Origin of the sequence: Aeromicrobium sp. IC_218, assembly GCF_004336805.1 — a bacterium.
Lineage (GTDB): Bacteria > Actinomycetota > Actinomycetes > Propionibacteriales > Nocardioidaceae > Aeromicrobium.
Window position 1 is genome coordinate 277,861 of record NZ_SJXM01000003.1, and the last position, 56,036, is coordinate 333,896.

Genomic DNA, 56,036 nt, shown 5'->3' on the forward strand with positions numbered 1-56,036 from the left:
CGGCGTCATCATGGACGTCGTCGACGCCGAGCAGGCGAAGATCGCCGAGGACGCCGGCGCGGTCGCCGTCATGGCGCTCGAGCGCGTCCCGGCCGACATCCGCGCCCAGGGCGGCGTCGCGCGCATGAGCGACCCCGACCTCATCGACGGCATCATCGAGGCCGTCTCGATCCCCGTCATGGCGAAGGCGCGCATCGGCCACTTCGTCGAGGCGCAGGTGCTGCAGAGCCTGGGTGTCGACTACATCGACGAGTCCGAGGTCCTCACCCCGGCCGACTACAGCAACCACATCGACAAGTGGGCGTTCACCGTCCCGTTCGTGTGCGGTGCGACCAACCTGGGCGAGGCCCTGCGCCGCATCACCGAGGGCGCGGCCATGATCCGCTCCAAGGGCGAGGCCGGCACCGGCGACGTCTCGAACGCCACCACGCACATGCGCCAGATCCGCCAGCAGATCCGTCGCCTGCAGAGCCTGCCCGAGGACGAGCTGTTCGTCGCGGCCAAGGAGCTCCAGGCGCCGTACGAGCTGGTCAAGGAGGTCGCTGAGAACGGCAAGCTCCCCGTGGTGCTGTTCACTGCCGGCGGCATCGCCACCCCGGCCGACGCCGCGATGATGATGCAGCTGGGCGCCGAGGGCGTCTTCGTCGGCTCCGGCATCTTCAAGTCCGGCAACCCGGCGCAGCGCGCCGAGGCGATCGTCAAGGCCACGACCTTCCACGACGACCCCGACGTCCTCGCGAAGGTCTCGCGCGGCCTCGGCGAGGCCATGGTCGGCATCAACGTCGAGGACGTCCCCGAGCCGCACCGGCTCGCCGAGCGCGGCTGGTGACGAGCACGACCACCATCGGCGTCCTGGCGCTCCAGGGTGACGTCCGCGAGCACGTGGACGCCCTGGAGCGCCTCGGCGTCCGCTCGATGCGGGTGCGGCGTCCGGCCGAGCTGGCCGAGTGCGACGCGCTCGTGCTGCCCGGCGGCGAGTCCACCACGATGTTCAAGCTGGCCCGCACGTTCGAGCTGTTCGACCCGATCGTCGAGCGGCTGCGCGACGGCATGCCGGCGTTCGGCACGTGCGCGGGCATGATCATGCTCGCCGACCGCGTCGTCGACGGCATCGAGGGCCAGGAGACGTTCGGCGGCCTCGACGTCACGGTCCGGCGCAACGCGTTCGGCCGTCAGGTCGACTCGTTCGAGGGTCCGGTCGACGTCAAGGGCTTCGACACCGCGCTGCGCGGCGTCTTCATCCGGGCCCCCTGGGTGGAGTCGGCCGGCGCCGACGTCGACGTCCTGGCCACGGTCGCCGTGGGTGATCCTGCGCCGGGGGAGTCGGACACTAGAATCGTGGCGGTTCGGCAGGGCTCGCTCGTGGCCACGTCGTTCCACCCCGAGGTCGGGCACGACGACCGGATGCACCGGTACTTCGTCGACCTCGTCACCACGTCGTAGGGAAGGACAGCGCATGTCAGGCCACTCCAAGTGGGCGACGACCAAGCACAAGAAGGCCGCGATCGACGCCAAGCGCGGCAAGATGTTCGCGAAGCTGATCAAGAACATCGAGGTCGCGGCGCGGACGGGTGGACCCGATCCCACGGGCAACCCGACCCTGTACGACGCCATCCAGAAGGCGAAGAAGTCGTCGGTCCCCAACGACAACATCGACCGTGCGGTCAAGCGCGGCGGCGGCCTCGACGGCGCCGGCGTCGACTACACGACGATCATGTACGAGGGCTACGGCCCCGCGGGCGTCGCGCTGCTCGTCGAGTGCCTCACCGACAACAAGAACCGCGCCGCCATGGAGGTCCGCACCGCCATGACCCGCAACGGCGGCACCATGGCCGACCCCGGCTCGGTCTCGTACCTGTTCACCCGTAAGGGCGTCATCATCGTCGACGCCGAGCAGGAGTCGGGCCGCACGAACGAGGACGACATCCTCATGGCCGTGCTCGACGCCGGTGCCGAGGAGGTCAACGACCTGGGCGACTCCTTCGAGGTGATCTGCGAGGCGACCGACCTGGTCGCGGTGCGCACCGCGCTGCAGGACGCCGGCCTCGACTACGAGTCGGCCGACGCCTCGTTCGTCCCCTCGGTGCAGGTCGAGGTCGACGTCGAGGGCGCCACGAAGGTGCTCAAGCTGGTCGACGCCCTCGAGGACTGCGACGACGTCCAGAACGTCTACGCCAACTTCGACGCCTCCGACGAGGTCATGGCCCAGGTCTGACCCACCCGGTGGAGCTGACCTCACCCGACGGCAGCCAGTGGCGCGTGACGCGCCGCTGGCTGCCGTGGCGTCTGCGCCGGCGCGATCCGGAGGTCGCGGGCGACGTGGCCCTGGACGCGACGAGCGCCGCCGACGGCATCCTCCTGGCCGCCGGACTCTTCCTGCTCGTCCTCGTCGTGACCGTGGCGCTGCCGTGGGTCCTGGTCGGCGCCGTCGTGGCGATCGAGCTCATGCTGCTGCTCGTGCTGCTGCCGCTGGCGATGCTGCTGCGCGTGCTCAAGGTGTCCGGGTGGCCGATCGAGGTCCGGCACGAGGGCCGCGTCGTCCACGCCGAGAGCGTCCACGGCTGGGACGCCTCGGCGTCGCGCATGCGCGCGTTCGGCGACGCGATCGAGCGTGGCGAGTCTCCCGGACGCGCCTGAGTGTCTTCCGCTCGCGCTGAGCGTGACGTTCTGCACGCATCCACCAGCGTGTCGCGGACAGAACGTCACGCCCAGCGAGGACTGGACGGGCTGACGCCCCGGCGAGTCTGCGCGAGCGCGTCCGACGGCTCGGTTAAGGTGTCGAACATGCGTTCGCAGAGGTGGTCGTCGTGAGGGTGCTCGGTGTCGACCCCGGTCTCACCCGGTGCGGCGTCGGCGTCGTCGACGGCTCGGTCGGCCGTCCGCTGACGATGGTCCACGTCGGCGTCGTGCGCACCCCCGCCGAGCTCGACGTCGCCCGGCGTCTGGTCCAGCTCGAGCAGGGCCTGGACGCCGCGATCGCCGAGCACCGCCCCGACGTCGTCGCGGTCGAGCGGGTCTTCAGCCAGAACAACGTCAGCACCGTCATGGGCACCGCCCAGGCCAGCGCCATCGCGATGGTCTGCGCCGCCCGCCGCGGCATCCCGGTGCACCTGCACACGCCCAGCGAGGTCAAGGCCGCGGTCACCGGCAGCGGCCGGGCCGACAAGGCGCAGGTCACCGCCATGGTCACCCGCCTCCTGCGCCTCGACGCCGCGCCGAAGCCGGCCGACGCCGCGGACGCCCTCGCGCTGGCCATCTGCCACGTGTGGCGCGGTGGCGCGGGCGACCGCCTGGCCGCCGCGGTGGCCAAGTCGCGCGCGACCGGCGGCACCGTCCGGGTGGCGCGATGATCGCGCACCTGCGGGGCACGGTCGCCGCCCTCACGCTCGACTCGGCCGTGCTCGACGTCGCCGGCGTCGGCTACCTCGTGCGCTGCACGCCGGCCACCGTCTCGTCCCTGCGGCTGAACCAGGAGGCGCAGCTGGCCACGTCGATGGTCGTCCGCGAGGACTCCATGACGCTGTACGGCTTCGGCGAGCGCGACGAGCGCGACATGTTCGAGCTGCTGCAGACCGCCAGCGGCGTCGGCCCGAAGGTCGCCCAGGCCATGCTCGCCGTGCTGGAGCCCGAGCGGCTGCGCGCGGCCATCTCCGGCGGCGACCTCGCCGCGCTGACGTCCGTGCCCGGCATCGGCCGCAAGGGCGCCGAGCGCATCGTCCTCGAGCTCCGCGACAAGGTCGGCAAGCCCGGCACCGCGCCCGTCGGCGCGGGCAGCGGTGGCGGCGAGTCCTGGCGCGACCAGGTCCAGGAGGCCCTGCTCGGTCTCGGCTGGTCGGCCAAGGACGCCGACAAGGCGGTCGAGAAGGTCGCCGCCGACCTCGAGCCCGGCGCCGACGAGTCCGTCTCCACCCTGCTGCGCCTGGCGCTGCGCAGCCTGTCGAAGGCCTGACCGTGCACGACGACCACGACGCCATGACCGCCGACGCGACCTCCGAGGAGCGCGCCTTCGAGGCGGCCCTGCGGCCGCGCAGCCTCGAGGAGCTGGTCGGCCAGGACCGCGTGCGCGAGCAGCTCTCTCTCGTCCTGGACGCCGCCGTCGCCCGCGGGCGCACCCCCGACCACGTCCTGCTCTCGGGTCCGCCCGGCCTGGGCAAGACGACGCTGTCGATGATCATCGCCCAGCGGCTCAACGCGCCGCTGCGCATCACCAGCGGTCCGGCCATCCAGCACGCCGGCGACCTCGCGGCCATCCTGTCGGGCGTCAACGAGGGCGACGTCGTGTTCATCGACGAGATCCACCGCATGTCGCGGCCCGCCGAGGAGCTGCTCTACATGGCGATGGAGGACTTCCGGGTCGACGTCATCGTCGGCAAGGGCCCGGGTGCCACCGCCATCCCGCTGGAGATCCCGCCGTTCACCGTCGTCGGCGCCACGACGCGGGCGGGTCTGCTGCCCGGTCCGCTGCGCGACCGCTTCGGCTTCACCGCGAACCTCGACTACTACGGCGTCGACGAGCTGCACCAGATCGTCGACCGGTCCGCCCGCCTGCTCGACCTGCAGGTGACGCCCGAGGGCGGCCGTGAGATCGCGTCCCGCTCGCGTGGCACGCCGCGCATCGCGAACCGGCTGCTGCGCCGCGTGCGCGACTACGCCGAGGTCCGGGGCAAGGGCGTCGTCGACGTCAAGGCGGCCCGCGACGCGCTCGAGCTGTACGAGGTGGACGCGCTCGGCCTCGACCGGCTCGACCGCGGCGTGCTCACTGCGTTGTGCGGCAGCTTCGGCGGCGGACCGGTCGGTGTCTCGACGCTCGCGGTCGCCGTGGGGGAGGAGCGCGAGACGGTCGAGGAGATCGCCGAGCCGTTCCTGGTCCGGCTGGGCTTCCTCGCGCGGACGCCCCGAGGACGTGTCGCCACGCCCGCGGCCTGGCAGCACCTCGGGCTGCAGCCGCCGCGCGGCAGCGAGCAGCTGACCCTGGGCGACGCCGCCGACGACTGACGGGGCCCAGGGGGACGGCCGGTATCGTGGACCCCAGCCGGCCCGCACGGTCCGGCGTCCCCGCGTCCTGGAGTTGCTGTGGAGTTCCTGCCCCTCGTCCTGCTCGTCCTCGTCTTCTGGCTGCTCGTGCTGCGTCCGTCGCGCAAGCGCCAGCAGGAGGCGCAGCGCACCCAGGCGGCGCTGGAGCCGGGCGCGAAGATCATGCTGACCAGCGGCCTGTTCGGGACGGTCGTCCGCCTGGACGACTCCACCCTGCAGCTCGAGCTCGCACCCGGTACGGTCGTCGAGGTCCACCGCCAGGCGATCGCCCGCGTCGTCACCGACGAGCCGGCGCCGACGGAGACCAGCACGGAACTCCCCGCCACCGACGACGAGCGCTGAGCGAGTCGGCCGACCGAAGGAACCCCCCGGATGAAGACTCTCAAGACCGCTGCCGCCGTCCTGCTCGCCTCGGTCGTCCTGACCGCCTGCGGTGGCAGCGACACCGGCGCGTACTGCGACCGGCTCGAGAAGGCTGAGGACGACTTCAGCTCGCTGGGCCAGGACGGCAACATGTCCGACGCGTTCGACACCTTCCGCGAGCTGCGCGACGAGGCGCCCGACGCGGTCAAGGACGACTGGAAGACCCTCGCCGGCGCGATCGACGACATGGAGAAGGCCTACGAGGACGCCGGCATCGACCTGGACGAGGTCGACCAGCTCGACGCCTCCAAGCTCTCGCAGGACCAGATCAAGAAGCTCACCGAGGCCACGAGCAAGCTGAGCAGCGAGGACTACACGGAGGCGAGCAACAACATCTCCGAGCACGCCAAGTCCGAGTGCGACATCGACCTGGGTGCGTCGAGCTGACGTGACCGACCTGCAGGAGCTGCTGGACCGTCACGTCCGGCTCGTGGCCGACTGGCCCGAGCCGGGCGTGACGTTCCGCGACATCACCCCGCTGCTCGCCCACGCCGAGGCGTTCGCCGCGACGATCTCCGCCCTCGGCGCCCGCGCGCTCGACCTGGCCGGCGGCCAGGTCGACGTGATCGTGGGCATGGAGGCGCGCGGATTCATCCTCGGCGGCGCCCTCGCCCGTGAGCTCGACGCCGGGTTCGTCCCGGTGCGCAAGGCCGGCAAGCTGCCCGGCCCGACGTATGCCGTCGACTACGCGCTGGAGTACGGCACCGCCACGCTCGAGATGCACCAGGACGCCGTGGCGCCCGGTCAGCGCGCCGTCCTCGTCGACGACGTCCTCGCCACGGGCGGCACGATGGCCGCCGCCGACGACCTCGTCCGCCGCGGCGGCGGTGTCGTCGCCGGGCACCTGGTGCTCATCGAGCTCGCCGCCCTGGGCGGACGTTCCGCGCTCGGCGACTCCGTGCCGTACGCGGCCCTGGCCACCTACTGAGGAGCACCCGTGCTGAGTCCCCGACACATCCGCATCGTCGCGCTCGTGCTCGTCGCGGCGCTCGTGCTGTCCGGTGCCGCGACGCTGATCGGGACGTGGTGACCACGCCGCCGGGCGTCCGCCCCTAGACTGGCTCCAGGAGGCACACCCGTGGCTGAACGCGTGGAACCGAACGTCAAGGCGTCCGAGCAGTCGGCGCCCACGTCGGCGCGCGTCCGCTCGCGCCTGGCCCGCATCGGCTCGCGCTCGAGCTCGGCCAACCCGGTGCTCGACCCGCTGCTGCGCATCTACCGCGGCACCCATCCCAAGGGCGACGTCGCCGCCATCCAGAAGGCGTACGACGTCGCGGAGCGGATGCACGAGGGTCAGACCCGCAAGAGCGGCGACCCCTACATCACGCACCCGCTCGCCGTGACCACGATCCTGGCCGAGCTGGGCATGACCGCGCCGACGCTGTGCGCGGCGCTGCTGCACGACACGGTCGAGGACACCCCGTACTCGCTGGACGACGTCCGCAAGGACTTCGGCGACGAGGTGGCGCACCTGGTCGACGGCGTCACCAAGCTAGACAAGGTGAAGTTCGGCGACACCGCGCAGGCCGAGACCATCCGCAAGATGGTCGTCGCGATGAGCAAGGACATCCGCGTCCTGGTCATCAAGCTCGCCGACCGCCTGCACAACATGCGCACCCTGCGCTACCTGCGCCAGGACAAGCAGGAGCGCATCGCCCGCGAGACGATCGACATCTTTGCGCCGCTGGCCCACCGGCTCGGCATGAACACGATCAAGTGGGAGCTCGAGGACCTCTCCTTCTCCACGCTGCACCCCAAGGTGTACGACGAGATCGTGCGGCTGGTCGCCGACCGCGCACCGTCGCGCGAGAAGTTCCTCGAGAAGGTCATCGCCGACGTCGAGAACGACCTGCGCCACGCCAAGATCAAGGCGAAGGTCACCGGCCGGCCCAAGCACTACTACTCGATCTACCAGAAGATGCTGGTGCGCGGCCGCGAGTTCTCCGACATCTTCGACCTGGTCGGCGTGCGCATCCTGGTCGACGACGTGGCCGACTGCTACGGCGTCCTGGGCGTCCTGCACGCGCGCTGGAACCCGATCCCGGGACGCTTCAAGGACTACATCAGCGTCCCGAAGTTCAACATGTACCAGTCGCTGCACACCACGGTTATCGGCCCGCAGGGCAAGTCCGTCGAGCTGCAGATCCGCACCTACTCCATGCACCGCCGCGCCGAGTACGGCGTCGCGGCGCACTGGAAGTACAAGGAGGACGCGGTCGCCGCGGCCAACGGCGGCAAGGTGACCCCGCCCTCGACCGAGGACATGGCCTGGCTGCGCGAGCTGCTCGACTGGCAGTCCGAGACCGAGGACCCGGGCGACTTCCTGGACTCGCTGCGCTTCGAGATGCAGAAGGCCGGCGTGTACGTCTACACGCCGCGCGGCGACCTCATCCAGCTCCCCGCCGGCGCGACCCCGGTCGACTTCGCCTACGCCGTCCACACCGAGGTCGGCCACGCCACGGTCGGCGCCCGGGTCAACGGCCGGCTGGTGTCGCTCGAGTCGCGGCTGGAGAGCGGCGACGTCGTCGAGATCTTCACCTCCAAGTCGCCCAACGCCGGTCCGTCGCGCGACTGGCTCGACTTCGCGGTCAGCCCGCGGGCCAAGAACAAGATCCGCCAGTGGTTCACCAAGGAGCGCCGCGAGGAGTCGATCGAGGCCGGCAAGGCCTCGATCATCAAGCTCATGCGCAAGGAGGGCCTGCCCCTCCAGCGCCTGCTCAAGCACGAGACGCTGGACGCGGTCGCACGCGAGCTGAACCTGCCCGACGTCTCGTCGCTCTACGCTGCCGTCGGCGAGGGCAACGTCGGCGCGCAGAACGTGGTCGACCACGTCCTCGCGCTGCTGGGCGGACGCGAGGCGGCCGAGGAGGACCTCGCCGAGGCCACCCCGATGCCGGGACCCAGCGACCGCCGTCACCGGGCCGACCGGCACGGCGACGCGGGTGTCGTCGTCTCCGACGTGGCGGGCGACGTCATGGTCAAGCTCGCCCGGTGCTGCACCCCGGTGCCCGGCGACCCGATCGTCGGCTTCGTCACCCGCGGGTCGGGCGTCTCGGTGCACCGCGACGACTGCGTGAACCTCAAGAGCTTGGAGTCCCAGCCCGAGCGCATCGTCGGCGTCAGCTGGGCGCCCACGGCGACCAGCACCTTCCTGGTGTCGGTGCAGGTCGAGGCCCTCGACCGTCCGCGCCTGCTCAGCGACATCACGCGCATCCTGTCCGACCAGCACGTCGACATCATGTCGGCGTCGATCTCGACCGGACGCGACCGCGTCGCCCGCGCGAAGTTCACCTTCGAGATGGGCGACCCGAAGCACCTGGGCCACGTGCTGTCGGCGGTGCGCAACGTCGAGGGCGTCTTCGACGTCTACCGCCTCACCCAGTAGCCCTCACCACCGCCGACCTCCGGCGAGATGTGGGACGAAAAGAACCACGATCCTCAGGATCGTGGTTCTTTTCGTCCCAGTTCGCGGCGGAGCCGCGGGGCGGTGAGTTGCTAGGAGAAGTCGGCGGCCGCGCGGCGGGCCATGTCCAGGAAGGACTGGCGCGAGGCGAGGTTCTGCTCCAGCTCGGCGACCTTGCGGGCGTCGCCGGACGCCTTGGCCTGCTCGAGCTGGGCGGAGATCTCGGCGATCGCCCGCTCCAGCTTGCCGATCATGTCGTCGGCACGTGCCGACTTCTCCGGGTCGGTGCGGTTCCACTGCTCCTCGCCGGCGGCACGGACGGCCTGCTCCACCTTGCGGATGCGGCCCTCCAGCTCCTTGATGCGGGCGCGCGGGACCTTGCCGGCCGCCTCCCAGCGGTCGGCGATGTCGTGCCAGGCACGGCGGGCGGCGTCCGGGTCGGTGATGGGCAGCAGCGCCTCGGCCTCGACCAGGATCTGCTCCTTGACCTCGGCGTTGACCGCGAACTCGGCGTCGAGCGCGGCGTTGGCCTCGTCACGGGCCTGGAAGAACGCGTCCTGCGCGCCACGGAACTTGCGCCACAGCTTCTCGTCGACGTTGCGCGGCGCGGGGCCGGCCGCCTTCCACTGCTGCATCAGGTCGCGGTACTGGCCGGCGGTGCGTCCCCAGTCGGTGGACGAGGACAGCGCCTCGGCCTCGGTGACCAGGCGCTCCTTGATCTTCTGCGCGGCGTCGCGCTGCTGGGCCTGCTCGCCGAAGTGGGCCTTGCGGCGGCGGGTGTAGGTGGTGCGGGCGGACGAGAAACGGTGCCACAGCTCGTCGTCGGTCTTCTTGTCGACGCGGGGGAGCGCCTTCCACTCCTCGAGCAGCTCGCGCATGCGGTCGGCGCCGCGGCGCCACTCGTCGGAGCCGGCGATGCGCTCGGCCTCCTCGCTGATGCGCGTCTTCTCGGTGACCGCGAGCTGGGCCTTGGCCGCCTTCTGCGCGCGGCGCTCCTCGCGCTGCTTCTCCAGCAGCGGGGCGAGCGCGTCGAGCCGGGTGCGCAGGCTCTCGACGTCGCCGATGACCTGGGCCTCGGCCACCTGGCCGCGGACCTTCTCGATCGCCTTGCCGGCGTCGTCGGGGGAGAGGGCACCGCCGGCGAGACGCTTCTCGAGCAGCTCCACTTCGATCTCCAGGCCGGCGAAGCGGCGCTCGTACATCGCCAGGCCCTCGGCCGCGTCGCCACCGAGCCACTGCCCGATGACCCGCTCACCCTCGGCCGTCCTGAGATAGACGGTGCCGTCCGCGTCGATGCGTCCCCAGGGCTCGGGGGCTGCCGTGGTGCCGGGCTCGTCGTTGGCCGCTGCATTCATGGGCGACAGTCTAGGGTGCGAGGCATTCGCGGCGCGCCAGCACGCTCGCGTACGCTGTCCCGCGTGCTCGTCGCCTCCTTCCCTGCCGGTCCGCTGCAGGCGAACTGCTACCTCGTCGCCCGTGACCGCGGGGCCGGGTGCGTCGTCGTCGACCCCGGTCAGGACGCCCTCGAGGGCGTCCGTGCCGCGGCCGCCGAGCACGACCTGACGCCCGCCGCGGTGCTGGTCACCCACGGGCACTTCGACCACATGTGGGACGCGCACGCCGTGGCCGCGGAGCACGGCTGCCCGGTCTGGATCCACCCGGCCGACCGGCACCTGCTGACCCAGCCGATGGCCGCGATCTCGAACGAGTCCGCCGCCATGCTGCGCGCGCAGCTGGGCCTGGACGGCGACGTCGAGCTGCCCGAGCCGGCCGACGTGCGCGACGCCGTCGACGGCGCGCGCATCGAGGTCGACGGGCTGACGCTCACCGTCACCCACGTGCCCGGCCACACGCCCGGCACCGTCGTCTACACGACCGACTACCCCGACCGCGACGACGTCTCGGCGCTCATGTTCAGCGGCGACTTCCTGTTCGCCGGGTCGATCGGCCGCACCGACCTCACCGGGGGAGACCACGCCCAGATGATCCAGAGCCTCACCGACGCCGTCGTGCCGCAGCGCGACGACGTCGTCGTGCTGCCCGGCCACGGTCCTCAGACGTCCGTCGGCCAGGAGCGCGCCACCAACCCCTTCCTGGCGGAGCTCCTCTGATGGCCAAGCCCACGCCGCTCAGCGGCTTCCCCGAGTACCTGCCCGCCGACCGCTTCCTGGAGCTGTCGGTCGTCGACCACCTGCGCCGCACGTTCGAGCTGCACGGCTTCGCCAACCTCGAGACGCGTGCCGTCGAGCCCATGGACCAGCTGCTGCGCAAGGGCGAGATCGACAAGGAGGTCTACGTCCTGCGCCGGCTGCACGCCGAGGAGGGCGAGGACGCCGGCCTGGGTCTGCACTTCGACCTGACGGTTCCGTTCGCGCGCTACGTCCTGGAGAACCAGGGCAAGCTCGAGTTCCCGTTCCGCCGCTACCAGATCCAGAAGGTGTGGCGCGGCGAGCGGCCGCAGCAGGGCCGGTACCGCGAGTTCACCCAGGCCGACATCGACATCGTCGGACGCGACGTGCTGCCGTTCCACTTCGACGTCGAGGTCGCGCGAGTCATGGCCGAGGCGCTGTCCGGCCTCCCCGTGCCGCCGATGACGCTCCAGGTCAGCAACCGCCGCCTGCTCGAGGGCTTCTACCGCGGCCTCGGCCTCACCGACCCCGCCGCGGTCATGCGCGTCGTCGACAAGCTCGACAAGCTGCCCCGTGAGGGCATCGTCGAGCTCCTCCTGAAGGAGGGCCTGGACGACGACCAGGCCGCGAAGTGCCTGGACCTGGCCCAGATCTGCACCACCGACACGTCCTTCGTCGAGCAGGTGCGGGCGCTCGGCGTCGAGCACGAGCTCCTCGACCAGGGCCTGGCCGAGCTGGCCCAGGTCATCGAGGGCGCCGCCGGCGTTCCCGGCACCGTCACGGTCACCGCCGACCTGCGCATCGCGCGCGGCCTGGACTACTACACCGGCACCGTGTTCGAGACCCGCATGAGCGGCTACGACCACCTCGGCTCGATCTGCTCGGGCGGACGCTACGACCAGCTGGCCAGCGACGGGCGCAGCACGTACCCGGGCGTGGGCATCTCGCTGGGCGTCTCGCGCCTGCTCGGGCCGCTGGTCGCCGACGGCTACACCGCCGACCGCTCGGTGCCCTCGGCGGTGCTCGTCGCGCTGTTCGACGAGGACCGCCGGGCCGAGAGCAGCGCCGTGGCCACCGCCCTGCGCGCCCGCGGCATCGCCTGCGAGGTCGCGCCCAACGCGGCCAAGCTCGGCAAGCAGATCCGTCACGCCGAGCGGCGCGGCATCCCGTACGTCTGGTTCCCGCCCGCCGACGACCGGGGCCACTCGGTCAAGGACATCCGCAGCGGCGACCAGGTCGACGCCGACCCGCAGTCCTGGACGCCCCCCGCCGCCGACCTGGCACCCCGCATCGTCACCCCCGACTCGAAGGAGACCACCTCGTGATCCGCACCCACTCCGCCGGAAGCCTGACCGCCGCGAACGTCGGCGAGCAGGTCACGCTCGCCGGATGGGTCGCGCGTCGCCGAGACCACGGCGGTGTCGCCTTCATCGACCTGCGCGACGCCAGCGGCGTCTCGCAGGTGGTCGTCCGCGAGGACGTGGCCCACCAGCTGCGCGCCGAGTTCTGCCTCAAGATCACCGGCACGGTCGAGCGCCGCCCCGAGGGCAACGAGAACAGCGCCATCGCGACCGGTGAGATCGAGGTCATCGCCGACGACGTCGAGATCCTGTCGACGTCCGCGCCGCTGCCGTTCCCGATCGACGACGCCACCAACGCCGGTGCCGTCGGCGAGGAGGCGCGCCTCAAGTACCGCTACCTCGACCTGCGCCGCAGCGGCCCCGCCGCCGCGCTGCGCCTGCGCAGCAAGGTGAGCGCCGCCGCGCGCGAGGTGCTCGGCCGCCACGACTTCGTCGAGGTCGAGACGCCCACGCTGACCCGTTCGACGCCCGAGGGCGCCCGGGACTTCGTCGTCCCGGCCCGCCTCCACCCGGGCAGCTGGTACGCCCTGCCGCAGAGCCCGCAGCTGTTCAAGCAGCTGCTCATGGTCGGCGGTCTCGAGCGCTACTACCAGATCGCGCGCTGCTACCGCGACGAGGACTTCCGCGCCGACCGCCAGCCGGAGTTCACCCAGCTCGACATCGAGATGAGCTTCGTCGACCAGGACGACGTCATGGCCCTGGCCGAGGAGGTCTACGCCGAGATCTGGCGGCTCATCGACGTCGAGCTGCCGCGTCCGTTCCAGCGCATCACGTACGCCGACGCCATGAACAAGTACGGCTCGGACAAGCCCGACCTGCGCTTCGGCAACGAGCTGACCGACTGCACCGCGTACTTCAAGGACACCACCTTCCGCGTCTTCCAGGCGCCGTACGTCGGCGCCGTCGTCATGCCCGGCGGGGCCTCGCAGGCCCGTCGCCAGCTCGACGGCTGGCAGGAGTGGGCCAAGCAGCGCGGCGCCAAGGGCCTGGCCTACGTGCTCGTCCAGGAGGACGGCACGCTCGGCGGCCCGGTGGCCAAGAACCTCACCGACGCCGAGCGCGAGGGCCTGGCCGCCCACGTCGGCGCGAAGCCCGGCGACTGCGTCTTCTTCGGCGCGGGCGCCCCCAAGAGCACCCGCATGCTGCTCGGTGCCGCGCGCCTGGAGATCGGCCGCCGCTGCGAGCTGATCGACGAGTCGGCGTGGTCGTTCGCGTGGGTCGTCGACTGGCCCATGTTCGAGCCGGTCAACGAGCTCGAGGCCGGCGACGTCGCGGTCGGCGGCGGCGAGTGGACGGCCGTCCACCACGCCTTCACCGCCCCGCAGGACGCGGCGACGCTCGCCGAGCCCGGCACGTCCCTGGCCCAGGCCTACGACCTGGTGTGCAACGGCAACGAGGTCGGCGGCGGCTCCATCCGTATCCACCGCCAGGACGTGCAGAAGCAGGTCTTCGCGATCATGGGCATCGACGAGGCCGAGGCCGAGGACAAGTTCGGCTTCCTGCTCGACGCGTTCCAGTTCGGCGCCCCGCCGCACGGTGGCATCGCCTTCGGCTGGGACCGCACGGTCGCGCTGTTGACCGGCGCGGACTCGATCCGCGAGGTCATCGCCTTCCCCAAGAGCGGTGGCGGCTACGACCCGCTGACGGCGGCGCCGGCGCCGATCACGGCCGAGCAGCGCAAGGAGGCCGGCGTCGACGCGAAGCCGAAGTCCGACGAGGCGACGGCGAAGGACGAGCAGGCCTGACCCGCCTCGGTAGGCTCGTCCGGTGACGTCCGACGGCCTGTTCGACCTCCCCGACTCCGCCCCCGAGCTGCCCCGGCAGCCGGGGAGCGGCAGCCTGGCCGGCAACGAGCACGCGTCCGCCCCGCTCGCGGTGCGGATGCGTCCGCGCTCGCTCGACGAGCTGGTCGGTCAGCAGCACCTGCTGGAGCCCGGCTCGCCGCTGCGCCAGGTGATCGACGGCGACAAGCCGCTGACGATCCTGCTGTGGGGCCCGCCCGGCACGGGCAAGACGACCCTCGCCTCGCTCATCAGCCGGCACACGAACCGGCGCTTCGTCGAGGTGTCCGCGGTGTCGGCCGGCGTCAAGGAGGTCCGCGACGTCATCGCCGGCGCCCGCCGCGCGCTGGCCGGCAGCGGCGTCGAGACGGTGCTGTTCGTCGACGAGGTCCACCGCTTCAGCAAGGCCCAGCAGGACGCGCTGCTGCCCGGCGTGGAGAACCGCTGGGTCTCGCTCGTGGCGGCCACCACCGAGAACCCGCACTTCAGCGTCATCTCGCCGCTGCTGAGCCGCTCGCTGCTGCTGACGCTGCAGAGCCTCACCGACGACGACATCGGCGTCCTGGTCGACCGGGCGGTCACCGACGAGCGCGGACTGGCCGGCGCGGTGACGCTGAGCGACGAGGCGCGCGACCACCTGGTGCGGCTGGCCGGGGGAGACGGACGCCGGGCGCTGACCTACCTGGAGGCCGCCGCCGGCGCCGCCCAGGCGCGCGACCACGCCGAGGTCACCGTCGAGGACGCCGCGCTCGCGGTCGACAAGGCGGCCGTGCGCTACGACCGCCAGGGCGACCAGCACTACGACGTCACCAGTGCGTTCATCAAGTCCATCCGCGGCTCCGACGTCGACGCGGCGCTGCACTACCTCGCCCGGATGATCGAGGCGGGGGAGGACCCGCGGTTCATCGCCCGGCGGCTCATGATCCACGCCAGCGAGGACATCGGCATGGCCGACCCCACCGCGCTGCCGCTGGCCACCGCCACGGCCCAGGCGGTGGCAATGATCGGCTTCCCCGAGGCGCGCATCCCGCTGGCCCAGGCGGTCATCCACCTGGCCGCCGCGCCGAAGTCCAACTCGGTCATCACGGCGATCGACGCCGCGCTGTCGGACGTCCGCGCGGGCAAGGTCGGGCCCGTGCCGCCCGCGCTGCGCGACGCGCACTACGCCGGGGCCAAGAAGCTCGGGCACGGGCACGACTACCGGTACCCGCACGCCGACCCGCGGGGCGTCGTGGAGCAGCAGTACGCCCCCGACGACGTCGACGGCACTGAGTACTACACGCCGGGCCCGCACGGGTTCGAGGCGCGGGTCGCCGAGCGGCTCCAGGCGGTGCGCGCCGTGCTGCGCGACCGCCGTCCGCGCTGATTCTGCGATCCGGGTCACCCGCGGTTACGGTTTCTTCCGTGTCCTGCTCAAGGGGGAAACCAGTGCACCGTCGAATCCTGCCGTTCCTTGCGTCCTCGGCGCTCGTCGCCGGGGCCTTCGTGGCCGTCGCCGACGCGCCGGCCACGGCCGCCGGCTCGGCCACCGTGACCATGAACTCCGGCACCGAGACGCGCTTCGTGCGCGGTGAGAACGTCTGGCTGCGCGGCAAGGGATCGGCGCGCAAGACCGTCAAGATCTACCGCTACAACAGCAAGAACCGACCCGTGCAGATCGGCACGACCCGCACGTCGAGCAGCGGCAGCTACAGCTTCATGATGCGACCGACCGGCACCGCCAAGTACCGCGTGAAGGTCGGCAGCACCCGCACGCGCACCATCCGGCTCTCCGCCGTCGGCTCGCACTCGATCGGCCAGCGCCAGGCGTCGCTGCGGTTCATCCTGGGCTCGGCCACGTCCGGCACGCAGGGCACCGGCGGCGTGCGCTGGCGCACGTACAAGAAGGGCATGCTCGTCCAGAACGGCAGCCGTACCTGGGTGATCCGCGGACGCGCGGCCACCGAGTACCGCCGCCACGGCGGCCCCGCCGGCCGCATGGGCGCCCCCGTGGGCGACGCCCGCTGCGGCCTGGCCGAGGGCGCGTGCCTGCAGAAGTTCCGCAAGGGCGCCATCTACACGAACTCCAAGGCGAAGGACAAGACCGTCGCCGTCGCGACCAGCAGCGCGAACCGGTCGGCGATCGCCGCCGTCGCGCTGTCGCAGGTCGGCTACAAGGAGCCCGGCTACCGCAAGAGCAAGTACAACCGCTGGATGGGCCGCACCGACGCCGGTGCCGCCTGGTGCGCGTACTTCACCGCCTGGGTCAGCTACGCCGCCGGCGAGGGCGACGCGATCGTCCGCAAGAACTCGATCGCCAAGACCGTCGCCGCCGAGCGCAAGCGCGGACGCACGACGTCCAAGCCGGCGATCGGCCGCGTCGCCTACGTCGCGCCGGGCGGCGGCAACCCGCACCACGCGGGCATCGTCGTCGACTACAACGCGAGCTACGTCTGGCTGGCCGAGGGCAACGTCGACACCCGTGGCGGCATCGGCAAGCCGCGTGGCGTGCACAAGATCAAGCGCCCGCGCGGTCACGTGAAGTTCTACGCGAACCCGAAGTTCTGAGCCGACCCGTCCGCTCGTCGGCCGCGGACGCCGACCGGTAACCTCGTGACCATGCCCGACGACGTCCTGCTGGTGTGCGCGGCCGCGCTCGCGGTCGTCGCGCTGGTGGCGTCCGCCGCGGCGCTGGTGGCCGCCCGCCGCCTGCGCCGGGCGACCGAGGAGCTCCGGGCGGCGACCGAGCAGGCCCGCACGGCCCCGGCCGCCGCGCCCGTCCAGCCCGTCGCCGCGCCGCCCGCCCCCGAGCGGCGCGACGCCGCGGTCGTGGCGCTGCCGGCCGACGACGAGGTGGTCGACGCCGAGATCGTCGAGACCGACCTCGAGCCCGACGTGCACGTCGTCGACGGCCGCGTCGTCGTCCGGCCCAGCGACCAGCAGGTCGTCGCCGCGACCCTCGGACGTCCGCTCGTGCGGCTGTCCGTCGTCGGCGCCGGGCTGGCGCACGCGCTGCGGCCCGAGAGCCGCGACCGCATCTCCGGCCTGGTCCGGCGCGACTTCCGTCGCCGTCGTCGCGCCCGCGCCCGCGCCGCCCGCCGGGCCGCGCGCACCACCCACGTCCCGCCCGCCGACCCGCCCACCTGGATCGGCGGCAACCCCGGCGGAGGAGCCCCGTGAACGCCCGTCTGCTGACCTTCGTGGCCGGCGGCCTCGCTGGGGCCTACGCCTCGGTCAAGGCCCGGCGCGCCGCCTACCGGCTGAGCGTCCCCGGCCTGGCCGACCAGGCCGGCGCGCTGGCCACCGGGCTGCAGGCCTTCGCCGCCGAGGTGCGCGAGGGCATGGACGCCCGCGAGGCGCAGATCGCCCGCGACCTCGACATCCCCCTGGAGCTGCTGCCCGGACGGCAGGCTCCGCCCCCAGCGATCGAGAAGGACACACTCTGATGGAGACCGCGGAGATCCGCCGCCGATTCCTCGCCCACTTCGAGAAGGCGGGGCACACGGTCGTCCCGTCGGCGCCGCTGCTCCTCGACGACCCCACGCTGCTGTTCGTCAACGCCGGCATGGTGCCGTTCAAGCCGTACTTCCTGGGCCAGGAGACGCCGCCGTACGCGACCGCCACGAGCGTCCAGAAGTGCGTGCGCACCCTCGACATCGAGGAGGTCGGCAAGACCACGCGCCACGGCACCTTCTTCCAGATGTGCGGCAACTTCTCCTTCGGCGACTACTTCAAGGAAGGCGCCATCCGCTTCGCCTGGAGCCTGATCACCGGCTCGGTCGAGGACGGCGGGCTCGGCTTCGACCCGGAGAAGATCTGGGTCACGGTGCTGCCCAGCGACGACGAGGCGCGCCAGATCTGGAAGGACGTCGCCGGCCTGCCCGACGAGCGCATCCAGGAGCGCGGCCTCAAGGACAACTACTGGAACATGGGCGTGCCCGGTCCCGGTGGCCCGTGCAGCGAAATCTATGTCGACCGGGGCCCCGAGTACGGACCGGACGGCGGCCCGAACGCCGACGAGGACCGCTTCCTGGAGATCTGGAACCTGGTCTTCATGCAGGAGTCGCTCAGCGCCGTCCGCTCCAAGGACGACTTCGACGTCGAGGGTCCGCTGCCGGCCAAGAACATCGACACCGGCATGGGCCTGGAGCGCGTCGCCTACCTGCTCCAGGGCAAGGAGAACCTCTACGAGATCGACGAGGTCTTCCCGGTCATCGAGCGCGCGGCCGAGCTGACCGGCAAGGCGTACGGCGCCGACGCCGAGGACGACGTCCGCTTCCGCGTCGTCGCCGACCACGTCCGCTCCGGCCTCATGCTCATGGGCGACGGCGTCACCCCCGGCAACGAGGCGCGCGGGTACGTGCTGCGCCGCCTGCTGCGCCGCGCCGTCCGCTCGATGCGCCTGCTCGGCTACGAGGGCCCGGCGCTGCCCGAGCTGCTGCCGGTGAGCATGGAGCGCATGAAGGCGTCCTACCCCGAGCTGGAGAGCGACTTCGCGCGCATCAGCCAGGTCGCGTACGCCGAGGAGGACGCGTTCCGCCGCACGCTGGCCAAGGGCACGCAGATCTTCGACCAGGCGGCCGACGAGACGAAGCGCTCCGGCGCCTCGGTGCTGGCCAGCGAGCAGGCGTTCGCGCTGCACGACACCTACGGCTTCCCGATCGACCTGACCCTCGAGATGGCCGCCGAGCAGGGCCTGAGCGTCGACGAGCAGGGCTTCCGCTCGCTCATGGCCGAGCAGAAGGCGCGGGCCAAGGCCGACGCGAAGGCCAAGAAGGGCCAGCACGCCGACACGACGGTCTACCGCGAGACGCTCGACGCGTCCGGCCCGACCGACTGGCTGGCGTACACCGCGCTGACGACCGAGTCGCTGGTCGTCGCCGTGCTGTCCGAGGGCCGCAGCGGCTCGGTGCTCGGCGCCGGCCAGGTCGGCGAGGTCGTGCTCGACCGCACCCCGTTCTACGCCGAGTCCGGTGGCCAGAACGCCGACGCCGGCCACCTGGTCTGGGACGGCGGCCGCGCCGAGGTGCTCGACGTGCAGCGTCCGATCAAGGGCCTGGTCGTGCACCAGGTGCGCGTCCTGGAGGGCGAGCTCGTCCAGGACACCGGCGTCGAGGCGTCCGTCGATCCGGACTGGCGCCTGGGCGCCTGCCAGGCGCACTCGGGCACGCACGTCGTGCACGCCGCCCTGCGCGAGGTGCTCGGTCCGACCGCGCTGCAGTCCGGCTCGTACAACCGCCCCGGCTACCTGCGGCTCGACTTCGGCTGGAACGGCGCGCTGTCGTCCGACCAGGTGCAGCACGTCGAGCACGTCGCCAACCGCGCGCTGCGCCAGGACCTGGCCGTGTCCGCGCAGGTGATGAGCCTGCCCGAGGCACGTGAGTGGGGCGCGCTCGCCCTGTTCGGCGAGACGTACGGCGAGGACGTCCGCGTCGTGGAGATCGGCGGCCCGTGGTCGCGCGAGCTCTGCGGCGGCACGCACGTCGCCCGCTCGTCGCAGATCGGCACCGTCGTGCTGACCGGCGAGTCGTCGGTCGGCTCCGGCAACCGCCGCGTCGAGGCGCTCGTCGGCCTGGAGGGCTTCGAGTACCTCGCCCGTGAGCGCGACATCGTCCGCCAGCTGACCGACCTGCTGAAGGTGCGTTCCGACGACGTCACCGGCCGGGTCGGCGACCTGGTCGAGCGCCTGCGCACCGTTGAGAAGGAGGCCGAGAAGATCAAGGCCGCCCAGGTGCTCGGTGCGGCCGGCGACCTCGCGTCCGGCGCCAAGGACGTCGGCGGCGTCGCGTACGTCGGCCACCACGCCGAGGGCCTGTCCGGCGGCGACGTGCGCAGCCTCGCGCTCGACGTGCGCGGCCGCATCCAGGACCGTCCGGCCGTCGTGGTCGTCGTCGGCACCGACGCCGGCAAGGCGTCCGCGGTCGTGGCGCTCAACGACGCCGCGCAGCAGCGCGGCCTGAGCGCCGGCGAGCTGATCAAGGTCGTCGGGTCGCACATCGACGGACGCGGTGGCGGCAAGGCCGACGTCGCGCAGGGCGGCGGCACCAACGTCGCGGGCGTGCCGGACGCGCTGGCCGCCGTCGAGGCCGCGCTCTGAGCATGCGTCGCGGTCGTCGGCTCGGCATCGACGTGGGCGACGCCCGCATCGGCGTCGCCACGTGCGACCCGGACGGCCTGATCGCCACGCCGGTCGAGACCGTGCCGGCGGGCCGTGACGCGGTCGCGCGCCTCGCGGCGCTGGCCGCCGAGCACGACGTCGTGGAGTGCGTGGTCGGCCTGCCGCTGAGCCTGTCGGGGGCCGAGGGCCCGGCCGCGGCGAAGGTGCGCGCCTTCGCCGCGGAGCTCCGCGACGCCGTCGCGCCGGTGGGCATCCGCCTGTTCGACGAGCGCATGACTACGATGACCGCTGACGCGATGCTGCGTCAGGCCGGACGGACCGGACGCGGCAAGGCGAGCCGCGGCAAGCGCCAGGTCATCGACCAGGCGGCCGCTACCGTGATCCTCCAGACGGCACTCGACACCGAGCGGAGCCGGGGCAGTGCGCCCGGCGAGACCTTGTGAGGACGCATGACTGACGACGGGCTCGGAATCTTCGGCGACCCGGAGAAGGAACCGGATCGGCCGACGGGCCCGGGGCGACGCCGTGCGCCGAAGAAGCAGCGCAACGTCAAGCCGCTGCGCTGGGTGATCGTGCTCGCGGTCGTCGGTGCGCTCGTGTTCGGCAGCGTCTGGGCCTGGAAGAAGGCCGACAGCTTCCTCAACGGACCCGAGGACTACACCGGCCAGGGCAGTGGCGAGGTCGTCGTGGAGGTGAAGTCGGGCGACACCGGCTCCGACGTCGCGACCACGCTGTTCGACGCCGGCGTCGTCAAGAGCCGCGAGGCGTTCTACCAGCTCTCGATCAGCGACGACCGCGGGTCGCAGCTGCAGCCGGGCTTCTACCAGCTCCGCAAGCAGATGTCGGCCGAGTGGGCGCTCAAGGAGCTCGTCGACCCCAAGAACCGGGTCGAGGGCAAGGTCACGATCCCCGAGGGTGCTCGCGTGGGCCAGATCGTCGAGGCGATCGCCAAGAACACCGAGATCGCGCAGGAGGACCTCGAGGCCGCCCTCGAGGACCCCGACACGATCGGCCTGCCCGACGAGGCGAACGGCAACCCCGAGGGCTGGCTCTACCCGGCGACGTACACCGTCCCGCCGGGCACGTCCGCCACCGACCTGCTGGGCCAGATGGTCAAGAAGACGATCGCCGTCGAGGAGGACCTCGACATCGACACGCGGGCGAAGGAGCTGGGCTTCTCCAAGGAGGAGATCCTCATCATCGCCAGCATCCTGGAGTACGAGGTCAACCGCGACGAGGACTTCGGCAAGGCCGCCCGGGTCATCTACAACCGGCTCGAGCAGGACATGCCGTTGCAGATGGACTCCACGGTCGCGTACGTCAGCGGCCGCGAGGGCGACGTGTTCACCACCGCCGAGGAGCGCGACTCGGACTCCGAGTACAACACCTACAAGTTCCCGGGGCTGCCGCCCGGACCGATCGGCTCGCCGGGCGAGGCGACGATCGAGGCCGCGCTGAACCCGACGCCGGGCGACTGGGTCTACTTCGTGGCCGACCCCGAGAACGGCGGCACGGTGTTCACCGAGACCTACGCCGAGCACCTGCGCGAGGTCGACCGGCTGCAGCAGTTCTGCCGCGAGAGCGACAAGTGCTGATGACAGCTCGTTGCGCGGTTCTCGGCTCGCCCGTGGCGCACTCGCTGTCGCCGGTCATGCACCGGCGGGCGTACGCCGACCTCGGCCTGGACTGGACGTACGAGTCCCACGACGTCGACGAGGCCGCCCTGCCGGGGTTCCTGGCCGGGCTGGACGAGTCGTGGCGCGGACTGTCGTGCACCATGCCGCTGAAGCAGGCGGCCCTGGACCTGGCTGACGAGGTCGACCCGTTCGCCCGGGTCGTCGGCGTGGCCAACACGCTGGTGCGCACCGAGCGCGGCGGCTGGCGGGCGCACAACACCGACACGACCGGCGCGGTGGCCGCGCTGGACGAGCAGGGCGTCGGCACGGTGAGCTCGGCCCGGGTGCTGGGTGGCGGCGCCACCGCGCGCTCGCTGCTGCACGGGCTGCTCGTCCGCGGCCTGGAGCACGTCGAGCTCGTGGTGCGTGACAAGGCGCGCGTCGCCTCGCTCGCCGAGCAGGTGCGCGGCGAGCGCATCGAGGTCGTGGTGCGTGAGTTCGACGCCCCCTTCCTGGACAAGGTCGACCTGCTGGTCTCGACCGTGCCGTCGGACGTCGTCCGGCACGACGCGCACGACCTGGTCGACGCCTCCCGCGCCGTCTTCGACGTCCTGTACGACCCCTGGCCCACCGCGCTGGCGGCGACCGCCACGGTGCACGGCGTCCCGCTCGTCACCGGGCTGGACCTGCTGGCCCACCAGGCCGCGGGCCAGGTCGAGCTGATGACCGGATCGACCGTGCCCGCCGCGCGGCTGCGCGAGGCGGCCGTCGCCGAGCTCGAGGCCCGCTGAGCCTGGGGACGCGGCGCCCGGCACCCGCGCCGCGCGGCTAGGGTGCCAGCGTGCTCGTCGTCCTCGCCTGCCTCGTCGCCGCCGTCCTCGGCTGGTCCGCCCCGCGCGTCCTGGCCCGCGTGCCCGAGCCGGACGACGCCCCCGACGCCAAGCCCACGTACGCCGCCCTGGCCGCGGCGCCCCGGCTCGAGCTGCTGCTGGCCGTCGCGTCGGCCGTGCTCACCGGCGTCGTCGGCCTCGTCGTCGAGCCGGACGCCGTGCTGGTCGTCTGGACGCTGCTCGTCCCGGCCGGTCTGCTGCTCGCCTACGTGGACGCCCGCACCCGGCTGCTGCCCAAGCGGCTCGTGCTGCCGCTCAACGTCGCGGTGCTCGGCCTCGTGGTCGTGGCCGCCGCCCTCGAGCACGACCTCGACCTGCTGTGGCGGGCGCTGGCCGGGGGAGCGGGCCTGTTCGTGCTGTTCGCCGCGTTCTGGTTCGTGGCCCCGCGCGGCCTCGGCTACGGCGACGTGCGCCTGTCGCCCGCGCTGGGACTGACGCTGGCGGCGTCGGGCTGGATGGAGCTGTTCGTCGGGGTGTACGCCGGGTTCGTCCTGGCCGCGGTGCTCGGGCTGGTGCTCGGCCGCCTGGGCCGCATCGATCCCAAGCAGTTCGCGTTCGGTCCGTACCTCGTCGCGGGCGCCTTCGTCGGCGTCCTGTGGCAGCCGCTCGTCCTGGGCGGCTGACCGGTCCTCGGGCGGGGGCACGGGGCGCCGAGGCACCCGTGGGAGAATCTGGCCATGCTTCGATGGTTGACCGCCGGTGAGTCCCACGGCCCCGCGCTCATGGCCGTGCTCGAGGGCCTCCCGGCCGGCGTGCAGGTGACCAGCAAGGACGTCCAGGACGCGCTCGCGCGCCGCCGGCTCGGCTACGGCCGCGGCGCCCGCATGAAGTTCGAGGCCGACGAGCTCGAGGTCGTCGGCGGCCTGCGCCACGGCTCCACGCTCGGCAGCCCGGTCGCGCTGCGCATCGGCAACAGCGAGTGGCCCAAGTGGGAGAAGGTCATGTCGGCCGACCCGGTCGACCCCGAGGAGCTCGTCGGGTCGGCGCGCAACGCCCCGCTGACCCGCCCGCGTCCGGGGCACGCCGACCTCGCCGGCATGCAGAAGTACGACTTCGACGAGGCCCGCCCGATCCTGGAGCGCGCCAGCGCCCGCGAGACGGCGGCCCGCGTCGCCCTCGGCGAGGTCGCCGCGCAGTTCCTGGAGCAGGCGCTCGGCGTCACGCTCGTCTCGCACGTCGTCTCGATCGGCGCCGCCGCCAGCCCGGGCACGGCCCTGCCGACGCGCGCCGACCGCGACCGGCTTGACGCCGACCCGGTGCGCTGCTTCGACCCTGCCGGCAGCGCCGCGATGGTCGCCGAGATCGACCAGGCCCACAAGGACGGCGACACGCTCGGCGGCGTCGTCGAGGTCGTCGTGCACGGCCTGCCGCCGGGACTCGGCTCGCACACGATGTGGGACAAGCGTCTCGACGCACGGCTGGCCGCCGCGCTCATGGGCATCCAGGCGATCAAGGGCGTCGAGCTCGGCGACGGCTTCGAGCTGGCCCGCACGCCCGGCTCGCTCGCGCACGACGAGATCGTGCCCACCGAGGACGGCATCCGCCGCGTCTCGGGCCGTTCCGGCGGCGTCGAGGGCGGCATGACGACCGGCGAGGTGCTGCGCGTCCGCGCCGCCATGAAGCCGATCGCCACCGTCCCGCGCGCGCTGCGCACGGTCGACGTCAGCACCGGCGAGGAGGCAGCGGCGCACCACCAGCGCTCGGACGTCTGCGCGGTGCCGGCGGCCGGCATCGTGGCCGAGGCGATGGTGGCGCTCGTGCTCGCCGACACCGCGCTGGAGAAGTTCGGGGGTGACTCGGTCGGCGAGACCCGGCGCAACGCCGAGTCCTACCTGGCCCACCTGCGGTACCGCTGACGTGGCGGGTCCGCTCCTCGTCCTGGTCGGCCCGCCCGGTGCCGGCAAGACCACCGTCGCGCACCTGCTGGGCGAGCGGCTCGGCGTCGCCGTGCGTGACACCGACGCCGACGTCGTCGCGTCCGAGGGCGTCCCGATCGCCGACCTGTTCGTCGACCGCGGCGAGGCGTACTTCCGTGAGCGGGAGGCGCGGGCCGTCGCCCGGGCCCTGGACGAGCACGACGGCGTCCTGTCGCTCGGCGGGGGCGCCGTGCTCGACCCCGCGACGCGGGCGCTGCTGTCCGAGCACCCGGCCGTCGTGTTCCTGGACCTCGGGCTGACCGAGGCCGTGCGCCGGGTGGGCCTGGCGTCGTCCCGCCCGCTCCTCGTGGGCGGCGTCCGCGGGCGGCTCAAGACGCTGCTCGACCACCGGCGCCCGCTGTACCTGGAGGTCGCCGACCACGTCGTGCGCACCGACGACCTGACCGCCGAGCAGGTGGTCGACCACGTCCTGCCGATCCTGGAGGCCCGATGACCACTCGCATCCCCGTCGCGTCCGCCCAGCCGTACGAGGTGGTCGTCGGCCACGGCGCGGTCACCGAGGTGCGCGGCCTGCTCGCCGGCGCCGCCCGCGTCGCGGTCGTCCACCCGCCGGTGCTGGCCGGACGCGCCCGCGCGCTGCGCGACTTCGTCGCCCGCGACGGGCTCGCCGTCCACCTCCTCGAGGTGCCCGACGGCGAGGCGGCCAAGACGTCCGACGTCGCTGCGTTCTGCTGGGGCGTGCTGGCCGAGGCCGGCTTCACCCGCAGCGACGTCGTGGTCGGCCTCGGCGGGGGAGCGACCACCGACCTGGCCGGCTTCGTCGCGGCCACCTGGTTGCGCGGCGTCGGCTTCGTCACCGTGCCGACGACCGTCCTGGGCATGGTCGACGCGGCGGTCGGCGGCAAGACCGGCATCAACCTGCCCGCCGGCAAGAACCTCGTCGGCAGCTTCCACGAGCCGCTCGGCGTGCTGTGCGACCTGGACTCCCTGCGCGACCTGCCGGTCGCCGAGGTGCGCAGCGGCCTGGCCGAGGTCGTCAAGTGCGGCTTCATCGCCGACCCGGCGATCCTCGAGCTGGTCGAGCGCGACCCGGCCGCGGCGGCGTCCGTCGACGGCCCCGTGCTCGCCGAGCTCGTCGCCCGGGGCATCGCGGTGAAGGCGCGGACGGTCGCCGGCGACCTGCGCGAGACCGGTGCGGGAGGCGGCATCGGTCGCGAGGCGCTCAACTACGGCCACACGCTCGGCCACGCGATCGAGCGGGCCGAGCACTTCGGCGTCCGCCACGGCGAGGGCGTCGCCGTCGGCATGGTGTTCGCCGCCGAGCTCGCGCACCGCGCCGGGCGCATCGACGCCGACCTGGTGCAGCGGCACCGCACCGTGCTGGACGCCGTGGGGCTGCCGACGTCGTACCGTGGGCACGCGTCCTACGACGCGCTGCTGGCCGGCATGCGGCTGGACAAGAAGACGCGTGGCACCGAGCTGCGGTTCGTCGTGCTCGACGGGGTCGGCCGCACCTCGATCCTGGCCGGACCGTCGGACGCCGACCTGCGCGCGGCCCACGCGGCGGTGACCCGATGAGCACCGCGGCCCGTCGTGACCGCCTCCGCGAGGTGCTCGTCGGCCGCGGCCTCGACGGCGCCTTCGTCACCGAGCTGGTGAACGTCCGCTACCTCACCGGGTTCACCGGCTCCAACGGCGCCGTGCTCGTCCCGGTGGAGGGTGAGGCGGTGCTGCTGACCGACGGTCGCTACCAGGACCAGGCGGCTGCCGAGGCGCCCGACGTCGAGCTGGCGGTGACCCGCGAGCTGCTGGCCGTCGGCGCCGGACGCACGTCCGGACGCTGGGCGGTCGAGACCCACGCGCTCAGCGTCGACGACCACACCCTGCTCGCCGCGGCCGTCGAGGGCACCGAGCTGGTCTCGCTCGAGCGCGCCGTCGAGACGCTGCGCGTCGTGAAGGACGAGCCCGAGCTCGACGCGCTGCGCCGGGCCTGCGCGATCTCGGTGCAGGCGTGGGAGGAGCTCGTCGCCGGCCCGGTCGTGGGCCGCACGGAGCGTCAGCTGGCCCGCCAGCTCGAGGCCCGGATGCTCGACCTCGGTGCCGAGGCGATCGCGTTCGAGACGATCCTGGCGGCGGGGGAGAACAGCGCCATCCCGCACCACCACCCGACCGACCGGGTCGTGCAGCGCGGCGACCTGCTCAAGACCGACTTCGGCGCCCGGGTCGACGGCTACCACGCCGACTGCACGCGCACGGCCGTCGTCGGCCCGCCCGCCGACTGGCAGCGCGAGATCCACGCCGCCGTCCGGGCGTCCCAGGCGGCCGGCGTCGACGCGCTCGTCGCGGGCACCCCGGTGGCCGACACCTGGCACGCCGCGGTCGACGTGCTGGACGCGTCCGGGTGGCGCGAGTCGTTCACGACCGGCCTCGGTCACGGCGTCGGGCTGGTGATCCACGAGGACCCGTTCCTGGCCCCGAGCCACCCGGGTACACTGGACCGCCGCACCGCCGTGACGATGGAGCCGGGCATCTACCTGCCCGGACGCGGGGGCGTGCGGATCGAAGACACCGTCATCGTCACCGAGGGACGTCCCGAGGTGCTGACCACGATGACCAGAGACCTCCTGGAGATCGGCTGATGGCCACCACGAACGACCTGAAGAACGGCATGGTGCTCAACCTCGACGGACAGCTGTGGGCTGTCGTGGAGTTCCAGCACGTCAAGCCGGGCAAGGGCCCCGCCTTCGTCCGCACCAAGATCAAGAACGTCGAGTCGGGCAAGGTCATCGACAAGACCTTCAACGCCGGCACCAAGGTCGAGACGGCCAGCGTCGACAAGCGCGACATGCAGTACCTGTACAACGACGGCACGAGCTACGTGTTCATGGACGTCCAGACGTACGACCAGCTCGAGGTCAGCCCCGAGGTCATGGGCTCGGCGGTCGACTACCTGCTGGAGAACCAGAACGCCGTCGTGGCCACCAACGAGGGCCGCGTCCTGTACGTCGAGCTGCCCGCCTCGGTCGAGCTGCTCGTCGAGCACACCGACCCGGGCCTGCAGGGCGACCGTTCCAGCGGTGGCACCAAGCCCGCGCGCCTGGAGACCGGCAAGGAGATCCAGGTCCCGCTGTTCCTCACCAGCGGCGAGAAGATCAAGGTCGACACCCGCGACGGCAGCTACCTCGGTCGCGTGAAGGCCTGATGGCTGCTCGTACCAAGGCCCGCAAGCGCGCCCTCGACATCCTGTTCGAGAGCGAGCTGCAGGGACGTTCCACCGGCGCGTCGCTGGTCGACCGCCAGGTCGACAACGACCCGCCGATCAACCCCTACACCGTCGAGCTCGTCGACGGCGTCGTGGCCAACCGTGAGCGCCTCGACGAGGTGCTCGCCGACCACGCGATGGGCTGGACGCTGGCCCGCATGCCCGGCGTCGACCGCAACCTGCTGCGCATCGCCACGTACGAGATCCTGTTCGTCGAGGACGTCCCGGACTCGGTGGCGGTGAGCGAGGCGGTCGGCCTGGCCCGTGAGCTGTCGACCGACGACTCGCCCGGCTTCGTCAACGGCCTGCTCGCCACGATCGTGGAGAAGAAGGCCCAGCTGCTCGGCTGAGCGACCCGCACCACCCGACCGGCGGCGGTCGTCCCCTCGAGGGGCGGCCGCCGTCGGCGTTCCCGCGCCAGCTCTGGGGAGCGGTGAGTCGTCCACCGTGCGCTTCGTGGGGCGGTGAGTCGTCCACCATCCGGCAGCTCCCGGTGGTGGATGACTCACCGCCCGCCCCTCGCGATGGTGGATGACTCACCGCCCACCTCGCGGGGCGGTGAGTCAGCGTCCACCGCGAGCGTCCGGGTGGACGCAGGGTCACCGCCGCCCGGGGAGGGTGGACGCAGGGTCACCGCCGCCCGGGGAGGGTGGCGTCGCGGAGCCGGGTCAGCCGCACGACATCGACGAGGCTGTGACCGGCGACCGGCCGGTCGCTGGTCACGACCACCGTCCCGCCGGGCAGGCCGAGCACGACCTGGACGGCCGAGAGGTCGTCGCGCAGCCCCACCACCGTCGCGGGCACGTCCCAGGCGCCGTCGCGGGGCAGCCAGGTCGTCCCGGAGACCACGCGCAGCGCCCGCAGCGTGCCGAGCGGTGCCGCACGGCCGCGCTCGTCGGGGGCGTCGTGCAGCACGAGCCGTCCCGCGCGGGGCAGCACGGTCGCCCGCGCGTGCACGAGCGTGCCGCCGCGGCGCTCGAGCCGGCGACGGCGCCGTGCTCGGGCGACCGGGACGGCCAGCAGCATCGCGGCGGTACCGGCGGGGATCCCGGCCAGCCCGGCCACCAGCGTCCCGCCGGTGAACGGGTCGACGTCGCCGACGACGTGCAGGGGCTCGTCGTCGTGACGCGGGTCGACGAGCAGGGTGACCTGCTGGCCGTGGCGGTACCGGCTGGCGTCCCACACGCTCACCCAGTACCAGTAGTCCTCGTCCTCCAGCTCGAGCTCGTCGAGGTCGTCGTCGTGGGCGGAGACGGTGACGGGGAGGGGGACCGCGCGCTCGACCAGGGCCCGGTCCTCGTGGCGCAGCACCAGCGCGACGGCCAGCAGCGCGACTGCCACCAGCGCCGCCGTGGCGGCGCCCACCACCCAGGGCCACGCTGCGGGAGGACGCCCGGGACGCACGGCCTGGTGCGATCCGCCCCGCCGCTGGGCGAGGCGGCGCTGGCGAGCGCGAAGCGCCAGGTCGAGGCCGACGAGGACGACCAGCGCTCCGAGGAGCGTCCGGTCAAGGGTGTCGAGCAGGCCGAAGCACGGCAGGGAGGTCGCGGCGACCACTGCGGCCGCGAGGCGCGGGCTCATGAACCCCAGCACCGGGACGACGAGCACCGCGCCGCAGCCGACCGACAGTGCGTAGGTCGCCCACGACGTCCAGGACGCCATGGAGTCGAGGGCGGCGGGCCGCACGTCGACGTCCACGTCGGAGTCGAAGGCGGCCACCAGCACGACCGTCAGGGCGAGCGCCCACAGCAGCGAGGCCGGCACGCGGTGGCGCCAGGTCGTGTCGGAGCGGCTCAGCGTCGGCGGGGTCACCGGGGGAGCGTAGTGGTCGCACCGCATCGCGTCCCACACGCCGAGTCCGGGCCCGGGTGACGCAGCGCACGCTGGTAGGTTGGCCGATGACAAAGACGTCCTTTAACCACCGTCCTGTGAGGCGGAGAAGGAGGTCAGCGTGACTCCTGAGAGTCCAGCTGCCGGCGTACCTGCACGCACCGTGCTCGACGAGCGAGACATCGCCCGAGCACTCACCCGCATCACCCACGAGATCCTCGAGCGCAACCGCGACTCCGAGGGCGTGGTGATCCTGGGCATCCCCACCCGCGGCGTCCACCTCGCCCGGCGCATCGCCGCCCGGATGAGCGAGGTCGAGGGCCGCACCATCACCGCCGGGTCGCTCGACGTGACGATGTTCCGCGACGACCTGCGGCTCAAGCCCGCCCGCGCGATCGGCCGCACCGAGGTGCCCGAGGACGTCGATGGCAAGGTCGTCGTCCTGGTCGACGACGTGCTGTTCTCCGGGCGCACCATCCGCGCCGCGCTCGACGCGGTCAGCGAGCTCGGCCGGCCCAAGGCCGTCCAGCTCGCCGTGCTGGTCGACCGCGGCCACCGCGAGCTGCCGATCCGCGCCGACTTCGTGGGCAAGAACCTGCCGACGTCCCTGGCCGAGAAGGTCAAGGTCCGGGTCGCCGAGCACGACGACGCCGACCACGTGACGATCGAGGGCGGTGCCGCGTGATCAAGCACCTGCTGAGCGCCGGCGACCTGTCCCGCGAGGACGCCACGCAGATCCTCGACACCGCCGAGGAGATGCTCTCGATCGCCAAGCGGCCGATCAAGAAGCTGCCGACCCTGCGCGGCCTCACGGTGGTCAACCTGTTCTTCGAGGACTCCACCCGCACGCGCATCTCGTTCGAGGCGGCGGCCAAGCGGCTGTCCGCGGACGTCATCAACTTCTCCGCGAAGGGCTCCAGCGCCTCCAAGGGCGAGGGGCTCAAGGACACCGCCCTGACCCTCGAGGCGATGGGCGCCGACGCGGTCGTCGTGCGCCACCACGCCTCGGGCGCGCCGCACCGCCTGGCCGAGGCCGGCTGGACCCGCGGCGTCGTCGTCAACGCCGGCGACGGCACCCACGAGCACCCGACGCAGGCGCTGCTGGACGCGTTCACGATGCGCCGTCACCTGGGCGACCTGGACGGCCGGCGCATCACGATCGTCGGCGACGTGCTGCACAGCCGCGTGGCCCGATCCAACGCCCTGCTGCTGCACACGCTGGGCGCCAAGGTCACCCTCGTCGCGCCGCCGACGCTGCTTCCGGTCGGCGTCGAGCAGTGGCCGGTCGACACGTCCTACGACCTCGACGCCTCGCTCGAGGGTGCCGACGCGGTGATGATGCTGCGCGTGCAGCGCGAGCGGATGAACGCCTCGTTCTTCCCCAGCGCCCGCGAGTACAGCCGCCGGTACGGCATGGACGCCGCCCGCATGGGCCGCCTGGCCGACCACGCCGTGGTGATGCACCCCGGCCCGATGAACCGCGGCATGGAGATCAGCGCCGACGTGGCCGACAGCGACCGGTCGGTCATCGTCGAGCAGGTCACCAACGGCGTCGCCGTCCGCATGGCCGTCCTGTACCTGCTGCTCAGCGGCCGTCAGGACCACACCGAGGAGTCCGCATGAGCACGTACGTCATCCGTCGCGCCAGCGTGCTGGGGGAGCAGGTCGCCGACCTGCTGCTCGAGGACGGGCGCATCACCGCCGTCGGCACCGACCTGGACGCCCCCGAGGGCGCCACCGAGGTCGACGCCGAGGGCCTGGTCGCGCTGCCCGGCCTGGTCGACCTGCACACGCACCTGCGCGAGCCCGGACGCGAGGACGCCGAGACCGTCCTGAGCGGCACCCGGGCCGCGGCGCGCGGCGGCTTCACCTGCGTGCACGCGATGGCCAACACCGAGCCGGTCGCCGACACCGCCGGCGTCGTGGAGCAGGTCTGGCGCCTGGGCCGCGAGCACGGCTACTGCGACGTGCAGCCGGTGGGTGCCGTCACCGTCGGCCTGGCCGGCGAGCGCCTGGCCGAGCTCGGCGCCATGGCCGACTCCGCCGCCCGGGTCCGGGTGTTCTCCGACGACGGCAAGTGCGTCTGGGACCCGGTGCTCATGCGCCGCGCGCTGGAGTACGTCAAGGCGTTCGACGGCGTCGTCGCCCAGCACGCCCAGGAGCCGCGCCTGACCGTCGACGCGCAGATGAACGAGGGCCCGCTGTCCGGCGAGCTCGGCCTGGCCGGCTGGCCGGCCGTCGCGGAGGAGGCGATCGTCGCCCGCGACGTCCTGCTCGCCGAGCACGTCGGCTCGCGGCTGCACGTGTGCCACCTGTCCACGCGCGGCTCGGTCGAGCTCGTGCGCTGGGCCAAGAGCCGCGGGATCGACGTCACCGCCGAGGTCACGCCGCACCACCTGCTGCTGACCGACGACCTGGTGCGCTCCTACGACCCGATCTTCAAGGTCAACCCGCCGCTGCGCTCGGCCGACGACGTCGCCGCCGTCCGCGAGGGCCTGGCCGACGGGACGATCGACATCGTCGCCACCGACCACGCGCCGCACCCCATGGAGGACAAGGACTGCGAGTGGGGCGCGGCCGCCTTCGGCATGATCGGGCTGGAGACCGCGCTGTCGATCGTCCAGCAGACGATGGTCGACACCGGCGCCCTCACCTGGGCCCGGGTCGCCGAGGTGCTGTCGGCCAACCCCGCCCGCATCGGCCGCGTCGCCGAGCACGGCCGTCCGCTCGCCGCCGGCGAGCCGGCCCACGTCGTCCTCTACGACCCGGCCGCGCGCCGGGTCGTCGAGCCGCGCGACACCGCGTCGCTGTCGCGCAACACCCCGTACGCGGGACGCGAGCTTCCGGGCCGCGTCGTCGCGACGTTCCTGCACGGCCGTCCCACCGTCCTGGGCGGCACCCTCGTCGAGGAGGCACACGCATGACCCACGCACCCACCGAGGCGATCCTGGTGCTGGAGGACGGCCGCACGTTCCGCGGCGAGTCCTTCGGCGCGATCGGCGAGACGATCGGCGAGGTCGTCTTCTCCACCGGCATGACCGGCTACCAGGAGACGCTGACCGACCCGTCCTACAAGGGCCAGATCGTCGTCATGACCGCCCCGCACGTCGGCAACACCGGCGTCAACGACGAGGACTTCGAGTCCAAGCGCGTGTGGGTCGACGGCTACGTCGTGCGCGACCCCGCCCGGGTGAGCAGCAACTGGCGCTCGCAGCGGACGCTCGACGACCAGCTGGCCAACGACGGCGTCGTCGGCATCAGCGGCCTGGACACCCGCGCCCTCACGCGGCACCTGCGCGAGCAGGGCTCGATGCGCGGCGGCATCTCCAGCGCGTCCACCGACGTCGAGGCGCTGCTGGCCAAGGTGCAGGACGCCCCCTCGATGAAGGGCGCGAGCTTCCTGGCCGACGTCACGACCGACGAGGCGTACGTCGTGCCGGCGCAGGGCGAGAAGAAGCACGTCGTCGCCGCCATCGACCTCGGGCTCAAGGGCATGACGCCGCGGCGCATGGCCGAGCGTGGCGTCGAGGTGCACGTGCTGCCCGCGACCACGACGTTCGAGCAGCTCCGCGAGCTGGCGCCCGACGGCGTGTTCATGTCCAACGGACCCGGCGACCCCGCGACCGCCGACCACCAGGTCGAGGTGCTGCAGCAGGTGCTCGCCGAGGGCATCCCGTTCTTCGGCATCTGCCTGGGCAACCAGCTGTTCGGACGCGCCCTGGGCCGCGGCACCTACAAGCTGACCTACGGCCACCGCGGCATCAACCAGCCGGTGCAGGACCTCACGACCGGCAAGGTCGAGATCACCGCGCACAACCACGGCTTCGCGGTCGAGGCGCCGGTCGAGGGCACCTTCGACACGCCCTACGGCCCCGCTCGCGTCACCCACGTCGGCCTCAACGACCAGGTCGTCGAGGGCCTGGCCCTGCTGGAGCGACCCGGCTTCAGCGTCCAGTACCACCCCGAGGCGGCGGCGGGCCCGCACGACGCGGCCTACCTCTTCGACCGCTTCGTCGACCTCATGAGCGACCACAAGGACAAGGTGAACGCCTGATGCCCAAGCGCACCGACATCGAGTCGGTCCTCGTCATCGGCTCCGGCCCGATCGTCATCGGCCAGGCCGCGGAGTTCGACTACTCCGGCACCCAGGCGTGCCGCGTGCTGCGCGAGGAGGGCCTGCGGGTCGTCCTGGTGAACTCCAACCCGGCGACGATCATGACCGACCCGGAGTTCGCCGACGCCACGTACGTCGAGCCGATCACGACCGAGTTCCTCGAGAAGGTCATCGCCCACGAGCGTCCCGACGCGCTGCTGCCGACGCTGGGCGGCCAGACCGCGCTCAACGCCGCGATCAAGCTCGACGAGGCCGGCATCCTGGAGAAGTACGGCGTCGAGCTCATCGGCGCCTCGATCGAGGCGATCGACCGCGGCGAGAACCGCGAGTCGTTCAAGGCGATCGTCGAGGGCCTGCCGCCGGAGTGGGGCGCCGAGGTCGCGGCCTCGGTCATCTGCCACACGATGGACGACTGCCTGGCCGGCGTCGAGACGCTCGGCGGGTACCCGGTCGTCGTGCGCCCGTCGTTCACGATGGGCGGCGCGGGCTCGGGCCTGGCCTACGACGAGGCCGACCTGCACCGCATCGCCGGCACCGGCCTGGCGCTCAGCCCGACCACCGAGGTGCTCCTGGAGGAGTCGATCCTCGGCTGGAAGGAGTACGAGCTCGAGGTCATGCGCGACAAGGCCGACAACGTCGTCATCGTCTGCTCGATCGAGAACTTCGACCCGATGGGCGTCCACACCGGCGACTCGATCACCGTCGCCCCGGCCATGACGCTCACCGACGTGGAGTACCAGCGCCTGCGCGACATCGCGATCGGCGTCATCCGCGAGGTCGGCGTCGACACCGGCGGCTGCAACATCCAGTTCGCGGTCAACCCCGAGGACGGCCGCATCGTCGTCATCGAGATGAACCCGCGCGTCTCGCGCTCGTCCGCGCTGGCCTCGAAGGCGACCGGCTTCCCGATCGCCAAGATCGCGGCCAAGGTCGCCATCGGCTACACGCTCGACGAGATCCCCAACGACATCACCGCCGAGACGCCGGCCAGCTTCGAGCCGACGCTCGACTACGTCGTCGTGAAGGTGCCGCGGTTCGCGTTCGAGAAGTTCCCGCTCGCCGACGACACGCTCACCACCACGATGAAGTCGGTCGGCGAGGCCATGGCCATCGGCCGCAACTTCAGCGAGGCGCTGGGCAAGGCGCTGCGCTCGCTGGAGCGCAAGGGCGCCTCGTTCAGCTGGGCGGGGGAGCCGCGCGACAAGGCCGAGCTGCTCGAGATCGTCGCGCGCCCGCACGACGGCCGCATCGGCGAGGTCATGGAGGCCATCCGGGCCGGCGCCACGCCCGAGGAGCTGTTCGCCTCGACCAAGATCGACCCGTGGTTCCTGGACCAGCTGTTCCTGGTCCAGGAGGTCGCGACGCAGGTGCGCGACGCCGTCGAGCTGACCCCCGCGCTGCTGCGCCGGGCCAAGCGGCACGGCCTGTCGGACGCCCAGATCGGCGAGCTGCGCGGCCTGCGCGAGGACGTCGTCCGCGGCGTCCGCAACGCCCTCGGCGTCCGTCCGGTCTACAAGACGGTCGACACCTGCGCGGCCGAGTTCGCCGCCCGCACGCCGTACCACTACTCGTCCTACGACGAGGAGACCGAGGTGCAGCCGCGCGAGAAGCCGGCCGTGCTCATCCTGGGCAGCGGCCCGAACCGCATCGGCCAGGGCATCGAGTTCGACTACTCCTGCGTCCACGCGGCGCTGGCGCTGACCGAGGCCGGCTACGAGACGGTCATGGTCAACTGCAACCCCGAGACCGTCTCGACCGACTACGACACGGCCGACCGGCTGTACTTCGAGCCGCTCACGCTCGAGGACGTGCTGGAGGTCTACCACGCCGAGAAGCAGGCCGGCCCCGTCGCCGGCGTGCTGGTGCAGCTGGGCGGCCAGACCCCGCTCGGTCTCGCCGCCGGCCTGCAGGCCGAGGGCGTCCCGATCGTCGGCACCCAGCCCGAGGCCATCGACCTGGCCGAGGAGCGCGGCGCGTTCGGCCAGCTGCTCACCGACGCCGGCCTGCCGGCGCCCAAGCACGGCACGGCCACGACGTTCCCCGGCGCCAAGCGGATCGCCGACGAGATCGGCTACCCGGTGCTCGTGCGCCCGTCGTACGTGCTGGGCGGCCGCGGCATGGAGATCGTGTACGACGAGCAGTCGCTGGCCACCTACATCGAGAACGCGACCGAGATCTCGGCCCAGCGCCCGGTGCTGGTCGACAAGTTCCTCGACGACGCGATCGAGATCGACGTGGACGCGCTGTACGACGGCACCGAGCTGTTCCTCGGCGGCGTCATGGAGCACATCGAGGAGGCCGGCGTGCACTCGGGCGACTCGGCCTGCGTGCTGCCGCCCATCACCCTGGGGGCCGAGGACGTCGAGCGCATCCGCGTCTCGACCGAGGCGATCGCCGAGGGTGTGGGCGTCCGCGGACTCATCAACATCCAGTTCGCGATGAGCGCCGGCGTGCTCTACGTGCTGGAGGCGAACCCCCGCGCGTCCCGCACGGTGCCGTTCGTCTCGAAGGCGACGGCGACGCCGCTGGCCAAGGCGGCCGCCCGGCTCATGCTCGGCGAGTCCATCGCCGAGCTGCGGGCCGCGGGCGTCCTGCCGGCCGAGGGCGACGGCGGGCTGCTGCCCGACGAGGCGCCGGTCGCGGTCAAGGAGGCGGTCATGCCGTTCAGCCGCTTCCGCACGTACGAGGGCACCTACGTCGACACGCTGCTCGGCCCGGAGATGCGCTCGACCGGCGAGGTCATGGGCATCGACACCCGCTTCGGCAACGCCTTCGCCAAGGCCCAGGCCGGCGCGCAGAACGGCCTGCCGACCCGCGGCAAGGTGTTCGTGTCGGTGGCGAACCAGGACAAGCGGCACATGATCTTCCCGGTGAAGCGCCTGGCCGACCTGGGCTACGAGATCCTCGCGACCGCCGGCACCGCCACGGTGCTGCGCCGCAACGGCGTCGAGGCCACCGTCGTGCCGAAGATCAGCGACCACCCCTCCGAGCGCACCATCGTCGAGATGCTGCGCGCGGGCGAGGTCGACCTGATCATCAACACGCCGAGCGGCGGCGAGTCCGGCGCGACCGGACGCGTCGACGGCTACGAGATCCGCACCGTCGCGGTGGGCGAGGGCGTCTCGTCGATCACGACGATCGCCGGCCTGGCCGCCGCGGTGCAGGGCATCGAGGCGCTGCTGGAGCACAGCATCGGCGTGAAGTCGCTGCAGGACTGGGCGAGCGACCTGCAGGCGGCGCGATGAGCTTCGGCTCCCGCGCGGCCGTCGCGCGCCAGGCCTACGGGCCGGCGTGCGTCGGCATCGACCCGCACCCCTCGCTGCTGGAGGCGTGGGGCCTGGAGGACGACGTCGAGGGCCTGGACCGCTTCGCGTCCACCTGCGTCGAGGCGTTCGCCGGCAAGGTGGCCTTCGCCAAGCCGCAGGCCGCCTTCTTCGAGCGTCACGGCGCCCGGGGCATGGCGGTGCTGGAGCGCACGCTCCAGGACCTGCGCCACACCGGCACGCTCACCGTGCTGGACGTGAAGCGGGGCGACATCGACTCCACCGCGCAGGCGTACGCCGACGCGTACCTGGACGACGACGCCCCCATGGCGGCGGACGCGATCACGGTCAGCCCGTACCTGGGCCTGGGCGCGCTGGAGCCGTTCCTGCAGACCGCGCACAAGAACGACGCGGGCGTGTTCGTGCTGGCGCTGACGTCCAACCCGTCCGGACCGGACGTCCAGCACGCCCGCACCGACGACGGCCGCACCGTCGCCGGCCGGGTCCTGGACCACCTGCGCGAGGCCAACGCCGACGCCGAGCCGATGGGCTCGTTCGGCGCCGTCGTCGGCGCGACGATCGGCAGCACCGACGAGGACCTGGACGTCAACGGTCCGCTGCTGGTGCCCGGCTACGGCGCCCAGGGCGGCACGGTCGCCGACCTCGAGCGGCTGTTCGGCCACGTCTGGGACGCGATCATCCCCACGACGTCGCGCCGCGTGCTCGCCGCCGGTCCGGACGTCGCGTCGCTCCGCGCCGCCGCGGCCAAGGTCAACGACGAGCTCGGCGTGGCGGGGGCGGGCCGGTGAGGCGGCTCGTCGGTCCCGCCGCGATCGCGCTGACGGCGAGCGTCCTGCTGGGCGCCTGCAGCTCGCCCAGCGCGTACTGCCAGCTCGTCGAGGACGACCAGAAGGCGCTGGACTCCTTCGGCGAGCAGCGCACGACGAAGGCGTTCACCGCCGACGCGAAGCGATTCCGCCAGATCGCCGACCTGGCGCCGGCGTCGGTCGCCGACGACTGGACCCGGCTGGCCGAGGTCACCGAGCGGGTGCTGGCCGCGCACGAGAAGTCCGGCCTCACGCTCGAGGACGCCCAGGACCCGGCCGTGCTGGCCGAGACCGACAGCGACGACCTCGACCGCGTGAACAAGGCGTACGTGAAGTTCAACGCCACCTCCAAGGAGCGCGCGGCCGTGGTGAAGAATGTCTCCGACGAGTGCGACATCGACCTGAAGTGAGAGGTGGCCCGGTGGCCCTGCCCCAGCTGACCCCCGACCAGCGCCGCGCGGCGCTGGAGAAGGCTGCCGCGGCGCGGCAGGTGCGGGCCGAGGTGAAGAACCGGCTCAAGCACTCCGGCGCCTCGCTGGCCGAGGTGCTGGACGAGGCGGCCACCGACGACGCGATCGCCAAGATCAAGGTCGTCGACCTGCTCCAGGCGCTGCCCGGCGTCGGCAAGGTCCGGGCCCAGCAGACGATGGAGCGCATCGGCATCGCCGAGAGCCGCCGCGTGCGCGGCCTGGGCGCGAAGCAGGTCGAGGCGCTGCTCGAGGAGTTCCGTGGCTGAGCGCTCCCGTCTCGTCGTCCTCGCCGGGCCCACCGCGGTGGGCAAGGGCACCGTCGCGGCCCGCATCCGCGAGCGGCACCCCGAGATCTGGATCTCGGTCTCGGCCACCACGCGTCCGCCCCGCCCCGGCGAGGTCGACGGCGTCCACTACCACTTCGTCAGCGACGAGGAGTTCGACCGGCTCGTGGCCGAGGACGGCCTGCTCGAGTGGGCGGTCGTGCACAAGGCGGCGCGCTACGGCACGCCCCGCGCCGCCGTCGAGGAGCAGCTCGCCGCCGGACGTCCCGCCCTGCTCGAGATCGACCTGCAGGGCGCGCGGCAGGTGCGCGAGCGCATGCCCGAGGCGCTGCTGGTCTTCCTGGCCCCGCCCAGCTTCGAGGAGCTGGAGCGCCGGCTGGTCGGCCGCGGCACCGAGACGGCCGAGGAGCGCACCCGCCGGCTGGAGACCGCCCGCGAGGAGCTCGCCGCCGAGCCCGAGTTCGACGTCACGATCGTGAACACCGATGTCGGCCGCGCCTGCGAGGAGTTGGTAGACTTGTTCCGCTCCGGCTCCGTCCGGTCCTGATTCCTTTTCTCCCACTCGTTGCGAGGCCTGTCTTCATGAGCTCTTCGTCCACCACCCGCTCCGTCGCCATCGGCATCACCAACCCGCCGCTGGACGACCTGCTGGAGAAGACCGACTCCAAGTACCAGCTGGTGCTCTACGCGTCCAAGCGCGCCCGCCAGATCAACGCCTACTACTCCCAGCTGGGCGAGGGCCTGCTCGAGTACGTCGGCCCGCTGCTGGAGACCGAGGTCCAGGAGAAGCCGCTGTCGATCGCGCTGCGCGAGATCAACGAGGGCCTGCTGACCTCCGAGCCCGAGGTCCCCGCGGCCGAGGACGAGACCCCCGCCGCCGAGCAGGCCTGACCGCGGCGCGGCGGTGACGCCGCGCCCGCACCTCCCGGCAGGAGCGTGAGATGAGCAAGATCGTCCTGGGCGTGGCCGGCGGCATCGCCGCCTTCAAGTCCGCCGAGCTGCTGCGCCTGTTCACCGAGGCCGGTCACGAGGTCCGGGTCGTCCCGACCGAGGCCTCGCTGCAGTTCGTCGGCGCCGCCACGTGGGAGGCGCTGTCCGGCCAGCCGGTCCGCACGGGCGTCTTCGCCGACGTCCCGCAGGTGCCGCACGTGCGCCTGGGCCAGGAGGCCGACCTCGTCGTCGTCGCTCCGGCCACGGCCGACCTGCTCGCGCACGCGGCGCACGGCCTGGCCGGCGACCTGCTCACCAACACCCTGCTGACCGCGCGCTGCCCGGTGGTGCTCGCCCCGGCGATGCACACCGAGATGTGGGAGCACCCGGCGACGCAGGCCAACGTCGAGACGCTCCGCTCGCGCGGCACGATCGTCATCGAGCCGACCGTGGGGCGGCTCACCGGGGCCGACTCGGGCAAGGGACGCCTGCCCGACCCGACCGCCATCCACGCGGTCTGCCTGCAGGTGCTCGACGGACGTCCGCAGGACCTCGCCGGCCGCCACGTCGTGGTGAGCGCCGGCGGCACCCGCGAGTTCCTCGACCCGGTCCGCTTCCTGGGCAACCGGTCGTCCGGACGCATGGGGCAGGCGCTGGCGGAGGCCGCCGTCGCCCGCGGCGCCCGGGTCACCCTCGTGGCCGCGAACGTCTCGCTGCCCGCGCCGGCCGGCGTCGACGTGGTGCGGGTCGTCACCACCGAGGAGCTGCGCACCGCGATGCACGAGCACGCGGTCGACGCCGACGCCGTGGTCATGGCCGCCGCGCCCGCCGACTTCCGGCCGACCGCGCGCGCCGACGCCAAGATCAAGAAGGTGCCGGGGGAGGGGCCCGCCCCGATCGAGCTGGTCGAGAACCCCGACGTCCTGGCCGAGCTCGTCGCCCGCCGCACCGGCAAGCGTCCGGTCATCGTCGGGTTCGCCGCCGAGACCGGCGACGCGAACGCCACCGTCATGGAGCACGCGGCGGCCAAGCTCGCCCGCAAGGGGTGCGACCTGCTGGTCGTCAACGACGTCAGCGGCGACAAGGTGTTCGGCCACGACGACACCGAGGCGGTCGTGCTCGGCGCGGACGGCACGCAGGTGCCGGTGCCGCACGGCCCCAAGTCCGGCCTCGCCCACGCCGTGTGGGCCGCCGTCGCCCACAGGGTGGAATGAACGTGCCGATGGTCGTGCCAGGGCTACCATCGGCACGTCCCCGATCCACAGGAGCCAGCACACCGTGAGCCGTTTCTTCACGTCCGAGTCCGTCACCGAGGGCCACCCGGACAAGATCGCCGACCAGATCAGCGACAGCATCCTCGACGCGCTGCTGGCCGAGGACCCCGAGAGCCGCGTCGCGGCCGAGACCTTCGTGACCACCGGCCTGGTGCTGGTCGGCGGCGAGGTCACGACCAAGACGTACGCCGACATCGCCCGCATCGCCCGCGACCGCGTGCTCGCGATCGGCTACGACTCGTCCACCAAGGGCTTCGACGGCGAGTCCTGCGCCGTGCAGGTGACGCTCGACGCCCAGTCGCCCGACATCGCCCAGGGCGTCGACCGCGCCGAGGAGGCCCGCCTGGGCTCCTCGGTCGACCCGCTCGACCTGCAGGGTGCCGGCGACCAGGGCCTCATGTTCGGCTTCGCCGTCGACGAGACCCCCGAGCTCATGCCGCTGCCGATCACCATCGCGCACCGCCTGGCCGAGCAGCTGACCGCCGTGCGCAAGGACGGCACGCTGCCCTACCTGCGTCCGGACGGCAAGACCCAGGTCACCATCGAGTACGGCGACGACGACAAGCCCAAGCGCATCGAGGCGATCGTCCTGTCGACCCAGCACGAGGACGGCGTCGACCTGGAGCAGCAGCTCGCCGTCGACATCAAGAAGCACGTCATCGACGCGGTCCTGTCCGACTACGACATCGACGCGTCCGACTACAAGCTGCACATCAACCCCACCGGCAAGTTCGTCATCGGCGGCCCCATGGGCGACGCCGGCCTGACCGGCCGCAAGATCATCGTCGACACCTACGGCGGCTACGCCCGTCACGGCGGCGGCGCCTTCTCGGGCAAGGACCCGAGCAAGGTCGACCGCTCCGCGGCGTACGCGATGCGCTGGGTGGCCAAGAACATCGTCGCCGCGGGCCTGGCGACCAAGGTCGAGGTTCAGGTCGCGTACGCGATCGGCGTCGCGCACCCGGTCGGCTTCTACGTCGACACCTTCGGCACCGAGACGGTCCCGGTCGACACGATCCGCGAGGCGGTGCTGGAGGTCTTCGACCTGCGCCCGGCCGCGATCGTCCGCGACCTCGACCTCAAGCGCCCGATCTACGCGCAGACCGCCGCGTACGGCCACTTCGGCCGCGCCGGGCTGCCGTGGGAGGAGACCGGCCGCGCCGACGCGCTGCGGGCCGCCGCCGGTCGCTGACCACTGCTCGCGCACGGACCCGGGACGGCCTCGTCCCGGGTCCGTCCGCGTCCGGGGCCGGTCGGTGCGCCCTGGTAGAAACACCCCTGTGAGCGACGCCGACGACCCCGACCAGCTGTCGCTCGTCCCCGTTCCCGCCGCGCCGGCACCGCGAGCCCCTCGCGCGAAGCCGGTGAAGCCCGCCAAGCCGGAGCCGGAGGTCGCGGCCACCCGGCCGGTCGCCCGGGTCGCGGTCGACACCCCGCTGGCCCACCTCGACCGGCTGTTCGACTACCGCGTGCCCACCGACCTCGACGAGCGGGCCGTGCCCGGCTGCCGGGTGAAGGTGCGGTTCGCCGGCCGCCTCGTCGACGGCTTCCTGGTCGAGCGCGTCGACACGTCCGAGCACGACCGGCTCGCCCTGCTGGCCAAGGTCGTCTCACCCGAGCCGGTGCTGACGCCGGAGGTGCTGGCCCTCGCCCGCGCCGTGGCCGACCGCTGGGCCGGCACGCTCGCGGACGTCCTGCGACTCGCCGTGCCGCCGCGGCACGCCCGCGCCGAGACCCAGGAGTCGGCCTGGGCCACCGACGAGGTGCCCCGCCCGGACGCGTCCACGTGGGCGTCCTACGGCGGTGGGGAGGCGATGCTCGAGGCGCTGGTCTCGGGCCGGGCGCCGCGCGCGGTCTGGTCCGCCCTGCCCGGCTCGGCGCCGGAACGGGCGCTGGCCCACGCCGTGCTCGCGACGCTGCGGTCCGGCCGGGGCTCGGTGGTGGTGGTGCCCGACGCCCGCGACGTAGCCCGCGTCGACGCCGCCCTCGCCGCGGTGCTCGGCGAAGGACGGCACGTCGTCCTGACCGCGGCGCAGAAGCCGGCCGCCCGGTACCGCTCGTTCCTGGCCCTCGCGCGCGGCGCGGTGAAGGTCGTGGTCGGCACCCGCGCGGCCGCGTACGCCCCGGTGCACGACCTGGGGCTCGTCGCGGCGTGGGACGACGGCGACGACCTGCTGGTCGAGCCGCGGGCGCCCTACGCGCACGTCCGCGAGGTGCTGCTGACCCGGGCGGCCCAGGCGGACGCGGGGGTCCTGCTCGGCGCCTACGCCCGCAGCACCGAGGCCCAGGCCCTCGTCGCCAGCGGCTGGTGCCGCGAGCTGACCGCCACCCGCGACGAGCGGCGCGCGGCGTGGCCGCGGGTCGACGTCACCGACGGCTCGGTCGCCGGCGGCGCCCCCGCGCGGCTGCCGCACGCGGTGTTCCGCGCGATCCGCCAGGTCGACGGCCCGGTGCTGCTGCAGGTGCCCCGGCGCGGCTACCGCTCGTCGCTGGCCTGCCAGGACTGCCGCACGCCGGCGCGGTGCCGCGCGTGCCAGGGCCCGCTCGCGCAGGCGTCCGCGCGCTCGCCCGTCGCCTGCCGCTGGTGCGGCACCGTCGAGCAGCCCTGGCGGTGCACGGTCTGCGGGTCGGGCCGGCTGCGCTCGCCGGTGGTGGGCGCGCTGCGCACCGCCGAGGAGGTCGCGCGGGCCTTCGACGACCGCGAGGTCGTCACGTCGGGCGGCGAGACGGTGCTGTCGGACGTCGAGCGCGGCCGCACCCTCGTGCTGGCCACGCCCGGCGCCGAGCCCGCCGTCGAGGGCGGCTACGACCTGGTCGTGCTGCTCGACACGTGGCTGGCGCTGAGCCGCGACGACGTCCGGGTCTTCGAGGAGGCCCACCGGCGCTGGTTCAACGCCCTCGCCCTGGGCGGTCCGGGCAGTCGCGCCGTCGTGGTGGGGGAGCCGGCCGAGCTGCAGGCGCTCGTGCGGGCCGACCCGGTCGCCGTCGTCGAGCGCGAGCTGGCCGACCGCGCCGAGGTGCACCTGCCTCCGACGTCCCGCCTGGCCACGGTCGACGGTCCGCCCGACGTGCTGGCGGCGCTCGCCGCACGGTCCTGGACGCCCGACACCGAGGTGCTCGGCCCGGTGCCGCTGTCCGAGGAGGCCGAGCGGCTCGTGCTGCGCGCCCCGCGGGCGCAGGGCCTGGCTCTCTCGGCCGCGCTGCGCGAGGTACAGGCGGAGCGCAGCGCCGCCAAGCTCCCGTCCGTCCGCGTCCAGGTCGACCCGCTCGCGATCTGAGCGCGCGGCCTGGGCGGTGAGTCATCCACCATCCGAGCCCTCGCGGTGGTGGACTGCTCACCGCCCGACCTGGAGGGCGGTGAGTCGTCCCCCATCGGTGGGCTGTGGATGGTGGACCGCTCACCGCCCGAGGCGTGGAACGACCGGCGGGGACGGGTGGGGGAGCGCCGACTAGGCTCGCCCGGGTGAGACTCGTCTTCGCCGGCACGCCCGACACCGCCCTTCCGGCCCTGGAGGCGCTGGTCGCCAGTCGCCACGAGGTGGTCGCCGTGGTGACCCGCCCCGACGCCCCGGCCGGCCGCGGCCGCCGCCTGGAGGAGTCGCCGGTCGCCGCCCGCGCGCGGGAGCTGGGCATCGAGGTGCTCAAGCCGGCCAGGCCGTCCGACCCCGACTTCATGGCCCGCCTGCGCGAGCTCGCGCCTGACTGCTGCCCGGTCGTCGCCTACGGCGCGCTGCTCAAGCAGGACGCGCTCGACGTGCCGCCGCACGGCTGGATCAATCTGCACTTCTCGGTGCTCCCGAACTGGCGCGGTGCCGCCCCCGTCCAGTGGTCGCTCATGGCCGGTGACGAGGTCACCGGCGCCACGGTCTTCCGCATCGTCCAGGAGCTCGACGCGGGCCCGGTGCTCGGCGTCATCACCGAGCGCATCCGCGACACCGACACCGCCGGCGACCTGCTGGCGCGGCTGGCCGACGGGGGAGCGAAGCTGCTCGTCGACGCGCTCGACCACGTCGAGGACGGCGACATCTCGCCGATCGCGCAGCAGGAGGAGGGCGTGACCTACGCGCCCAAGCTGACCACCGAGGACGCCCGGATCGACTGGACGCGCCCGGCGTTCGCCATCGACCGTCAGGTCCGCGGCTGCACGCCCGCGCCCGGCGCCTGGACGACGCTCGAGCAGGGTGGCGAGGAGCCGCAGCGGATCAAGCTCGGACCGGTCACCGTGAGCGACGAGCGCACCCTGGAGCCCGGACGCCTGAGCGTCGGCAAGCGGGAGGTGCGGGTCGGCACGGCCACGACGGACGTCGTGCTCGGCGAGCTGCAGGCCCACGGCAAGAAGCGCATGACCGCGGCCGACTGGGGCCGCGGCGTGTCCCTCGGCCCGGACGCGAGGCTCGTCTGATGGCCGTCGATCTCGCCCGTCTCACCGCGTTCGAGGCGCTGCGCGCCGTCGACGAGCGCGACGCGTACACGAACCTGGTGCTGCCCGCGATGCTCACCGAGCGCGGCCTGACCGGACGCGACGCCGCCCTCGTCACCGAGCTCGTGCACGGCACGCTGCGCCGGCGCGGGACGTACGACGCGATCCTCGACCAGGTCGCCAAGCAGGGCGTCGCGAAGATCGACCCGCCCGTGCTCGACGCGCTGCGTCTGGGCGCGCACCAGCTGCTGAGCATGCGCGTGCCCTCGCACGCCGCCGTCTCGACGACGGTCGACCTCGTGCGCCGGCAGGTCGGACACAAGCCGACCGCGTTCGTGAACGCGGTGCTGCGCAAGGTCGCGCGCCGCGGCCTCGGTGACTGGCTCGACCTGGTCGGTGCCGGACTGTCGGAGACCGAGCGGCTGGCCGTCGTCGAGTCGCACCCGGCCTGGATGGTCGAGGCGCTCGGCCGGGCCCTCGAGGTCGGCGGACGGGACCGGTCCGAGCTGCCCGCCCTGCTCGGGGCCGACAACGCCTCGCCGCGCGTGACGCTCGTGGCCCGCCCCGGACTCGTCGACCCGGACGCCCTGCCGGGCGAGGCCGGCCGGCTCTCGCCGTACGCGCGCGTGCTCGACGGGGGAGTGCCCGGCGACCTGCCCGAGATCCGCGATGGACGCGCCGGCGTCCAGGACGAGGGCTCGCAGATGGTCGCGCTCACCGCGGTCGACGCGTCGGTCGAGGGCCGGGACGAGCGCTGGCTCGACCTGTGCGCCGGCCCCGGCGGCAAGGCGGCGCTGCTCGGCGCCCTGGCGGCCCAGCGCGGCGCCCACCTGGTCGCCAACGAGGCCCAGCCGCACCGGGCCGAGCTCGTCCGCAAGACCGTCCGCCAGCTGCCGGACGTCGAGGTCACCGTGCACGACGGACGCGAGGGGCCGTGGGAGCCGGGCTCCTTCGACCGCGTGCTCGTCGACGCGCCGTGCACGGGCCTGGGTGCGCTGCGCCGCCGCCCGGAGTCGCGCTGGCGCCGGCGGGCCGAGGACGTCCCCGAGCTCGTGACGCTGCAGGTCGAGCTGCTCGGGCGGGCGCTGTCGCTCGTCCGTCCCGGCGGCGTCGTCGTCTACGCGACCTGCTCCCCGCACGCGGAGGAGACCGTCGGCGTCGTCGAGGCCGCGACGGCGTCCGGTGTCGCCGAGCTCGAGGACGTCCGTCGCTGGTGGCCGCACGTCGACGGCACCGACGCGATGTTCGCCGCGGTCCTGCGCCGCACCGCCGACTAGCGTCTCTCGTCCGCGCTGGGCGTGACGTTCTGCACGCGACACGCCGGGAAGGGCGTGCACAACGTCGCGCTCAGCGCGAAGGCGAGCACCGCTAGGCTCCGGCGCATGGGCATCCAGATCACCCCCAGCCTGCTCAACGCCGACTTCGCGAACCTGGCTGCCGAGGCCGCGCGCATCCCGGGCGCCGACTGGCTGCACATGGACGTCATGGACAACCACTTCGTGCCCAACCTGACGCTCGGCGCGCCGGTCATCGAGGCCCTGGCGAAGGCGGCCGACCAGCCGATCGACGCGCACCTCATGATCGCCGAGCCCGACCGCTGGGCGCCGCAGTTCGTCGAGGCCGGCGCGGGCAGCGTCACCTTCCACGTCGAGGCCGCCCAGGCCCCGGTCCGGCTCGCCCGCGAGATCCGCGCCCAGGGCGCCCGCGCGTCCATGGCGCTCAAGCCGGCCACGCCGATCGAGCCCTACGCCGACCTGCTGCCCGAGCTGGACATGGTGCTGGTCATGACCGTCGAGCCCGGCTTCGGCGGGCAGAAGTTCCTCGACCTGTGCCTGCCCAAGATCCGCCGCGCCCGCGAGCTCATCGAGCGGACCGGCGCCGAGGTCTGGCTGCAGGTCGACGGCGGCGTCTCGCTGGAGACGATCGAGCGCTGCGCCGAGGCCGGGGCGGACGTCTTCGTCGCCGGCTCGGCCGTGTTCGGCGCCGACGACCCCGAGGCCATGGTCGGCGCCCTGCGCGACAAGGCCGTCGCGGCCTGCGGGCACGCGTGAGCGCGCCCGCGGCCCACGACCCGCGCCTCACCACCGGGGTCCGAGCCGGCTTCGAGGCCTTCGGTGACGCCGCCGGACGCTGGATGCTGCTGGCCGTGGCCGCCGCGGTGGGAGCCATCGCCGTGGTCGGCCTCGCCGCGCTGGCGTCGCCGGCGTGGTTCGACGCCGAGTGGCCCGCGTGGGACCCCGCCGTCCTCGTGCCCAACGTGCTCCTGAGCATCGGGAGCATGCTGGTGGCGCTCGTCGTCTCCGGCATCGCTCTGCGGCAGATGCGGACGCGCACGTTCGACGTGGGCGCGGGCCTGGCCCTGCTCCGACGCGGCCCGGTCTGGACGGTGGCGTCCGTCCTGGGCGGCGTGACCGCGGTGCTGGACGTCCCGCTGCACGGCGGAGGGGTGCTGCTCGCCCTGCCGTTCACCCTGTACACCCCCTTCCTGCTCGCCGACGGCGCCTCGGCCGAGGACGCGCTGCGTGGCGGGTTGCGCCTGCTGGCCGTCCGGCCCGGGCAGCAGCTCGCGCTGTTCGGCCTGACCGTCCTGGTGGCGCTCGGGGGCGCGCTCGCCTGCTTCGTCGGCCTGCTGGTGGCGCTGCCGGTGATCTCGCTCGCGTACGCGTGGGCGTACTGCCACCTGACGAGACGGCCCGCGACCGGCTGGACCGACGGGCTAGACTCGCCGTCGTAACGAGCTTCACGCTCGCGTGCTCCGGGGTCGGTGCAATTCCGAGCCGGCGGTGACAGTCCGCGACCCGCACGTCCCAGGACGTGCGGTTGAACCGGTGGGATTCCGGTACCGACGGTGAAAGTCCGGATGGGAGGTGCACGCGGTCGTCGACGTCCGGGCGCTGCCTGGACGTCTGCGACCGAGGTCCCGGAGTCCGCGCGCCCGATCGCGACCGGAGGGACCGATGGCCACCGCCACCGACGTCGAGCAGCAGGCGATGACGCGCGCCCTCGAGGCCGCGCGCAGCATCCCGCGTGCCCTGCCCAACCCGCGGGTCGGCTGCGTCCTCCTCGCCCCCGACGGCACCCAGCTCGCGGTCGGCCACCACCGCGGTGCCGGCACCCCGCACGCCGAGGTCGACGCGCTCACCCAGGCCGGTGACGCCGCCCGCGGCGCCACGGCCGTCGTCACGCTCGAGCCCTGCCACCACACCGGACGCACCGGGCCGTGCACCCAGGCGCTGCTGGACGCCGGGGTCGCCCGCGTCGTCTACGCCCAGTCCGACCCGAACCCGGTCGCCTCCGGGGGAGCCGCGGCGCTGCGGGCCGCCGGCGTCGACGTCGTCGGCGGCGTGCTGGCCGACGAGGCCGAGGAGCTCAACCGGGCCTGGACGCACGCCGTCACCCAGGGACGTCCGTTCGTCACCTGGAAGTACGCCGCCACCCTCGACGGGCTGAGCGCCGCGCCCGACGGCACGAGCAAGTGGATCACCGGCCCGGCCGCCCGCCGCGACGTGCAGCGCTTCCGCGCCGAGTGCGACGCGATCGTGGCCGGCACCGGCGCGGTGCTCGCCGACGACCCGCGCCTGACCGTCCGCGACGAGGACGACATGCCGCTGCCCTACGACCAGCAGCCCTTGCGCGTCGTGGTCGGCGAGACCACGATCCCGCGCTACTACCGGGTGTTCGATCGGGTCGCGCCGACGCTCATGGTGCAGTCGCGCGACCCCGAGGTCGTCCTGGGCAAGCTGCGTGACCACGGCATCCACCACGCCTGGCTCGAGGGCGGCCCCCGCCTGGCCGGGGCGTTCTGGGCGGCCGGGCTGGTCGACCGCGTCATCGGCTACATCGCGCCGGCCCTGCTCGGGTCCGGCCGCGCGGCCCTGGAGGGCGAGGCGACGACGCTGGCCGACCTGCGCCCCATCGAGATCGACGACCTCACCCGCGTCGGTCCCGACATCCGCATCGTCGGGCGCCCGCAGCGCGCGCCCCGGGAGGAGATGGACTGATGTTCACCGGACTGGTGGAGGAGAAGGGCCGGGTCGTCGCGATCGACGACCTCGGCGACTCCGTCCGCCTCGTGCTGCACGGCCCCAAGGTCGTCTCGGACGCCGCGCACGGCGACTCGATCGCGGTCAACGGCTGCTGCCTGACCGTCATGGCCCAGCCGGACGCCGAGAGCTTCGCCGTCGACGTCATGCGCGAGTCGCTCGACAAGACGTCCATCGGCGACCTGGCCGTGGGCGACGAGGTCAACCTCGAGCGCGCGGTCGCCGCCGGTCAGCGCCTCGGTGGCCACGTCGTGCAGGGCCACGTCGACGGCACCGGCCGGGTGCTCGACCGCACGCCGAGCGAGCACTGGGAGGTCGTGCGCTTCAGCGTCCCGGCCGACCTGGCGCGCTACCTGGTGCCGAAGGGCTCCATCACCGTCGACGGCACGTCGCTGACCGTCGTCGACGTCGTGGACGACGGGCCCGACGGCCCGTGGTTCTCCGTCTCGCTCATCCCGGTGACGCTCGCCGACACCGTGCTGGGCACCCGTCGGCCGGGCGACCGCGTCAACCTCGAGGTGGACGTCCTGGCCAAGTACGTCGAGCGGCTCCTCGCCGCCCAGAAGGGAGACCAGGAATGAGCGAGCACGAGAACGTGCGCCTGGACAGCATCGAGCGGGCCATCGCGGACGTCCGCGAGGGCAAGGCGATCGTCGTCGTGGACGACGAGGGCCGCGAGAACGAGGGCGACATCATCTTCGCCGCGAGCAAGGCGACGCCCGCGCTCATGGCCTTCCTGGTCCGTCACTCCAGCGGCCTGGTCTGCGCGCCGGTGGTGGGGGAGATCCTCGACCGGCTGGCGATCCCGCTCATGACGCCGCACAACCGCGACCCGCTGCGCACCGCGTACACGGTCTCGATCGACGCCCGCGACGGCGTGACCACCGGCATCTCGGCCGCCGACCGCGCCCGCACCTGCCGGATGCTCGCCGACTCGGCCACCGAGCCGTTCGAGCTGGTGCAGCCGGGCCACATCGTGCCGCTGCGCGCCAAGCCCGGGGGAGTGCTGGAGCGCCCCGGCCACACCGAGGCCGCGGTCGACTTCGCCCGCCTGGCCGGGCTGACGCCCGCCGGCGTCATCGGCGAGGTCATGAACGACGACGGCACGCTCATGCGGGCCCCGCAGCTGCGCGAGTTCGCCGACGAGCACGGCCTCGCCCTGGTCTCCATCGAGGACCTGCAGGTGTACCGCCGGCTCCACGAGAGCCAGGTCGACCGGCTGGCCACGACGCGCCTGCCCACCGAGTTCGGCGAGTTCACCGCGCTGGGCTACCGCGACCGGGTGAGCGGCGCCGAGCACATCGCGCTCGTGCACGGCGACCTCGGCCGCGAGGGGGTCCTGACCCGGCTGCACTCGGAGTGCCTCACCGGCGACGTCTTCGGCTCGCACCGCTGCGACTGCGGCCCGCAGCTGCAGGCGTCCATGGCGGCCATCACCGCCGAGGGCGCGGGTGTCGTCATCTACCTGCGCGGGCACGAGGGCCGCGGCATCGGGCTGCTGCACAAGCTGCAGGCGTACGCGCTGCAGGACGAGGGCCGCGACACCGTCGACGCCAACCTCGAGCTCGGGTTCGGCGAGGACGACCGCGACTACGCCGCCGGTGCGCAGGTGCTGCGCGACCTCGGTGTCGACTCGGTGCGGCTGCTGACCAACAACCCGCTCAAGCAGACCGCCCTCGAGCAGTACGGCGTCAAGGTGGCCGAGCGGATGCCGCTGGTCGTCCGCCCGACCGTCGACAACCTGCGCTACCTGCAGACCAAGGCCGAGCGCATGGGCCACGACCTTCCCAACCTCACCGACCTGGAGGACCTGTCATGAGCGGTGCCGGAGCACCCACCCTGTCCGTCGACGCCTCGGGCGCGCGCGTCGCCGTCGTCGCGTCCAGCTGGCACGACGTCGTCATGGACGGCCTCGTCGAGGGCGCCCAGCGCGCGCTGGCCGACGCCGGCGTCGAGGACGCCCACGTGGTGCGCGTCGCGGGCTCGTTCGAGCTGCCGCTCGTGGCGCAGGCGTACGCCAAGCACGGCTACGACGCGGTCATCGCGCTCGGCGTCATCATCCGCGGCGGCACCCCGCACTTCGAGTACGTGTGCGCGGCGGCCACCGACGGGCTCGCGCGGGTCGCGCTCGACACGGGCGTCCCGGTCGGGTTCGGCCTGCTGACCTGCGACACCGAGGAGCAGGCGATCGACCGGGCGGGGCTGCCCGACAGCCGCGAGGACAAGGGCCGCGAGGCGGTCGAGGCGGCGCTGTCGACGTGGGCGCTGCTCCGTCGCGTCGGCTGACGACCTAGGATCGGACCCGTTATGAAGACCTTCGACACGCTGTTCGCCGAGCTGGCCGACAAGGCCGCCACCCGTCCCGAGGGCTCGCGCACCGTCGCCGAGCTGGACGCGGGCGTCCACCAGATCGGCAAGAAGCTCGTCGAGGAGGCCGCCGAGTCCTGGATGGCCGCCGAGCACGAGGGCAAGGAGCGCACGGCCGAGGAGCTGAGCCAGCTGCTCTACCACGCGCAGGTGATGATGCTGGCCGCCGGCATCTCGCTGGAGGACGTGTACGCGCATCTGTGAGGGGCTGACCCCCGTCACCGACCGCACCCCTCTACCGCAAGGAATCTGATGCTCAAGGTCGCCGTCCCCAACAAGGGAGCCCTCGCCGAGGCCGCCTCCCTCATGCTGACCGAGGCGGGCTACCGCCAGCGCCGCACCTCCAAGGACCTCGTCGCCGTCGACGCCGACAACGAGGTGGAGTTCTTCTACCTGCGTCCGCGCGACATCGCCATCTACGTCGGCGAGGGCACGCTGGACGTCGGCCTCACCGGCCGCGACCTGCTGCTCGACTCCGGCGCGAACGCCACCGAGCAGGCCGCGCTGGGCTTCGGCAGCTCGACGTTCCGTTGGGCCGCCCCGGCCGGCGCGATGTCGTCGCTGCAGGACCTGCAGGGCGCGCGCATCGCCACGTCCTATCCGGGCATCGTCCAGCCGTACCTGGCCGAGCGCGGCGTCGAGGCCTCCGTCGTGCGTCTGGACGGCGCGGTCGAGTCGTCGATCCGGCTCGGTGTGGCCGACGCCATCGCCGACGTCGTCGAGACCGGCAGCACGCTGCGTCAGGCCGGCCTGGAGGTCTTCGGCGAGCCGATCCTGTCGTCGGAGGCGGTGCTGATCACCCGCACCGGTGCCGAGGAGCCGGCCGGCTACGGCACGTTCAAGCGCCGCCTGGACAGCGTCCTGGTCGCCCGGACGTACGTGATGATGGACTACGACATCCGCGTCGAGCACGTCGAGCAGGCGGTCGAGCTGACTCCCGGCATCGAGTCGCCGACGGTGTCCCCGCTGCATCGTGAAGGCTGGGTGGCGGTGCGCTCGATGGTGCCCCGCGAGGCCAGCCAGCGCGTCATGGACGACCTGTACGCCCTCGGTGGCCGCGGCATCCTGGTCACCGACATCCTGAGCTGCCGGATCTGACCGTGCCCGCCCCGAGCCGCACGTTCCGCCCGGTGGGCGCCCGTGTCGTGGCCTACGTGGTCGCGGTGCTGGTCGTCGTCCTGTCGGCCTTCATCGGCGTGGCGCTGCCCGACTTCGTCGAGTGGCACGCGTCCGAGATCGTCACGATGGCGCTGCTGCTACTCGGCGTCCTCGCCGGCCTGCACGCCATCGGCCGCAGCAAGGTCGTCGTCGACGACGAGGCGCTGCACGTCACCAACGGCTTCCGCACCCGCCACGTCCCGTGGTCGGACGTCGCCGGGTTCGCGATGAACTCCGGCGCGCCCTGGCCGACGCTCGTCACCAAGGACGACGAGCGGGTGATGCTGTTCGCCATCCAGGGCAGCGACGGTGCGCAGTCCCGCGAGGCGGTCGACTGGCTCCGGAGCCGGGTCCGATGACCCACGGTCCGTCGCTCGCCGAGCCGGCGTTCCCCGGGGACGACGGCCGGGTCTACCCCGAGCTGGCCGAGGCGCTCGGCGACCCCGCCCGCGTGCTCGCCGTGTTCGGCGGCGTGCGGGTCTTCGTGCCCATCGTCGCGATGCTCGGGGAGGACCACGTGCCCGGGCAGGGCGACAAGAACGCCGATATGGCCGCCGTCCTCATGACCGGCGCCGACGGCCGGAAGGGCCTGCTGGCGTTCAGCTCGTTGGAGACGATGGCCCGCTGGAACCCCGAGGCCCGGCCGGTGCCGGTGTGGGGCCAGGCGGCGGCCATCTCCGCGCTCGACGAGGGCGCGGACGCCATCCTGCTCGACCTGGCCAGCCCGCACTTCCAGCCGATCGACGGCGACGACGTGCGCCAGCTCGCGGCCGGCCGCGCCCTCGTGCGCACCGCCGCCGGCCTGGCCTGGGTCGAGTCGCGCGAGGGCTAGGGCGTCCTGCGGCCGGACGCCGCGCAGGTCAGTCGGTCCGCGCCGCGGCGCAGATGACGCCGGCGAGGTCGCCCGGCCGGCTCCACATGGGCCAGTGCCCCGTCGGCAGGTCGACCACCTCGAGCCGCTCGAGCCCGGCGACCTCGGCGAACATCGGGTGCCCCGCGGCGGCGAGCTCGCGCACCTGCGCGCCCGGGATCGAGCAGCACACGAGCGTCGTGGGCACCGCGCGGCGTGCCTCGCCGGTGAGGTCCACGGCCTGACGCAGCACCGGGGCGGGCTCCGGGACGGCCCGCTCGCGGAAGCGATCGAGCGTGTCGGCGTCGAGCCCCTCCAGGCTCGCCTGCTGGCCGAGGACGTCGAACGCGGGCAACGCCAGCTCCGTGACCTCCGGCGGCAGGTCGGCGGCGAACGCCGTCCCGGGCGCCATGGGCCCCGAGTCGACCCACACGACGCGATGGACGAGGTCGGGACGACGGTCCAGGACGATGCTGACCGGGCCGTTCGCCCCGCTGTGCGCCACGAGCGTCGCGGGCCCACCGGTGTCCGCGGGGAGGCGGGTCAGCACGTCGAGGAGCGTCGCGACCTGGTCGTCGAGGGTCCGCGTCGCGCGGTCGGGGTCGGTGGGGTCGAGCCCGGGCAGCGTCGTCGCCACCGCGGCCACGTCGGCGGGAAGGAGCTCGAGGACCTCGTCCCAGGCCCAGGCGCCCAGCCAGTGGCCGGGGACGAGGACGATGGGCGAGAGGCGGTGCGTCGGTGTCATGTCGTCATCCTCGGTGCGGTCCTGGACAACAGCGTGTCACCATCTATGGCATGAATCCGGACGAACGCCCGTGAAGCGCGCCGAGCGTCTCCACGCCCTGTTCGAGGCGCTCCGCCGCCACGGCCCGCGCGGCTGCTCGGCCGAGCGGCTGGCGCGCGAGTTCGGGGTGTCGGTGCGGACGATCAAGCGCGACCTGGCGGCGCTCGAGCGCAGCGGCGCGCCCGTGTGGTCGCGCCCCGGCCCGGGTGGTGGCTACGGGCTCGCTGCCGGGGCGTCCCTGCCGCCGGTCAGCCTGTCCCCGTCGCAGGCGGTCGGCCTCATGGCGGCCGTCGCCGCCGCGCCGGACGCCCCCTACGCGGACCTGGCGAGCGCCGGGGTCGCCAAGGTCCTGGACGTGCTGGACCCGCGCACCCGGGCCCGGGCCGAGCTGCTCGCCGGCCGGATCTGGGTCGAGCCGGGGTCCGTGGCGACGCGGGCGACCCGCTCGGCGCTGGAGGAGGCGATGGTCGAGCAGCGCGTCGTCCGGATCCGCTACACGTCGGGGGAGGGCGTGACGACCACGCGGGACGTGGAGCCCGTCCTGTTCGCGGGCCGGAACGGCCGGTGGTACCTGGTGGGCTGGTGCCGGCTGCGCGACGCGATGCGCTGGTTCACCGTCTCGCGCGTCGAGCGGGCCACCGTGACGCAGACGCCCTGCACGGGTCACGCCGTCGCGGAGGTCGGGGAGCCGCCGGCGAGCGCCCGGCCGGTCCACGGCCGGGCGGGGTGAGTCAGCCCGCGGCCCCCGCGGAGGGCGCCGGCCGCCCCGCCCCGTCGTGCGGACGCACCCCCCGCAGCGGAACGGTCACGTGCACCTGCCCCTCGCGCCGCTCGACACGGGCCACGAACCCGGCGTTGCCGACCGTGCGCAGCAGCGTGTCGTTGCCGCGTCCGCTGATGAGCGTGAGGTGCTCGGCGCCGTCCGCCCTCGCGCGTCCGGCCGCGTGCTTGAGCAGCTGCGTGCCGAGCCCGCGGCCCTGCCAGGCGTCCTCGACCAGCATCTGCAGCGTCCATCCGGTGTCGCCCCGCTCGAGGACGCCGTGCCCGACGAGGTCGAGCCCCACCTGCACGGCCAGCCCGTGACCGTGCTCGGGCAGCACCAGTCGCCGGGCGAAGCGGGTCGCCACCGGCATCCGCAGCGGCGTCTCGTAGCGGCGGTACAGGGTGGCGACGCTGCAGCGTCCGTGCAGGGCGGCCACCGCGTCGATGTCGGCGAGCGTCGTTTCCCGCACGAGGGGAGCGTCGCCCAGCGCCGACGGGGCGATGAGCGGCACGTCGGCGCCCGCGTCGCCGAGCAGCGACACCAGGGCCTGGGCGCGGGCGCGCTCCACCGGGGTGAAGGCGAACGCCCGGCTGATCCGCAGGGTCGTGCCGTCCCGCCGGGTCAGGTCGAGCACGTCGTGCCCGCTGTAGTCGGCGACGTCGGGCGGCTGGGTGCCGAGCAGGTCGGCCAGCACGTCCTCGACGGCACGACCCTCGTCCAGCACCAGCCGCACGGCGTCCAGGTAGGACGTCGTGGGGTCGGCGAGCGACGACCCGCCCAGGCGCA

59 protein-coding genes and 1 riboswitch (2 of these 60 only partly in view) are annotated in these 56,036 nt (G+C 73.2%); of the genes, 55 read left to right on the forward strand and 4 right to left on the reverse strand.

The genetic code is table 11. The features are described from left to right. The 11 genes from pdxS to E0W78_RS05515 all read left to right on the forward strand — a co-directional run. Nucleotides 1–829: the 3' portion of a pyridoxal 5'-phosphate synthase lyase subunit PdxS gene (gene pdxS / locus E0W78_RS05465; RefSeq protein WP_131402835.1), read on the forward strand. 68 nt of this gene lie to the left of the window's left edge; only the last 829 of its 897 coding nucleotides appear in the window; the start codon falls outside the window, past its left edge; its stop codon occupies nucleotides 827–829. Beyond that, on the forward strand, nucleotides 826–1,443 hold the full coding sequence (gene pdxT / locus E0W78_RS05470) for a pyridoxal 5'-phosphate synthase glutaminase subunit PdxT (protein ID WP_131402836.1): 618 nt from the start codon (nucleotides 826–828) through the stop codon (nucleotides 1,441–1,443). The genes pdxS and pdxT overlap by 4 nt, the downstream gene beginning before the upstream one ends. Nucleotides 1,444–1,456: 13 nt before the next feature. Beyond that, nucleotides 1,457–2,215, forward strand: coding sequence for a YebC/PmpR family DNA-binding transcriptional regulator (locus E0W78_RS05475; RefSeq protein ID WP_131402837.1), 759 nt, complete (start codon nucleotides 1,457–1,459; stop codon nucleotides 2,213–2,215). 8 nt (nucleotides 2,216–2,223) lie between these two features. Next, nucleotides 2,224–2,637, forward strand: coding sequence for a hypothetical protein (locus tag E0W78_RS05480; protein ID WP_131402838.1), 414 nt, complete (start codon nucleotides 2,224–2,226; stop codon nucleotides 2,635–2,637). Nucleotides 2,638–2,807: 170 nt separating this feature from the next. Next, nucleotides 2,808–3,350: a crossover junction endodeoxyribonuclease RuvC gene (gene ruvC, locus E0W78_RS05485; protein WP_131402839.1), complete on the forward strand. Its 543-nt coding sequence runs from the start codon at nucleotides 2,808–2,810 to the stop codon at nucleotides 3,348–3,350. Then, entirely contained in the window at nucleotides 3,347–3,949 is a 603-nt protein-coding gene (gene ruvA, locus E0W78_RS05490) for a Holliday junction branch migration protein RuvA (protein WP_131402840.1), read from the forward strand. Before ruvC ends, ruvA begins: the two co-directional genes overlap by 4 nt. A 23-nt stretch (nucleotides 3,950–3,972) precedes the next feature. Continuing rightward, nucleotides 3,973–4,995: a Holliday junction branch migration DNA helicase RuvB gene (gene ruvB, locus E0W78_RS05495; protein ID WP_131402930.1), complete on the forward strand. Its 1,023-nt coding sequence runs from the start codon at nucleotides 3,973–3,975 to the stop codon at nucleotides 4,993–4,995. Between the two features lie 78 nt (nucleotides 4,996–5,073). Next, on the forward strand, nucleotides 5,074–5,376 hold the full coding sequence (gene yajC / locus E0W78_RS05500; protein WP_131402841.1) for a preprotein translocase subunit YajC: 303 nt from the start codon (nucleotides 5,074–5,076) through the stop codon (nucleotides 5,374–5,376). Between the two features lie 30 nt (nucleotides 5,377–5,406). Beyond that, nucleotides 5,407–5,844 carry a hypothetical protein gene (locus E0W78_RS05505; RefSeq protein ID WP_131402842.1) on the forward strand — a complete coding sequence of 146 codons (438 nt, stop codon included), beginning with the start codon at nucleotides 5,407–5,409 and terminating at the stop codon, nucleotides 5,842–5,844. A 1-nt stretch (nucleotide 5,845) separates the two neighbouring features. Further along, a complete protein-coding gene (locus E0W78_RS05510; RefSeq protein WP_131402843.1) occupies nucleotides 5,846–6,385 on the forward strand; it encodes an adenine phosphoribosyltransferase in 540 nt (179 codons plus the stop codon). 162 nt (nucleotides 6,386–6,547) lie between these two features. Further along, nucleotides 6,548–8,842 (forward strand): bifunctional (p)ppGpp synthetase/guanosine-3',5'-bis(diphosphate) 3'-pyrophosphohydrolase, encoded by a 2,295-nt coding sequence (locus E0W78_RS05515; protein WP_242686241.1) that lies wholly within the window; start codon nucleotides 6,548–6,550, stop codon nucleotides 8,840–8,842. 110 nt (nucleotides 8,843–8,952) lie between these two features. Here the strand turns inward: E0W78_RS05515 and E0W78_RS05520 are convergent, their stop codons facing one another. Next, nucleotides 8,953–10,215, reverse strand: coding sequence for a DUF349 domain-containing protein (locus E0W78_RS05520; protein ID WP_131402845.1), 1,263 nt, complete (start codon nucleotides 10,213–10,215; stop codon nucleotides 8,953–8,955). Between the two features lie 63 nt (nucleotides 10,216–10,278). Between E0W78_RS05520 and E0W78_RS05525 the strand changes: the two genes are divergently transcribed. The 18 genes from E0W78_RS05525 (at nucleotide 10,279) to nusB (ending at nucleotide 28,223) form a co-directional block, all read left to right on the forward strand. Beyond that, nucleotides 10,279–10,971 (forward strand): MBL fold metallo-hydrolase, encoded by a 693-nt coding sequence (locus E0W78_RS05525; RefSeq protein WP_131402846.1) that lies wholly within the window; start codon nucleotides 10,279–10,281, stop codon nucleotides 10,969–10,971. Continuing rightward, on the forward strand, nucleotides 10,971–12,314 hold the full coding sequence (gene hisS, locus E0W78_RS05530) for a histidine--tRNA ligase (protein WP_131402847.1): 1,344 nt from the start codon (nucleotides 10,971–10,973) through the stop codon (nucleotides 12,312–12,314). Before E0W78_RS05525 ends, hisS begins: the two co-directional genes overlap by 1 nt. Next, entirely contained in the window at nucleotides 12,311–14,095 is a 1,785-nt protein-coding gene (aspS, locus tag E0W78_RS05535) for an aspartate--tRNA ligase (RefSeq protein WP_131402848.1), read from the forward strand. The genes hisS and aspS overlap by 4 nt, the downstream gene beginning before the upstream one ends. 22 nt (nucleotides 14,096–14,117) lie before the next feature. After that, a complete protein-coding gene (locus tag E0W78_RS05540; RefSeq protein ID WP_207392643.1) occupies nucleotides 14,118–15,497 on the forward strand; it encodes a replication-associated recombination protein A in 1,380 nt (459 codons plus the stop codon). Between the two features lie 62 nt (nucleotides 15,498–15,559). Next, nucleotides 15,560–16,678, forward strand: a complete 1,119-nt coding sequence (locus tag E0W78_RS05545; RefSeq protein WP_131402849.1) for a hypothetical protein — start codon at nucleotides 15,560–15,562, stop codon at nucleotides 16,676–16,678. 51 nt (nucleotides 16,679–16,729) lie between these two features. Then, entirely contained in the window at nucleotides 16,730–17,290 is a 561-nt protein-coding gene (locus tag E0W78_RS05550) for a hypothetical protein (RefSeq protein WP_131402850.1), read from the forward strand. Beyond that, on the forward strand, nucleotides 17,287–17,556 hold the full coding sequence (locus E0W78_RS05555; RefSeq protein WP_131402851.1) for a DUF6167 family protein: 270 nt from the start codon (nucleotides 17,287–17,289) through the stop codon (nucleotides 17,554–17,556). The genes E0W78_RS05550 and E0W78_RS05555 overlap by 4 nt, the downstream gene beginning before the upstream one ends. Continuing rightward, nucleotides 17,556–20,207 (forward strand): alanine--tRNA ligase, encoded by a 2,652-nt coding sequence (alaS, locus tag E0W78_RS05560; RefSeq protein WP_131402852.1) that lies wholly within the window; start codon nucleotides 17,556–17,558, stop codon nucleotides 20,205–20,207. The genes E0W78_RS05555 and alaS overlap by 1 nt, the downstream gene beginning before the upstream one ends. Before the next feature lie 2 nt (nucleotides 20,208–20,209). Further along, complete coding sequence (ruvX, locus tag E0W78_RS05565) at nucleotides 20,210–20,671, forward strand: Holliday junction resolvase RuvX (protein WP_131402853.1); 462 nt, start codon at nucleotides 20,210–20,212, stop codon at nucleotides 20,669–20,671. A gap of 6 nt (nucleotides 20,672–20,677) precedes the next feature. After that, nucleotides 20,678–21,823, forward strand: a complete 1,146-nt coding sequence (mltG, locus tag E0W78_RS05570; protein WP_131402854.1) for an endolytic transglycosylase MltG — start codon at nucleotides 20,678–20,680, stop codon at nucleotides 21,821–21,823. Further along, nucleotides 21,823–22,635 carry a shikimate dehydrogenase gene (locus E0W78_RS05575; protein WP_278249423.1) on the forward strand — a complete coding sequence of 271 codons (813 nt, stop codon included), beginning with the start codon at nucleotides 21,823–21,825 and terminating at the stop codon, nucleotides 22,633–22,635. Before mltG ends, E0W78_RS05575 begins: the two co-directional genes overlap by 1 nt. 50 nt (nucleotides 22,636–22,685) lie before the next feature. Continuing rightward, nucleotides 22,686–23,357, forward strand: coding sequence for an A24 family peptidase (locus E0W78_RS05580; protein WP_131402856.1), 672 nt, complete (start codon nucleotides 22,686–22,688; stop codon nucleotides 23,355–23,357). Between the two features lie 54 nt (nucleotides 23,358–23,411). After that, entirely contained in the window at nucleotides 23,412–24,590 is a 1,179-nt protein-coding gene (gene aroC / locus E0W78_RS05585; RefSeq protein WP_207392644.1) for a chorismate synthase, read from the forward strand. A gap of 1 nt (nucleotide 24,591) precedes the next feature. Further along, complete coding sequence (locus E0W78_RS05590; RefSeq protein WP_131402858.1) at nucleotides 24,592–25,104, forward strand: shikimate kinase; 513 nt, start codon at nucleotides 24,592–24,594, stop codon at nucleotides 25,102–25,104. Beyond that, the gene (gene aroB, locus E0W78_RS05595) at nucleotides 25,101–26,189 is read left to right on the forward strand and encodes a 3-dehydroquinate synthase (protein WP_131402859.1); all 1,089 of its coding nucleotides are present in this window, start codon (nucleotides 25,101–25,103) and stop codon (nucleotides 26,187–26,189) included. Before E0W78_RS05590 ends, aroB begins: the two co-directional genes overlap by 4 nt. Continuing rightward, nucleotides 26,186–27,250, forward strand: a complete 1,065-nt coding sequence (locus tag E0W78_RS05600) for a Xaa-Pro peptidase family protein (RefSeq protein WP_131402860.1) — start codon at nucleotides 26,186–26,188, stop codon at nucleotides 27,248–27,250. Before aroB ends, E0W78_RS05600 begins: the two co-directional genes overlap by 4 nt. Continuing rightward, nucleotides 27,250–27,813 (forward strand): elongation factor P, encoded by a 564-nt coding sequence (efp, locus tag E0W78_RS05605; RefSeq protein ID WP_131402861.1) that lies wholly within the window; start codon nucleotides 27,250–27,252, stop codon nucleotides 27,811–27,813. Before E0W78_RS05600 ends, efp begins: the two co-directional genes overlap by 1 nt. Continuing rightward, complete coding sequence (nusB, locus tag E0W78_RS05610; protein ID WP_131402862.1) at nucleotides 27,813–28,223, forward strand: transcription antitermination factor NusB; 411 nt, start codon at nucleotides 27,813–27,815, stop codon at nucleotides 28,221–28,223. Before efp ends, nusB begins: the two co-directional genes overlap by 1 nt. Before the next feature lie 280 nt (nucleotides 28,224–28,503). On the opposite strand, the gene E0W78_RS05615 is transcribed toward nusB, so the two are convergent. Continuing rightward, nucleotides 28,504–29,685 carry a hypothetical protein gene (locus tag E0W78_RS05615; protein WP_131402863.1) on the reverse strand — a complete coding sequence of 394 codons (1,182 nt, stop codon included), beginning with the start codon at nucleotides 29,683–29,685 and terminating at the stop codon, nucleotides 28,504–28,506. 139 nt (nucleotides 29,686–29,824) lie between these two features. Between E0W78_RS05615 and pyrR the strand changes: the two genes are divergently transcribed. The 25 genes from pyrR (at nucleotide 29,825) to E0W78_RS05740 (ending at nucleotide 53,685) form a co-directional block, all read left to right on the forward strand. Beyond that, complete coding sequence (pyrR, locus tag E0W78_RS05620) at nucleotides 29,825–30,388, forward strand: bifunctional pyr operon transcriptional regulator/uracil phosphoribosyltransferase PyrR (RefSeq protein WP_038951916.1); 564 nt, start codon at nucleotides 29,825–29,827, stop codon at nucleotides 30,386–30,388. After that, a complete protein-coding gene (locus tag E0W78_RS05625) occupies nucleotides 30,388–31,326 on the forward strand; it encodes an aspartate carbamoyltransferase catalytic subunit (RefSeq protein WP_207392659.1) in 939 nt (312 codons plus the stop codon). The genes pyrR and E0W78_RS05625 overlap by 1 nt, the downstream gene beginning before the upstream one ends. After that, a complete protein-coding gene (locus E0W78_RS05630; protein ID WP_131402865.1) occupies nucleotides 31,323–32,627 on the forward strand; it encodes a dihydroorotase in 1,305 nt (434 codons plus the stop codon). The genes E0W78_RS05625 and E0W78_RS05630 overlap by 4 nt, the downstream gene beginning before the upstream one ends. Beyond that, nucleotides 32,624–33,757: a glutamine-hydrolyzing carbamoyl-phosphate synthase small subunit gene (gene carA, locus E0W78_RS05635; protein ID WP_131402866.1), complete on the forward strand. Its 1,134-nt coding sequence runs from the start codon at nucleotides 32,624–32,626 to the stop codon at nucleotides 33,755–33,757. The genes E0W78_RS05630 and carA overlap by 4 nt, the downstream gene beginning before the upstream one ends. After that, nucleotides 33,757–37,062 carry a carbamoyl-phosphate synthase large subunit gene (gene carB, locus E0W78_RS05640; RefSeq protein ID WP_131402867.1) on the forward strand — a complete coding sequence of 1,102 codons (3,306 nt, stop codon included), beginning with the start codon at nucleotides 33,757–33,759 and terminating at the stop codon, nucleotides 37,060–37,062. Before carA ends, carB begins: the two co-directional genes overlap by 1 nt. Next, on the forward strand, nucleotides 37,059–37,889 hold the full coding sequence (gene pyrF, locus E0W78_RS05645; RefSeq protein WP_131402868.1) for an orotidine-5'-phosphate decarboxylase: 831 nt from the start codon (nucleotides 37,059–37,061) through the stop codon (nucleotides 37,887–37,889). The genes carB and pyrF overlap by 4 nt, the downstream gene beginning before the upstream one ends. Beyond that, nucleotides 37,886–38,317 carry a hypothetical protein gene (locus E0W78_RS05650; RefSeq protein ID WP_131402869.1) on the forward strand — a complete coding sequence of 144 codons (432 nt, stop codon included), beginning with the start codon at nucleotides 37,886–37,888 and terminating at the stop codon, nucleotides 38,315–38,317. The genes pyrF and E0W78_RS05650 overlap by 4 nt, the downstream gene beginning before the upstream one ends. Before the next feature lie 11 nt (nucleotides 38,318–38,328). Further along, nucleotides 38,329–38,643: an integration host factor, actinobacterial type gene (gene mihF / locus E0W78_RS05655; protein ID WP_019146545.1), complete on the forward strand. Its 315-nt coding sequence runs from the start codon at nucleotides 38,329–38,331 to the stop codon at nucleotides 38,641–38,643. Next, nucleotides 38,636–39,208, forward strand: coding sequence for a guanylate kinase (gene gmk / locus E0W78_RS05660; protein WP_131402870.1), 573 nt, complete (start codon nucleotides 38,636–38,638; stop codon nucleotides 39,206–39,208). Before mihF ends, gmk begins: the two co-directional genes overlap by 8 nt. Before the next feature lie 35 nt (nucleotides 39,209–39,243). After that, nucleotides 39,244–39,552, forward strand: coding sequence for a DNA-directed RNA polymerase subunit omega (rpoZ, locus tag E0W78_RS05665; protein WP_131402871.1), 309 nt, complete (start codon nucleotides 39,244–39,246; stop codon nucleotides 39,550–39,552). A 50-nt stretch (nucleotides 39,553–39,602) separates the two neighbouring features. Further along, nucleotides 39,603–40,805: a bifunctional phosphopantothenoylcysteine decarboxylase/phosphopantothenate--cysteine ligase CoaBC gene (coaBC, locus tag E0W78_RS05670; protein ID WP_131402872.1), complete on the forward strand. Its 1,203-nt coding sequence runs from the start codon at nucleotides 39,603–39,605 to the stop codon at nucleotides 40,803–40,805. A gap of 64 nt (nucleotides 40,806–40,869) precedes the next feature. Next, on the forward strand, nucleotides 40,870–42,057 hold the full coding sequence (metK, locus tag E0W78_RS05675; protein WP_207392645.1) for a methionine adenosyltransferase: 1,188 nt from the start codon (nucleotides 40,870–40,872) through the stop codon (nucleotides 42,055–42,057). Between the two features lie 88 nt (nucleotides 42,058–42,145). After that, on the forward strand, nucleotides 42,146–44,143 hold the full coding sequence (locus tag E0W78_RS05680) for a primosomal protein N' (protein ID WP_242686243.1): 1,998 nt from the start codon (nucleotides 42,146–42,148) through the stop codon (nucleotides 44,141–44,143). A gap of 185 nt (nucleotides 44,144–44,328) precedes the next feature. Next, nucleotides 44,329–45,267 carry a methionyl-tRNA formyltransferase gene (gene fmt / locus E0W78_RS05685; protein ID WP_131402874.1) on the forward strand — a complete coding sequence of 313 codons (939 nt, stop codon included), beginning with the start codon at nucleotides 44,329–44,331 and terminating at the stop codon, nucleotides 45,265–45,267. Beyond that, nucleotides 45,267–46,562, forward strand: a complete 1,296-nt coding sequence (locus E0W78_RS05690; protein ID WP_131402875.1) for a transcription antitermination factor NusB — start codon at nucleotides 45,267–45,269, stop codon at nucleotides 46,560–46,562. The genes fmt and E0W78_RS05690 overlap by 1 nt, the downstream gene beginning before the upstream one ends. A gap of 105 nt (nucleotides 46,563–46,667) precedes the next feature. After that, nucleotides 46,668–47,336 (forward strand): ribulose-phosphate 3-epimerase, encoded by a 669-nt coding sequence (gene rpe, locus E0W78_RS05695; RefSeq protein WP_131402876.1) that lies wholly within the window; start codon nucleotides 46,668–46,670, stop codon nucleotides 47,334–47,336. Further along, entirely contained in the window at nucleotides 47,333–48,019 is a 687-nt protein-coding gene (locus E0W78_RS05700) for a hypothetical protein (protein ID WP_131402877.1), read from the forward strand. The genes rpe and E0W78_RS05700 overlap by 4 nt, the downstream gene beginning before the upstream one ends. Before the next feature lie 13 nt (nucleotides 48,020–48,032). Continuing rightward, nucleotides 48,033–48,161: riboswitch (FMN riboswitch) on the forward strand. Between the two features lie 81 nt (nucleotides 48,162–48,242). Beyond that, a complete protein-coding gene (gene ribD, locus E0W78_RS05705; RefSeq protein WP_131402878.1) occupies nucleotides 48,243–49,286 on the forward strand; it encodes a bifunctional diaminohydroxyphosphoribosylaminopyrimidine deaminase/5-amino-6-(5-phosphoribosylamino)uracil reductase RibD in 1,044 nt (347 codons plus the stop codon). Then, a complete protein-coding gene (locus tag E0W78_RS05710) occupies nucleotides 49,286–49,909 on the forward strand; it encodes a riboflavin synthase (RefSeq protein ID WP_131402879.1) in 624 nt (207 codons plus the stop codon). Before ribD ends, E0W78_RS05710 begins: the two co-directional genes overlap by 1 nt. Further along, the gene (locus tag E0W78_RS05715; RefSeq protein ID WP_131402880.1) at nucleotides 49,906–51,147 is read left to right on the forward strand and encodes a bifunctional 3,4-dihydroxy-2-butanone-4-phosphate synthase/GTP cyclohydrolase II; all 1,242 of its coding nucleotides are present in this window, start codon (nucleotides 49,906–49,908) and stop codon (nucleotides 51,145–51,147) included. The genes E0W78_RS05710 and E0W78_RS05715 overlap by 4 nt, the downstream gene beginning before the upstream one ends. Beyond that, on the forward strand, nucleotides 51,144–51,614 hold the full coding sequence (gene ribH, locus E0W78_RS05720) for a 6,7-dimethyl-8-ribityllumazine synthase (RefSeq protein WP_131402881.1): 471 nt from the start codon (nucleotides 51,144–51,146) through the stop codon (nucleotides 51,612–51,614). The genes E0W78_RS05715 and ribH overlap by 4 nt, the downstream gene beginning before the upstream one ends. A 21-nt stretch (nucleotides 51,615–51,635) precedes the next feature. Beyond that, complete coding sequence (locus E0W78_RS05725; protein WP_019146558.1) at nucleotides 51,636–51,899, forward strand: phosphoribosyl-ATP diphosphatase; 264 nt, start codon at nucleotides 51,636–51,638, stop codon at nucleotides 51,897–51,899. Nucleotides 51,900–51,947: 48 nt separating this feature from the next. Further along, nucleotides 51,948–52,793: an ATP phosphoribosyltransferase gene (gene hisG / locus E0W78_RS05730; protein WP_131402882.1), complete on the forward strand. Its 846-nt coding sequence runs from the start codon at nucleotides 51,948–51,950 to the stop codon at nucleotides 52,791–52,793. Nucleotides 52,794–52,795: 2 nt separating this feature from the next. After that, complete coding sequence (locus E0W78_RS05735) at nucleotides 52,796–53,212, forward strand: PH domain-containing protein (RefSeq protein WP_131402883.1); 417 nt, start codon at nucleotides 52,796–52,798, stop codon at nucleotides 53,210–53,212. Next, the gene (locus tag E0W78_RS05740; RefSeq protein ID WP_131402884.1) at nucleotides 53,209–53,685 is read left to right on the forward strand and encodes an SseB family protein; all 477 of its coding nucleotides are present in this window, start codon (nucleotides 53,209–53,211) and stop codon (nucleotides 53,683–53,685) included. Before E0W78_RS05735 ends, E0W78_RS05740 begins: the two co-directional genes overlap by 4 nt. Nucleotides 53,686–53,713: 28 nt before the next feature. Here E0W78_RS05740 and E0W78_RS05745 read toward each other — a convergent pair whose 3' ends face one another. Further along, the gene (locus tag E0W78_RS05745) at nucleotides 53,714–54,448 is read right to left on the reverse strand and encodes an alpha/beta fold hydrolase (protein ID WP_131402885.1); all 735 of its coding nucleotides are present in this window, start codon (nucleotides 54,446–54,448) and stop codon (nucleotides 53,714–53,716) included. A gap of 70 nt (nucleotides 54,449–54,518) precedes the next feature. On the opposite strand from E0W78_RS05745, the gene E0W78_RS05750 reads away from it, so the two are divergent. After that, nucleotides 54,519–55,217, forward strand: coding sequence for a WYL domain-containing protein (locus E0W78_RS05750; RefSeq protein ID WP_131402886.1), 699 nt, complete (start codon nucleotides 54,519–54,521; stop codon nucleotides 55,215–55,217). Between the two features lies 1 nt (nucleotide 55,218). Here the strand turns inward: E0W78_RS05750 and E0W78_RS05755 are convergent, their stop codons facing one another. Beyond that, nucleotides 55,219–56,036, reverse strand: partial view of a GNAT family N-acetyltransferase gene (locus E0W78_RS05755; protein WP_165570413.1) — the 3' portion only. It continues 220 nt past the right edge of the window; only the last 818 of its 1,038 coding nucleotides appear in the window; its start codon lies off the right edge, out of view — the gene reads right to left on this strand; its stop codon occupies nucleotides 55,219–55,221.

Bases quoted from the DNA above. Each gene is read 5' to 3' on its own strand.
- E0W78_RS05475 (WP_131402837.1), top strand. From the start codon at position 1,457: ATGTCAGGCCACTCCAAGTGGGCGACGACCAAGCACAAGAAGGCCGCG.
- ruvA (WP_131402840.1), top strand. From the start codon at position 3,347: ATGATCGCGCACCTGCGGGGCACGGTCGCCGCCCTCACGCTCGACTCG.
- ruvB (WP_131402930.1), top strand. From the start codon at position 3,973: ATGACCGCCGACGCGACCTCCGAGGAGCGCGCCTTCGAGGCGGCCCTG.
- E0W78_RS05505 (WP_131402842.1), top strand. From the start codon at position 5,407: ATGAAGACTCTCAAGACCGCTGCCGCCGTCCTGCTCGCCTCGGTCGTC.
- E0W78_RS05520 (WP_131402845.1), bottom strand. From the start codon at position 10,215: ATGAATGCAGCGGCCAACGACGAGCCCGGCACCACGGCAGCCCCCGAG.
- hisS (WP_131402847.1), top strand. From the start codon at position 10,971: ATGGCCAAGCCCACGCCGCTCAGCGGCTTCCCCGAGTACCTGCCCGCC.
- E0W78_RS05550 (WP_131402850.1), top strand. From the start codon at position 16,730: ATGCCCGACGACGTCCTGCTGGTGTGCGCGGCCGCGCTCGCGGTCGTC.
- alaS (WP_131402852.1), top strand. From the start codon at position 17,556: ATGGAGACCGCGGAGATCCGCCGCCGATTCCTCGCCCACTTCGAGAAG.
- ruvX (WP_131402853.1), top strand. From the start codon at position 20,210: ATGCGTCGCGGTCGTCGGCTCGGCATCGACGTGGGCGACGCCCGCATC.
- mltG (WP_131402854.1), top strand. From the start codon at position 20,678: ATGACTGACGACGGGCTCGGAATCTTCGGCGACCCGGAGAAGGAACCG.
- E0W78_RS05575 (WP_278249423.1), top strand. From the start codon at position 21,823: ATGACAGCTCGTTGCGCGGTTCTCGGCTCGCCCGTGGCGCACTCGCTG.
- aroC (WP_207392644.1), top strand. From the start codon at position 23,412: ATGCTTCGATGGTTGACCGCCGGTGAGTCCCACGGCCCCGCGCTCATG.
- aroB (WP_131402859.1), top strand. From the start codon at position 25,101: ATGACCACTCGCATCCCCGTCGCGTCCGCCCAGCCGTACGAGGTGGTC.
- E0W78_RS05600 (WP_131402860.1), top strand. From the start codon at position 26,186: ATGAGCACCGCGGCCCGTCGTGACCGCCTCCGCGAGGTGCTCGTCGGC.
- efp (WP_131402861.1), top strand. From the start codon at position 27,250: ATGGCCACCACGAACGACCTGAAGAACGGCATGGTGCTCAACCTCGAC.
- nusB (WP_131402862.1), top strand. From the start codon at position 27,813: ATGGCTGCTCGTACCAAGGCCCGCAAGCGCGCCCTCGACATCCTGTTC.
- E0W78_RS05630 (WP_131402865.1), top strand. From the start codon at position 31,323: ATGAGCACGTACGTCATCCGTCGCGCCAGCGTGCTGGGGGAGCAGGTC.
- carA (WP_131402866.1), top strand. From the start codon at position 32,624: ATGACCCACGCACCCACCGAGGCGATCCTGGTGCTGGAGGACGGCCGC.
- carB (WP_131402867.1), top strand. From the start codon at position 33,757: ATGCCCAAGCGCACCGACATCGAGTCGGTCCTCGTCATCGGCTCCGGC.
- pyrF (WP_131402868.1), top strand. From the start codon at position 37,059: ATGAGCTTCGGCTCCCGCGCGGCCGTCGCGCGCCAGGCCTACGGGCCG.
- rpoZ (WP_131402871.1), top strand. From the start codon at position 39,244: ATGAGCTCTTCGTCCACCACCCGCTCCGTCGCCATCGGCATCACCAAC.
- coaBC (WP_131402872.1), top strand. From the start codon at position 39,603: ATGAGCAAGATCGTCCTGGGCGTGGCCGGCGGCATCGCCGCCTTCAAG.
- E0W78_RS05690 (WP_131402875.1), top strand. From the start codon at position 45,267: ATGGCCGTCGATCTCGCCCGTCTCACCGCGTTCGAGGCGCTGCGCGCC.
- rpe (WP_131402876.1), top strand. From the start codon at position 46,668: ATGGGCATCCAGATCACCCCCAGCCTGCTCAACGCCGACTTCGCGAAC.
- ribD (WP_131402878.1), top strand. From the start codon at position 48,243: ATGGCCACCGCCACCGACGTCGAGCAGCAGGCGATGACGCGCGCCCTC.
- E0W78_RS05710 (WP_131402879.1), top strand. From the start codon at position 49,286: ATGTTCACCGGACTGGTGGAGGAGAAGGGCCGGGTCGTCGCGATCGAC.
- E0W78_RS05715 (WP_131402880.1), top strand. From the start codon at position 49,906: ATGAGCGAGCACGAGAACGTGCGCCTGGACAGCATCGAGCGGGCCATC.
- ribH (WP_131402881.1), top strand. From the start codon at position 51,144: ATGAGCGGTGCCGGAGCACCCACCCTGTCCGTCGACGCCTCGGGCGCG.
- E0W78_RS05725 (WP_019146558.1), top strand. From the start codon at position 51,636: ATGAAGACCTTCGACACGCTGTTCGCCGAGCTGGCCGACAAGGCCGCC.
- hisG (WP_131402882.1), top strand. From the start codon at position 51,948: ATGCTCAAGGTCGCCGTCCCCAACAAGGGAGCCCTCGCCGAGGCCGCC.
- E0W78_RS05740 (WP_131402884.1), top strand. From the start codon at position 53,209: ATGACCCACGGTCCGTCGCTCGCCGAGCCGGCGTTCCCCGGGGACGAC.
- E0W78_RS05745 (WP_131402885.1), bottom strand. From the start codon at position 54,448: ATGACACCGACGCACCGCCTCTCGCCCATCGTCCTCGTCCCCGGCCAC.